61 protein-coding genes, 1 pseudogene, 3 riboswitches and 2 other annotated features (1 of these 67 only partly in view) are annotated in these 57186 nt (G+C 35.7%); of the genes and pseudogenes, 48 read left to right on the top strand and 14 right to left on the bottom strand.

The genetic code is table 11. The annotated features are described in order from the left end of the window. The 19 genes from ilvB to AC1Q51_RS11880 all read left to right on the top strand — a co-directional run. On the top strand, positions 1 to 362 hold the end of the coding sequence (gene ilvB / locus AC1Q51_RS11970; RefSeq protein ID WP_492331524.1) for an acetolactate synthase large subunit. It extends 1339 nt beyond the left edge of the window; the window shows 362 of its 1701 coding nt (coding positions 1340-1701); its start codon lies beyond the left edge, outside the window; it ends in the stop codon at positions 360 to 362. Continuing rightward, a complete protein-coding gene (ilvN, locus tag AC1Q51_RS11965) occupies positions 359 to 868 on the top strand; it encodes an acetolactate synthase small subunit (RefSeq protein WP_000822952.1) in 510 nt (169 codons plus the stop codon). Before ilvB ends, ilvN begins: the two co-directional genes overlap by 4 nt. A gap of 26 nt (positions 869 to 894) precedes the next feature. Further along, positions 895 to 1905: a ketol-acid reductoisomerase gene (gene ilvC, locus AC1Q51_RS11960; protein WP_492331523.1), complete on the top strand. Its 1011-nt coding sequence runs from the start codon at positions 895 to 897 to the stop codon at positions 1903 to 1905. A 1-nt stretch (position 1906) separates the two neighbouring features. Beyond that, complete coding sequence (gene leuA, locus AC1Q51_RS11955; RefSeq protein WP_000809593.1) at positions 1907 to 3427, top strand: 2-isopropylmalate synthase; 1521 nt, start codon at positions 1907 to 1909, stop codon at positions 3425 to 3427. A 77-nt stretch (positions 3428 to 3504) separates the two neighbouring features. After that, positions 3505 to 4569, top strand: coding sequence for a 3-isopropylmalate dehydrogenase (gene leuB, locus AC1Q51_RS11950; protein WP_492331522.1), 1065 nt, complete (start codon positions 3505 to 3507; stop codon positions 4567 to 4569). After that, positions 4569 to 5963, top strand: a complete 1395-nt coding sequence (leuC, locus tag AC1Q51_RS11945; protein ID WP_097997924.1) for a 3-isopropylmalate dehydratase large subunit — start codon at positions 4569 to 4571, stop codon at positions 5961 to 5963. The genes leuB and leuC overlap by 1 nt, the downstream gene beginning before the upstream one ends. Next, on the top strand, positions 5941 to 6543 hold the full coding sequence (gene leuD, locus AC1Q51_RS11940; RefSeq protein ID WP_098235490.1) for a 3-isopropylmalate dehydratase small subunit: 603 nt from the start codon (positions 5941 to 5943) through the stop codon (positions 6541 to 6543). The genes leuC and leuD overlap by 23 nt, the downstream gene beginning before the upstream one ends. Before the next feature lie 290 nt (positions 6544 to 6833). After that, entirely contained in the window at positions 6834 to 8096 is a 1263-nt protein-coding gene (locus AC1Q51_RS11935; RefSeq protein ID WP_492331521.1) for an ATP phosphoribosyltransferase regulatory subunit, read from the top strand. Continuing rightward, positions 8072 to 8707, top strand: coding sequence for an ATP phosphoribosyltransferase (hisG, locus tag AC1Q51_RS11930; RefSeq protein WP_029441809.1), 636 nt, complete (start codon positions 8072 to 8074; stop codon positions 8705 to 8707). Before AC1Q51_RS11935 ends, hisG begins: the two co-directional genes overlap by 25 nt. An 11-nt stretch (positions 8708 to 8718) precedes the next feature. Then, complete coding sequence (gene hisD, locus AC1Q51_RS11925; protein ID WP_098235491.1) at positions 8719 to 10008, top strand: histidinol dehydrogenase; 1290 nt, start codon at positions 8719 to 8721, stop codon at positions 10006 to 10008. Continuing rightward, a complete protein-coding gene (gene hisB, locus AC1Q51_RS11920; RefSeq protein WP_053564914.1) occupies positions 10008 to 10592 on the top strand; it encodes an imidazoleglycerol-phosphate dehydratase HisB in 585 nt (194 codons plus the stop codon). The genes hisD and hisB overlap by 1 nt, the downstream gene beginning before the upstream one ends. Continuing rightward, positions 10593 to 11222, top strand: a complete 630-nt coding sequence (gene hisH, locus AC1Q51_RS11915; RefSeq protein WP_053564913.1) for an imidazole glycerol phosphate synthase subunit HisH — start codon at positions 10593 to 10595, stop codon at positions 11220 to 11222. Beyond that, a complete protein-coding gene (gene hisA, locus AC1Q51_RS11910) occupies positions 11195 to 11914 on the top strand; it encodes a 1-(5-phosphoribosyl)-5-[(5-phosphoribosylamino)methylideneamino]imidazole-4-carboxamide isomerase (RefSeq protein ID WP_000402295.1) in 720 nt (239 codons plus the stop codon). Before hisH ends, hisA begins: the two co-directional genes overlap by 28 nt. Beyond that, the gene (hisF, locus tag AC1Q51_RS11905; protein ID WP_023521478.1) at positions 11908 to 12666 is read left to right on the top strand and encodes an imidazoleglycerol phosphate synthase cyclase subunit; all 759 of its coding nucleotides are present in this window, start codon (positions 11908 to 11910) and stop codon (positions 12664 to 12666) included. Before hisA ends, hisF begins: the two co-directional genes overlap by 7 nt. After that, complete coding sequence (gene hisI, locus AC1Q51_RS11900) at positions 12663 to 12968, top strand: phosphoribosyl-AMP cyclohydrolase (RefSeq protein WP_000803964.1); 306 nt, start codon at positions 12663 to 12665, stop codon at positions 12966 to 12968. Before hisF ends, hisI begins: the two co-directional genes overlap by 4 nt. 10 nt (positions 12969 to 12978) lie before the next feature. Beyond that, entirely contained in the window at positions 12979 to 13302 is a 324-nt protein-coding gene (gene hisE, locus AC1Q51_RS11895) for a phosphoribosyl-ATP diphosphatase (protein ID WP_000426355.1), read from the top strand. Positions 13303 to 13314: 12 nt separating this feature from the next. Further along, positions 13315 to 14331, top strand: coding sequence for a histidinol phosphate phosphatase domain-containing protein (locus AC1Q51_RS11890; protein WP_098289705.1), 1017 nt, complete (start codon positions 13315 to 13317; stop codon positions 14329 to 14331). Positions 14332 to 14399: 68 nt separating this feature from the next. After that, on the top strand, positions 14400 to 14567 hold the full coding sequence (locus AC1Q51_RS11885) for a DUF4025 domain-containing protein (RefSeq protein WP_001118893.1): 168 nt from the start codon (positions 14400 to 14402) through the stop codon (positions 14565 to 14567). Positions 14568 to 14711: 144 nt separating this feature from the next. Further along, complete coding sequence (locus AC1Q51_RS11880) at positions 14712 to 15683, top strand: NAD(P)-dependent oxidoreductase (protein ID WP_098289704.1); 972 nt, start codon at positions 14712 to 14714, stop codon at positions 15681 to 15683. A 30-nt stretch (positions 15684 to 15713) separates the two neighbouring features. On the opposite strand, the gene pssA is transcribed toward AC1Q51_RS11880, so the two are convergent. Both pssA and AC1Q51_RS11870 read right to left on the bottom strand, forming a co-directional pair. Beyond that, positions 15714 to 16415 (bottom strand): CDP-diacylglycerol--serine O-phosphatidyltransferase, encoded by a 702-nt coding sequence (gene pssA, locus AC1Q51_RS11875; protein ID WP_000285417.1) that lies wholly within the window; start codon positions 16413 to 16415, stop codon positions 15714 to 15716. A gap of 188 nt (positions 16416 to 16603) precedes the next feature. Beyond that, positions 16604 to 18490: an LTA synthase family protein gene (locus AC1Q51_RS11870; protein WP_000939088.1), complete on the bottom strand. Its 1887-nt coding sequence runs from the start codon at positions 18488 to 18490 to the stop codon at positions 16604 to 16606. A 254-nt stretch (positions 18491 to 18744) separates the two neighbouring features. Here AC1Q51_RS11870 and AC1Q51_RS11865 point away from each other — a divergent pair, with 254 nt between their 5' ends. The 12 genes from AC1Q51_RS11865 (at position 18745) to AC1Q51_RS11810 (ending at position 29908) form a co-directional block, all read left to right on the top strand. Beyond that, positions 18745 to 19140 carry a DUF3888 domain-containing protein gene (locus AC1Q51_RS11865; protein ID WP_176542754.1) on the top strand — a complete coding sequence of 132 codons (396 nt, stop codon included), beginning with the start codon at positions 18745 to 18747 and terminating at the stop codon, positions 19138 to 19140. An 89-nt stretch (positions 19141 to 19229) separates the two neighbouring features. Beyond that, positions 19230 to 19411, top strand: a riboswitch (Lysine riboswitch). A 180-nt stretch (positions 19412 to 19591) separates the two neighbouring features. Continuing rightward, positions 19592 to 20908: a diaminopimelate decarboxylase gene (lysA, locus tag AC1Q51_RS11860; RefSeq protein WP_000280643.1), complete on the top strand. Its 1317-nt coding sequence runs from the start codon at positions 19592 to 19594 to the stop codon at positions 20906 to 20908. Positions 20909 to 21023: 115 nt separating this feature from the next. Next, positions 21024 to 21132, top strand: a riboswitch (SAM riboswitch). Positions 21133 to 21204: 72 nt separating this feature from the next. Then, positions 21205 to 21348, top strand: coding sequence for a YezD family protein (locus AC1Q51_RS11855; RefSeq protein ID WP_000538896.1), 144 nt, complete (start codon positions 21205 to 21207; stop codon positions 21346 to 21348). A gap of 87 nt (positions 21349 to 21435) precedes the next feature. Next, positions 21436 to 22140, top strand: a complete 705-nt coding sequence (locus AC1Q51_RS11850; protein ID WP_492331520.1) for a phosphoadenylyl-sulfate reductase — start codon at positions 21436 to 21438, stop codon at positions 22138 to 22140. A 38-nt stretch (positions 22141 to 22178) separates the two neighbouring features. Further along, positions 22179 to 23315, top strand: coding sequence for a sulfate adenylyltransferase (gene sat, locus AC1Q51_RS11845; protein ID WP_097924960.1), 1137 nt, complete (start codon positions 22179 to 22181; stop codon positions 23313 to 23315). Between the two features lie 12 nt (positions 23316 to 23327). Further along, on the top strand, positions 23328 to 23939 hold the full coding sequence (gene cysC, locus AC1Q51_RS11840; protein WP_000380507.1) for an adenylyl-sulfate kinase: 612 nt from the start codon (positions 23328 to 23330) through the stop codon (positions 23937 to 23939). 148 nt (positions 23940 to 24087) lie between these two features. Further along, positions 24088 to 25710: a nitrite/sulfite reductase gene (locus tag AC1Q51_RS11835; protein ID WP_097924958.1), complete on the top strand. Its 1623-nt coding sequence runs from the start codon at positions 24088 to 24090 to the stop codon at positions 25708 to 25710. Positions 25711 to 25720: 10 nt separating this feature from the next. Continuing rightward, positions 25721 to 25921, top strand: a complete 201-nt coding sequence (locus tag AC1Q51_RS11830; protein WP_000366918.1) for a DUF3906 family protein — start codon at positions 25721 to 25723, stop codon at positions 25919 to 25921. Between the two features lie 84 nt (positions 25922 to 26005). After that, a complete protein-coding gene (gene cobA / locus AC1Q51_RS11825) occupies positions 26006 to 26782 on the top strand; it encodes a uroporphyrinogen-III C-methyltransferase (protein WP_097924956.1) in 777 nt (258 codons plus the stop codon). A 1-nt stretch (position 26783) separates the two neighbouring features. Continuing rightward, positions 26784 to 27539: a sirohydrochlorin chelatase gene (locus AC1Q51_RS11820; RefSeq protein ID WP_097924954.1), complete on the top strand. Its 756-nt coding sequence runs from the start codon at positions 26784 to 26786 to the stop codon at positions 27537 to 27539. After that, positions 27514 to 28128, top strand: coding sequence for an NAD(P)-binding protein (locus AC1Q51_RS11815; protein WP_097924952.1), 615 nt, complete (start codon positions 27514 to 27516; stop codon positions 28126 to 28128). Before AC1Q51_RS11820 ends, AC1Q51_RS11815 begins: the two co-directional genes overlap by 26 nt. A gap of 64 nt (positions 28129 to 28192) precedes the next feature. After that, positions 28193 to 28441 (top strand) — a binding site (T-box leader). A 111-nt stretch (positions 28442 to 28552) separates the two neighbouring features. Continuing rightward, entirely contained in the window at positions 28553 to 29908 is a 1356-nt protein-coding gene (locus AC1Q51_RS11810; RefSeq protein ID WP_053564908.1) for a sodium-dependent transporter, read from the top strand. Positions 29909 to 29934: 26 nt separating this feature from the next. On the opposite strand, the gene AC1Q51_RS11805 is transcribed toward AC1Q51_RS11810, so the two are convergent. Then, on the bottom strand, positions 29935 to 30093 hold the full coding sequence (locus AC1Q51_RS11805; RefSeq protein ID WP_001095997.1) for a hypothetical protein: 159 nt from the start codon (positions 30091 to 30093) through the stop codon (positions 29935 to 29937). A 101-nt stretch (positions 30094 to 30194) separates the two neighbouring features. Next, on the bottom strand, positions 30195 to 31469 hold the full coding sequence (locus AC1Q51_RS11800; protein ID WP_000726083.1) for a murein hydrolase activator EnvC family protein: 1275 nt from the start codon (positions 31467 to 31469) through the stop codon (positions 30195 to 30197). A gap of 495 nt (positions 31470 to 31964) precedes the next feature. On the opposite strand from AC1Q51_RS11800, the gene gltP reads away from it, so the two are divergent. The 9 genes from gltP (at position 31965) to AC1Q51_RS11755 (ending at position 39663) form a co-directional block, all read left to right on the top strand. After that, positions 31965 to 33239: a glutamate/aspartate:proton symporter GltP gene (gene gltP, locus AC1Q51_RS11795; RefSeq protein WP_000821126.1), complete on the top strand. Its 1275-nt coding sequence runs from the start codon at positions 31965 to 31967 to the stop codon at positions 33237 to 33239. 68 nt (positions 33240 to 33307) lie between these two features. Continuing rightward, positions 33308 to 33826 (top strand): ribonuclease FAU-1 family protein, encoded by a 519-nt coding sequence (locus AC1Q51_RS11790; protein ID WP_063546925.1) that lies wholly within the window; start codon positions 33308 to 33310, stop codon positions 33824 to 33826. 120 nt (positions 33827 to 33946) lie between these two features. Continuing rightward, positions 33947 to 34052, top strand: a riboswitch (SAM riboswitch). A gap of 94 nt (positions 34053 to 34146) precedes the next feature. After that, the gene (locus tag AC1Q51_RS11785) at positions 34147 to 35463 is read left to right on the top strand and encodes a Na+/H+ antiporter NhaC family protein (RefSeq protein ID WP_000665496.1); all 1317 of its coding nucleotides are present in this window, start codon (positions 34147 to 34149) and stop codon (positions 35461 to 35463) included. A gap of 182 nt (positions 35464 to 35645) precedes the next feature. After that, positions 35646 to 36002, top strand: a complete 357-nt coding sequence (locus tag AC1Q51_RS11780) for a lmo0954 family membrane protein (RefSeq protein WP_000808640.1) — start codon at positions 35646 to 35648, stop codon at positions 36000 to 36002. 47 nt (positions 36003 to 36049) lie between these two features. Next, positions 36050 to 36712, top strand: coding sequence for a PspA/IM30 family protein (locus AC1Q51_RS11775; protein ID WP_000814127.1), 663 nt, complete (start codon positions 36050 to 36052; stop codon positions 36710 to 36712). Between the two features lie 106 nt (positions 36713 to 36818). Next, complete coding sequence (gene liaF, locus AC1Q51_RS11770; protein ID WP_000716093.1) at positions 36819 to 37559, top strand: cell wall-active antibiotics response protein LiaF; 741 nt, start codon at positions 36819 to 36821, stop codon at positions 37557 to 37559. After that, positions 37559 to 38614, top strand: a complete 1056-nt coding sequence (locus AC1Q51_RS11765; RefSeq protein ID WP_000744326.1) for a sensor histidine kinase — start codon at positions 37559 to 37561, stop codon at positions 38612 to 38614. Before liaF ends, AC1Q51_RS11765 begins: the two co-directional genes overlap by 1 nt. After that, positions 38611 to 39243, top strand: a complete 633-nt coding sequence (locus tag AC1Q51_RS11760) for a response regulator (protein WP_097924950.1) — start codon at positions 38611 to 38613, stop codon at positions 39241 to 39243. The genes AC1Q51_RS11765 and AC1Q51_RS11760 overlap by 4 nt, the downstream gene beginning before the upstream one ends. Positions 39244 to 39324: 81 nt before the next feature. Further along, positions 39325 to 39663: a DUF3992 domain-containing protein gene (locus AC1Q51_RS11755; RefSeq protein ID WP_492331519.1), complete on the top strand. Its 339-nt coding sequence runs from the start codon at positions 39325 to 39327 to the stop codon at positions 39661 to 39663. 24 nt (positions 39664 to 39687) lie between these two features. Here AC1Q51_RS11755 and brnQ3 read toward each other — a convergent pair whose 3' ends face one another. Next, a complete protein-coding gene (gene brnQ3, locus AC1Q51_RS11750) occupies positions 39688 to 41043 on the bottom strand; it encodes a branched-chain amino acid transport system II carrier protein BrnQ3 (protein ID WP_098353245.1) in 1356 nt (451 codons plus the stop codon). A 56-nt stretch (positions 41044 to 41099) separates the two neighbouring features. Further along, positions 41100 to 41358, bottom strand: a binding site (T-box leader). A 273-nt stretch (positions 41359 to 41631) separates the two neighbouring features. On the opposite strand from brnQ3, the gene AC1Q51_RS11745 reads away from it, so the two are divergent. After that, positions 41632 to 41841 (top strand): hypothetical protein, encoded by a 210-nt coding sequence (locus AC1Q51_RS11745; RefSeq protein WP_000880630.1) that lies wholly within the window; start codon positions 41632 to 41634, stop codon positions 41839 to 41841. A 40-nt stretch (positions 41842 to 41881) separates the two neighbouring features. Here the strand turns inward: AC1Q51_RS11745 and AC1Q51_RS11740 are convergent, their stop codons facing one another. Continuing rightward, positions 41882 to 42658, bottom strand: coding sequence for a class I SAM-dependent methyltransferase (locus AC1Q51_RS11740; RefSeq protein ID WP_000026288.1), 777 nt, complete (start codon positions 42656 to 42658; stop codon positions 41882 to 41884). A gap of 108 nt (positions 42659 to 42766) precedes the next feature. On the opposite strand from AC1Q51_RS11740, the gene AC1Q51_RS11735 reads away from it, so the two are divergent. Further along, on the top strand, positions 42767 to 43618 hold the full coding sequence (locus AC1Q51_RS11735; protein WP_000677052.1) for a YhfM domain-containing protein: 852 nt from the start codon (positions 42767 to 42769) through the stop codon (positions 43616 to 43618). Positions 43619 to 43815: 197 nt separating this feature from the next. Here AC1Q51_RS11735 and AC1Q51_RS11730 read toward each other — a convergent pair whose 3' ends face one another. Next, positions 43816 to 44013, bottom strand: coding sequence for a hypothetical protein (locus AC1Q51_RS11730; protein ID WP_001053359.1), 198 nt, complete (start codon positions 44011 to 44013; stop codon positions 43816 to 43818). A gap of 150 nt (positions 44014 to 44163) precedes the next feature. On the opposite strand from AC1Q51_RS11730, the gene AC1Q51_RS11725 reads away from it, so the two are divergent. From AC1Q51_RS11725 to hmpA, 3 genes are all read left to right on the top strand, one after another. Beyond that, a complete protein-coding gene (locus tag AC1Q51_RS11725) occupies positions 44164 to 45261 on the top strand; it encodes a site-2 protease family protein (protein WP_000794493.1) in 1098 nt (365 codons plus the stop codon). 114 nt (positions 45262 to 45375) lie between these two features. Continuing rightward, positions 45376 to 45894: a hypothetical protein gene (locus AC1Q51_RS11720; RefSeq protein ID WP_000735528.1), complete on the top strand. Its 519-nt coding sequence runs from the start codon at positions 45376 to 45378 to the stop codon at positions 45892 to 45894. A 159-nt stretch (positions 45895 to 46053) separates the two neighbouring features. Further along, positions 46054 to 47262, top strand: coding sequence for an NO-inducible flavohemoprotein (gene hmpA / locus AC1Q51_RS11715; RefSeq protein ID WP_065228520.1), 1209 nt, complete (start codon positions 46054 to 46056; stop codon positions 47260 to 47262). 32 nt (positions 47263 to 47294) lie between these two features. Here the strand turns inward: hmpA and AC1Q51_RS11710 are convergent, their stop codons facing one another. Next, positions 47295 to 47807, bottom strand: coding sequence for a Crp/Fnr family transcriptional regulator (locus AC1Q51_RS11710; protein WP_000600585.1), 513 nt, complete (start codon positions 47805 to 47807; stop codon positions 47295 to 47297). Positions 47808 to 47977: 170 nt separating this feature from the next. On the opposite strand from AC1Q51_RS11710, the gene AC1Q51_RS11705 reads away from it, so the two are divergent. Then, complete coding sequence (locus AC1Q51_RS11705; protein ID WP_000883009.1) at positions 47978 to 48205, top strand: hypothetical protein; 228 nt, start codon at positions 47978 to 47980, stop codon at positions 48203 to 48205. A gap of 293 nt (positions 48206 to 48498) precedes the next feature. On the opposite strand, the gene AC1Q51_RS11700 is transcribed toward AC1Q51_RS11705, so the two are convergent. The 3 genes from AC1Q51_RS11700 to AC1Q51_RS11690 form a co-directional block, all read right to left on the bottom strand. Further along, positions 48499 to 49299 (bottom strand): sulfite exporter TauE/SafE family protein, encoded by an 801-nt coding sequence (locus tag AC1Q51_RS11700; RefSeq protein WP_000455762.1) that lies wholly within the window; start codon positions 49297 to 49299, stop codon positions 48499 to 48501. Between the two features lie 117 nt (positions 49300 to 49416). Then, positions 49417 to 50415, bottom strand: a complete 999-nt coding sequence (locus AC1Q51_RS11695) for an inorganic phosphate transporter (RefSeq protein ID WP_000380276.1) — start codon at positions 50413 to 50415, stop codon at positions 49417 to 49419. Positions 50416 to 50426: 11 nt separating this feature from the next. Continuing rightward, positions 50427 to 51047 (bottom strand): DUF47 domain-containing protein, encoded by a 621-nt coding sequence (locus tag AC1Q51_RS11690; protein ID WP_000231445.1) that lies wholly within the window; start codon positions 51045 to 51047, stop codon positions 50427 to 50429. Between the two features lie 311 nt (positions 51048 to 51358). Here AC1Q51_RS11690 and AC1Q51_RS11685 point away from each other — a divergent pair, with 311 nt between their 5' ends. Further along, the gene (locus tag AC1Q51_RS11685; RefSeq protein WP_000769253.1) at positions 51359 to 53401 is read left to right on the top strand and encodes a transglycosylase domain-containing protein; all 2043 of its coding nucleotides are present in this window, start codon (positions 51359 to 51361) and stop codon (positions 53399 to 53401) included. Between the two features lie 79 nt (positions 53402 to 53480). Here AC1Q51_RS11685 and AC1Q51_RS11680 read toward each other — a convergent pair whose 3' ends face one another. The 3 genes and pseudogenes from AC1Q51_RS11680 to AC1Q51_RS11670 form a co-directional block, all read right to left on the bottom strand. Beyond that, positions 53481 to 53909, bottom strand: coding sequence for a hypothetical protein (locus AC1Q51_RS11680; protein WP_065228522.1), 429 nt, complete (start codon positions 53907 to 53909; stop codon positions 53481 to 53483). A 217-nt stretch (positions 53910 to 54126) separates the two neighbouring features. Then, positions 54127 to 54411, bottom strand: a pseudogene (locus tag AC1Q51_RS11675) (hypothetical protein). A 223-nt stretch (positions 54412 to 54634) separates the two neighbouring features. Further along, complete coding sequence (locus AC1Q51_RS11670; RefSeq protein WP_000937248.1) at positions 54635 to 55906, bottom strand: ATP-binding protein; 1272 nt, start codon at positions 55904 to 55906, stop codon at positions 54635 to 54637. A gap of 139 nt (positions 55907 to 56045) precedes the next feature. On the opposite strand from AC1Q51_RS11670, the gene AC1Q51_RS11665 reads away from it, so the two are divergent. Next, entirely contained in the window at positions 56046 to 56891 is an 846-nt protein-coding gene (locus tag AC1Q51_RS11665; protein WP_000897363.1) for a DUF72 domain-containing protein, read from the top strand. Positions 56892 to 57186: the final 295 nt, after the last annotated feature.

Here is a 57186-nt window from a genome sequence, read left to right as displayed (position 1 = left end):
GGTTTCAAATGACTCTGCAAGAATTAAGTGTATTAAAAGAACACGCTTTACCCGTTAAAGTATTTATTTTAAATAATGAAGCTTTAGGAATGGTAAGACAATGGCAAGATGAATTTTACAATCAAAGATATTCACATTCTTTATTGCCATGCCAACCAGATTTCGTCACTCTTGCGAATGCGTATGGTATAAAAGGTGTTCGTATTGACGATCCACTTCTTGCAAAGAAGCAAATCCAGCATGCGATCGAATTACAAGAGCCAGTCGTAATCGATTGTCGTGTACTTCAATCAGAGAAGGTTATGCCGATGGTTGCGCCAGGAAAAGGTGTTCACCAAATGGAGGGAGTGGAAAAAGGGTGAAGAGAATTGTTACAGCGACAGTTCGAAATCAAAGTGGTGTGTTAAACAGAATTACAGGGGTTATGACACGAAGACATTTTAATATTGAAAGTATTTCAGTAGGTCATACAGAATCATCAGATATATCGCGAATGACGATTGTTGTACACGTTGAAAGTGAACAGCAAGTTGAGCAGTTAATTAAACAACTTCATAAGCAAATCGATGTTCTGAAAGTATCAGATATTACAGAAGAAGCAATGATTGCTAGAGAGCTTGCTCTTATTAAAGTAGCAACTTCTGTAGCGAGGGCAGAATTATATAGTTTAATTGAACCATTTCGAGCCGCTGTAATAGATGTTGGGAAGGATTCCATAGTTGTGCAAGTAACAGGTACGCAAGATAAAGTAGAAGCGTTAATTGAATTACTTCGTCCATACGGTTTAAAAGAAATTGCTAGAACAGGTGTAACAGCATTTACACGTAGTATGAAAAAACAAGATAAGCAAGTTATGTTAATTCAATAATCATTTAAATATAGGGGGAAATGAAAATGGCAAAAGTTTATTATGAGAAAGATGTAACAGTAAATGTATTAAAGGAAAAGAAAGTAGCAATCATCGGATATGGCTCGCAAGGTCATGCGCATGCGCAAAATTTACGTGATAACGGATTTGATGTAGTAGTAGGTTTAAGAAAAGGTAAGTCTTGGGATAAAGCGAATGAAGATGGGTTTTCTGTATATACAGTAGCAGAAGCAGCGGAAAAAGCTGATGTAGTAATGATTCTATTACCTGATGAATTACAACCAGAAGTATATGAAGCTGAAATTGCACCAAATTTACAGGCTGGAAACTCTCTCGTGTTCGCACATGGATTTAATGTTCACTTTGATCAAGTAAAACCACCAGCTAATGTAGATGTATTTCTAGTAGCGCCAAAAGGACCGGGGCATCTCGTACGCCGTACGTTCGCCGAGGGAGGGGCTGTTCCTGCATTATTTGCAGTATATCAAGATGCAACAGGAGTTGCGACTGAAAAAGCACTTTCTTATGCTGACGGAATTGGAGCAACGAGAGCTGGTGTATTAGAAACGACGTTTAAAGAAGAAACAGAAACAGATTTATTTGGAGAGCAAGCTGTACTCTGCGGCGGAGTAACTGCACTTGTAAAAGCAGGATTTGAAACGTTAGTTGATGCGGGATACCAGCCTGAACTTGCATATTTTGAATGTTTACATGAACTGAAGCTAATCGTTGACCTTATGTATGAAGGTGGACTTGAAAATATGAGATATTCAGTTTCAGATACAGCGCAGTGGGGAGACTTCGTATCAGGACCACGCGTTGTTACTGAAGATACGAAGAGAGCGATGGGGGCAGTATTAGCAGAAATTCAAGATGGTACATTTGCAAGAGGCTGGATTGCAGAGCATAAAGCAGGAAGACCAAATTTCCACGCGACAAATGAGAAAGAGAATGAACATGAAATCGAAGTAGTAGGACGTAAATTACGTGAAATGATGCCTTTCGTACAGCCGCGAGTAAAGGTAGGGATTAAATAATATGAAGCAGATTTTGTTCATGGATACAACGCTTCGTGATGGCGAACAATCACCAGGAGTAAATTTAAATGAACAAGAGAAGTTACAAATTGCTAGGCAATTAGAGAGGCTTGGTATTCATGTAATGGAAGCTGGATTCGCGGCAGCTTCCGAAGGTGACTTCCAATCGGTAAAACGCATCGCGAATACAATTCAAAATGCTACGGTTATGAGTTTAGCTAGAGCGAAAGAAAGTGACATTCGAAGAGCATATGAAGCTGTGAAAGGTGCTGTATCTCCTCGTCTACACGTATTTCTAGCTACGAGTGATATTCATATGAAATATAAACTTTGTATGTCAAAAGAAGATGTGTTAAATAGTATTCATCGTTCGGTTACGCTTGGAAAATCATTATTTCCGACAGTACAATTTTCTGCAGAAGATGCGACAAGAACATCGAGAGCATTTTTAGCTGAAGCAGTAGAAACTGCGATTCGCGCAGGAGCGAATGTAATTAATATTCCGGATACAGTTGGATATACGAATCCGGAAGAATATTATTCTCTTTTTAAATACTTACAAGAATCCGTTCCATCATATGAAAAAGCGATTTTTTCTTGTCATTGTCACGACGATCTTGGTATGGCAGTAGCAAATTCGTTAGCTGCGGTTGAAGGCGGAGCATTGCAAGTAGAAGGAACGATTAATGGCATTGGAGAAAGAGCAGGGAATGCAGCGTTAGAAGAAGTTGCGGTTGCTCTTCATATTAGAAAAGATTTTTATAAAGCAGAACCTTCGATGACTTTAAAAGAGATTAAGGCAACGAGTACATTAGTAAGCAGGTTAACGGGTATGGTTGTACCGAAAAATAAAGCAATCGTTGGAGCGAATGCATTTGCTCATGAATCAGGCATCCACCAAGATGGGGTTCTAAAAGAAGTAACAACTTATGAAATTATCGAACCAGCGCTTATAGGAGAATCTCAAAATCTCTTTGTACTTGGGAAACATTCTGGCCGTCATGCGTTTACGGAAAAAATGAAAGAGCTTGGTTATGAATTTACAAATGAAGAGCGGGATGCGGCATTCGAAGCATTTAAAAAATTGGCGGATCGTAAAAAGGAAATTACTGAGGAAGATTTACGCGCAATTATGCTTGGTGAAGCAGCATTTGCAGCCCAGCAATATAACATTACGCAATTACAAGTGCATTTCGTATCAAATAGTACACAATGCGCAACAGTTGTGCTGAAGGATGAGGAAGGAAATGTATATGAAGATGCAGCCACTGGTTCTGGTAGTATTGAAGCGATATACAATGCGATTCAAAGAATTTTAGGATTAGAATGTGAATTGGCAGATTATCGCATACAATCTATTACACAAGGTCAAGATGCACTTGCTCACGTTCATGTTGAATTAAAAGAAGGTAGTCACCAAATATCAGGTTTCGGAGTTGCGCAAGACGTATTGGAAGCGTCGGCGAGAGCTTATGTCCATGCAGCAGGGAAATTAAAATCTCTTATAGCGCTTGTGAAATAAATATTTGATAGGTGAGAGAAGCTTTCCTCACCTATCAAATAAAAGTTCTGAAAATTCAGTTAAAAGGAGTGTTAAAAATGGAAAAACGTATCGTTTGTTTAGCTGGTGATGGTGTTGGTCCAGAAGTTATGGAAAGTGCGAAGGAATTATTGCATATGGTAGAAAGGCTATATGGACATCATTTTCATTTGCAAGATGAGTACTTTGGTGGTGTTGCTATCGATTTAACTGGGCAACCATTACCACAGCGAACACTTGCCGCCTGTTTAGCGAGTGATGCGGTTTTACTTGGAGCAGTAGGTGGACCAAGGTGGGATAGTGCGAAAGAAAGGCCTGAGAAAGGATTATTAGCATTAAGAAAAGGACTCGGTGTATTTGCGAATGTTCGCCCTGTAACGGTAGAAAGTGCAACTGCACATTTATCACCATTAAAAAATGCTGATGAAATTGATTTCGTTGTCGTTCGTGAATTAACAGGCGGAATTTATTTTTCTTATCCGAAAGAGCGAACGGAAGAAGTGGCGACAGATACACTTACGTATCATCGACATGAAATTGAACGTATCGTTTCGTATGCCTTTCAATTAGCAAATAAGCGGAAGAAAAAAGTAACATCTATTGATAAAGCGAATGTTTTAGAGTCTAGTAAACTATGGAGAAATGTGACAGAAGAAGTAGCACTTCGCTACCCAAATGTGGAAGTAGAACACATTTTAGTAGATGCAGCGGCTATGGAATTAATTCGGAATCCAGGAAGATTTGACGTTATTGTAACGGAAAATTTATTTGGTGATATTTTAAGTGATGAGGCTTCAGTATTAGCTGGATCATTAGGAATGCTTCCATCAGCAAGTCACGCTGAAAAGGGGCCTTCATTATACGAGCCTATTCACGGATCAGCACCGGATATTGCGGGGAAAAATAAGGCGAATCCAATTGCGATGATGCGTTCTGTTGCAATGATGCTTGGGCAATCGTTCGGATTAACGAGAGAAGGATGTGCAATTGAAGAAGCAGTTTCTGCAGTCCTTAAATCTGGAAAATGTACAGCAGATATCGGGGGGACTGAAACGACAACTTCATTTACAAAGGCAGTTATTCAAGAAATGGAAGAGCAAGCGTTAGTAGGGAGAGGAAGATAATGGGGAAAAGGTTACTAGATAAGCTTTGGGAAAGACATGTAGTTGCGACAAATGAAAATGGATTGGATTTATTATATATCGATCTACATCTTGTTCATGAAGTAACGTCACCGCAAGCCTTTGAAGGCTTGCGGCTTACAAATCGAACAGTCCGCAGACCAGATTTAACATTTGCAACGATGGATCATAATATTCCAACGAAAGATGTTTGGAATATTACCGACCGCATTGCGAAACAGCAACTAGATACACTTCGGGAAAACTGTAAACAATTTCAGGTGCCATTAGCGGATATCGGAGATGAAGAGCAAGGGATCGTTCATGTTATAGGACCAGAACTTGGACTCACACAGCCAGGAAAAACGATTGTTTGTGGTGATAGTCATACAGCAACACACGGTGCTTTTGGCGCACTAGCGTTTGGTATTGGTACGAGTGAAGTGGAACATGTATTGGCAACGCAAACGTTATGGCAACGAAAGCCGAAAGCGATGGGCATTGAGTTAAAAGGAAAGTTACCGCAAGGTGTTTATGCGAAAGATATTATTTTACACCTTCTTTCAAAGTACGGAGTAGCAGTTGGAACAGGTTACGTAATGGAATTTTACGGAGAGGCCATTCATGCTATGGATATGGAAGAGAGGATGACGCTTTGCAATATGGCAATTGAAGGGGGAGCAAAGGCTGGCATTATTGCACCAGATGAAAAAACGGTTGCTTACGTAAAAGGGCGTAAATATGCACCGAAAGACTATGAATCTATTAAGAAAAAATGGTCAGAACTTTATACAGATTTAGATGCAGTTTATGATTTACATATTCTAGTAGATGTTACGGATTTAGCACCGTACGTTACGTGGGGAACAAATCCTAGTATGGGTGTTCGGATCGATGAGAAATTGCCAGAAAAGCATGATGCAAATGACGAAAGAGCGTTTTCTTATATGGGGTTGAGTCCCGGACAAAGTACGTATGACATTCCAGTTCAACATGTTTTCATTGGATCTTGTACAAATTCTAGGCTTTCTGATTTAGAAATTGCTGCATCTGTCGTGAAAGGTAAAAAAGTAAAAGAAGGTGTGCGAGCACTTGTTGTACCTGGATCTCAAAGGGTAAGAGAAGCAGCGATGCATAAAGGATTACATCGCATATTTGAAGAAGCTGGATTTGAATGGAGAGAGCCCGGATGCTCAATGTGTCTAGGTATGAATCCAGATCAAGTGCCTGAAGGAGAACATTGTGCCTCTACGTCAAATCGCAATTTTGAAGGAAGACAAGGAAAGGGAGCACGAACGCATTTAGTTAGCCCGGCAATGGCGGCAGCGGCTGCGTTACATGGTCATTTTGTTGATATTAGAAAGGAGAGTTATGATGGAGCCATTTCGTATTCATAAAGGTACTGCCGCAGTACTGATGAATGATAACATTGATACAGATCAAATTATTCCGAAGCAATATTTAAAGAGAATTGAAAGAACTGGGTTTGGGAAGTTTTTATTTGATGAGTGGCGATATGATAATAATCGCCAAGAAAACCCTAATTTCCCGCTTAATGCGCAAGAAAGAAAAGGAGCCAGCATATTAATCACAGGTGATAATTTTGGATGTGGCTCTTCTAGAGAACATGCTCCATGGGCGCTTGCTGATTATGGTTTCCGCGTTATTATCGCTGGAGGATTTGCCGATATCTTTTATATGAATTGTATGAAGAATGGCATGTTACCGATTGTAATGGACAAAGATATGCGTGAACAACTTGCAAAAACAGATGCGAGGGAACAAATCACAGTTGATTTAGAAAATGAAATAATTATAACGAATATGCACAGATTCCATTTTACAATCGAGAAAATGTGGAAAGAGAAGTTATTGAATGGTTTAGATGAAATTAGTATTACAATGCAATATGAACAAGAAATAAAAGAGTATGAAAGAAAAGTGGCTTTACATTTAAAAAAAGTGACGGAATATTAAAAATGTATTTACATTCAAAATTAACTGTTATATACTATGTGAAAATCAGAGGAGAAAGGGAGTAAGTATTATGAATACAATAAAATCTATTACAATGCTTACACAACTACATCATCATACATGAAACCCTTGAACCTAGCGTGAAAACGTGTAGGTACAAGGGTTATTCCCGTTGTACCTACACTCTACTGAAGAGCCTTGTAGGTATTTTGTCTACAGGGCTCTTTTTATTTTCGGCTTAGGTGAATGAAATAGGCATACATTAGAAGGGGAAAGGTGTGAAAATTTAGATGACAAAATGGAAACGGGCGAACCCGAATGGAACGAGAGATTATTTATTCGAAGAATGTACGTTAATTGAAGAAGTGGAGCAAAAATTAAGGCTTACTTTTTTAGAGAGAGGTTATGAGGAAATAAGAACACCTACAATTGAATTTTATGATGTTTTTGCATTTCAAAATAGACCGATAGATGAAGAGAAGATGTATAAATTTTTTGATGAAAAGGGAAGGATTATCGTTTTACGTCCAGATATGACAATTCCTTTAGCAAGAGTGATTGGAACACAGAGATGGGATACGCCACTTAAAGTGACGTATAGCGGGAATGTATTTCGAGCGAATGAATCCCATTCTGGAAAATATAATGAAATCGTACAAAGTGGTATTGAAGTTATCGGGATTGATAATGTAAGAGCTGAAATTGAATGTGTAATAAGTGTCATTCAAGCACTTCAAAAGTTGAAGGTGCAATCTTTTACAATTGAGATTGGGCAAGTACAGTTATATAAATGCATTGTAAAAAAGCTCTCCATCCATGATGAAGAAGAAAGGGTACTTAGAACGTATATAGAAAGTAAAAATTATGCTGCCCTCTCAAATTTTATCGGAGAAAAGAAATTAGATCGATGCGATGAGACAGTAAGATTACTTGAGAAATTACCAAGGCTATTTGGAAATTTAGAAGTTATTGAGGAGGCAGAAAAGCTTGCTTCAAGTAATGAAATGAAAATGGCAATTGCAAGAGTAAAAGAAATGTATGAAACAATTGAAACGTTAGGATATGGTTCTTACATATCAATTGATTTGGGCATGATTCAACACTTAGATTACTATACGGGTGTTATTTTCAAAGGATATATATATGAAATTGGAGAAGAAATCGTTAGTGGCGGAAGATACGATGAGCTAATTGGGAATTTTGGAGAAATGCTGCCAGCTGTTGGACTCGCGGTACAAGTAAATCAAATTGTGAAGGCGCTGCAAGAGCAGCAAGAACCATATGAACGAAATCAAATTGATATTGTGATTCATTATGATTTAAATAGATTAGCGGAAGCAGAAAGGTTACGAAATTTACTTCGAAAGGATGGGAAAAATGCTTGGTTATCTCTATTCTCTAATTTAAGCGATACCTTTCAATTTGCAAGAAAAAATAAAATAGGAACGGTCGTTGAGGCAAAGAATGAATATTTAGTGGAATATGTATGGAATGAGAAATGGGTAGTCCAGAAAGAAGGAGAGGCTTCATGCGTAACATTCAAATTGCGTTAACGAAAGGAAGGTTAGAAAAACATGTCATTCCACTTTTTGAGCAGATTGGAATTGATTGTTCCGATCTCAAAAATAAAGGTCGGAAGCTTGTATTTCAAAGTAAAAATACAAATGTTTCATTTATTTTAGTAAAAGCGGTTGATGTTGCTACTTATGTAGAACATGGGGTAGCTGATATTGGGATCGTTGGAAAAGATATTTTAATGGAAAACGAGAAAGATATTTATGAAATGCTGGATTTAGGAGTGGGGATTTGTAAGTTTTGTGTTGCTTCTATTCCTACGTATAATCCGAAGAGTTACCGGAAGAAAAGAATTGCTACGAAATACCCGCATATTACTTCTACTTATTTTCATGATAAGGGAGAGGATGTAGAAATTATTAAAATAGAAGGTTCTGTAGAAATCGCTCCTCTTCTTGGATTGGCAGATGCGATTGTAGATATTGTTGAAACAGGAAAAACATTACAAGAGAATGGACTTATTGTATTTGAGGAAATGCACTCTATATCGGCTCGGATGATTGTAAATAAGGCAGCCTTAAAAACTAAAAAAGACGAAATATTCAGTATTATAAATATGATGGAGCAAGAAATCTTATCAGGGAAATAGGAGGACTTAAAATGAAAATCATTTATGAAGACTTTAAGGAGGCATTATCTAAAGTAAAAGTGCTAAGAGAAAACGCTAATATAATAGAAGAAACTGTTCAAAGAAGTGTAAGAGAAATCATTAGAAATGTAAGGGAAGGGAAAGATGAAGCTTTATCTTTCTATACAAAAAAGTTTGATGATGTAGAGATGAAAGATTTTCGTGTAAGTGAAGAAGAAATACAGCAAGCGAGTATGTTTGTAGAGAATTCATTTTTAGAAGCTTTAAAAGAGGCGGAGAAAAACATTGTTTCGTATCACGAAAAGCAAAAGAAGCACTCAATATTCGATTGTGAAAGTAAAGGCATAATTAGAGGGCAACTCATTCGGCCGTTAGAAAATGTAGGTGTATATGTACCGGGTGGGACAGCCTCATATCCTTCTTCAGTATTAATGAATGTATTGCCGGCGAAACTCGCAGGTGTGAAAAAGATTGTAATGGTAACACCGCCGAGGAAAGGAGGAATTGATCCGCATATATTAGCTGCTGCAAATCTTGCGGGAGTAGATGAAATTTATACGATAGGTGGCGCGCAAGCAATTGCTGCTTTAGCATACGGGACGGAATCGATTCTGAAAGTGGATAAAATAGTTGGACCGGGAAATTTGTATGTCGCTCTAGCGAAGCGAGAAGTATACGGAATAGTAAATATCGATATGATTGCTGGTCCATCAGAAATTGTAGTTGTCGCGGATGAAACAGGTAATGCAAAATATATCGCAGCGGATTTATTATCGCAAGCAGAGCATGATGAGAGAGCAACGGCGATTTGTATTACAACGAATATGGAACTAGCTAAAGAAGTAGAAAAAGAGATAGAAAGACAGTTAGAAATGTTACCAAGAAGTGAAATTGCACGTGAATCAATAAATAGAAATGGAGCCATCTTTATCGTTCCTTCTTTAGAGGAGGCACTAAAGTTATCAAATGAAATTGCTCCAGAACATTTAGAGTTACATATAAAAGAACCGATGAATGCTCTAGATTATGTGAAACATGCAGGTTCTATTTTCCTTGGGTCATATGCACCTGAACCGCTCGGGGATTATTTAGCGGGACCGAATCATGTATTACCAACGAGCGGAACGGCAAGATTTTTTTCTCCGTTATCAGTCGATGATTTCGTGAAAAAATCAAGTTTTATTTCTTATACGGAGGAAGCATTAAAAAATGTACAGCATCACATTGTAGAGCTTGCAAATAAAGAAGGGTTACATGCACATGCGAGAGCAATCCAAATAAGGTTTGAGGAGGAAAAATAATGCGTCAGTCCAGTCAAGTACGTGAGACGACAGAAACAAAAATTAAATTAAATTTGCAGCTTGATGAAAGTACAAATGTATCTATTCAAACAGGGGTTGGTTTTTTCGATCATATGCTTACTTTATTTGCTAGACATGGAAGATTTGGATTGCAAGTTGAAGCAGAAGGGGATGCATTTGTCGATGCACATCATACCGTTGAAGATGTTGGAATTGTACTCGGAAATTGCTTGAAAGAAGCATTGCAAAACAAAGAGGGAATTAATCGTTACGGTTCTGCGTATGTACCGATGGATGAATCTTTAGGATTTGTCGCAATTGATATAAGTGGACGCTCATATTGTGTATTTCAAGGGGAATTAACAAATCCGAAGCTTGGGGATTTTGATACAGAATTGACGGAAGAATTTTTTAGAGCAGTTGCACATGCTGCCAATATTACATTACATGCGCGCGTTCTATACGGAAGTAATACGCATCACAAAATTGAAGCAGTATTTAAAGCTTTTGGTAGAGCGCTTAGAGAAGCGGTCGAAAAAAATGCCAACATTACTGGTGTAAATTCAACGAAAGGGATGTTGTAATTGATTGCCATTATAGATTATGGAATGGGGAATATTCGCAGTGTAGAGCAAGCATTAAAATATATTGGGGCAGAGTACATTGTAACGAGTGATAAAGAAGAGATATTGAGAAGCGATGGCGTGATTTTACCGGGAGTAGGTGCATTTCCGAAAGCGATGGACGTATTAGAAGAAAGAGATTTAGTGTGTGTACTAAAAGAGGTTTGTGATATAGGAAAACCTCTCCTCGGTATATGTTTGGGCATGCAGCTTTTATTTGAACGAAGTGAGGAACTAAAAGATTGTAGCGGGTTAGGTTTACTACCAGGGGAAATTCGTAAGTTAAAAGTTTCGTATAAAATTCCTCATATGGGATGGAATGAATTAAGGAAGGAAAGAGAATTTCCGCTTTGGAATGGATTAGTGGATGGTTCTTTCGTTTATTATGTTCACTCATATTACGCGGATTGTCCAGATGAAATTGTATGCGGAGTAAGTGATTATGGAATGCAAGTACCAGGGTTTGTAGCGAAAGGAAATGTATTTGGTGCACAGTTTCATCCAGAAAAAAGTGGTGAAATTGGCATGCAAATATTAAAAAATTTTCAAGGGGTGGTAGAAGCATGGAAATCTTCCCAGCTATCGATTTAAAAGAAGGACGATGCGTTAGACTTTATCAAGGAGAGTTTAGTAAAGAAACGGTGATGAATGAAGATCCGGTAGCGCAGGCAATCATATTTGAAAAGCTTGGAGCGGAAATACTACACATTGTTGATTTAGACGGTGCAATTGCTGGCGAGTCGTTAAATTTGCCCGTCATTGAAAAAATCTGTAAGGCGGTACGTATTCCTGTGCAAGTGGGAGGAGGAATTCGTTCACTTGTAGCGGTGGAGAAGTTATTGTCAGTAGGTGTAGAAAAAGTGATTTTAGGAACAGCAGCTCTTTATGATAAGTCATTTTTAGAGGAAGCAGTTCGTCTATATAAAGAGAAAATCATTGTTGGAATTGATGCGAAAAATGGCTTCGTAGCAACGAGAGGTTGGCTTGATCTGTCTGAAATTTCTTATATTAGTTTAGCGAAACAAATGGAAAGTTTAGATGTTCAAACGATTGTGTTTACAGACATTTCGAAAGACGGGACGCTTGCAGGGCCAAATTTTGAACAATTGGCGTTACTTCAAAAAAGTGTGGGCATTCGTCTCATTGCCTCTGGAGGAGTGGCATCTATTCAAGATGTGAAAAAGTTAAATGATATGAATATATATGGTGTCATAATTGGAAAGGCGCTTTACGAGAAAACGATTGATTTAGAAGAAGTGTTACAGGTAACGAAGTTATGTTAGCGAAACGAATTATTCCATGTCTAGATGTGAAAGAAGGGCGAGTCGTAAAGGGTGTAAATTTTATAGGATTACAAGATGTCGGTGATCCGGTTGAAATAGCTGAAGCATATAACGTGGCAGGGGCAGATGAAATCGTATTTTTAGATATTACAGCGACTCATGAAGGAAGAAAAACGATTATAGATGTTGTAGAAAAAACAGCAGCTAAAGTATTTATTCCTCTTACGGTTGGCGGGGGGATTTCAAGTGTGAAAGATATGTACAATTTACTAAGAGCTGGAGCAGACAAAGTTTCAATAAACTCAGCGGCAGTGCGAAATCCGAAGCTAATCGAAGAGGGCGCAGAACACTTTGGATCACAATGTATTGTCGTGGCAATTGACGCTAGAAAAGTAGCAGAAGATAAATGGAACGTATACGTCAACGGCGGAAGAGTTGACACAGGAATGGATGCCATAGAATGGGCGAAGCGTGTTGTTAAGCTCGGGGCGGGTGAAATTTTGTTAACGAGTATGGATGCAGATGGAACGAAAAGTGGATATGATCTTCGTTTAACAGAAGAAATTTCAAAAAGTGTTTCCATTCCAGTCATCGCATCAGGAGGCTGTGGTCATACGGATCACATTATAGAAGTTTTTCAAAAGACAACAGTTGATGCAGCATTAGCGGCATCCATCTTTCATTATGGTGAGGCGACAGTGCAGAGTGTAAAGCGAAAATTAAGAGATGCAAATGTTGAGGTGCGGTTATGAAACCTAATTTTTCAAAAGGATTAATACCGGCAATTGTCATCGAAGAAGGTACGAAAGAAGTTTTAATGCTAGCTTATATGAATGAAGAAGCATATGAAAAAACGTTAGAGACGAAAAGAACATGGTTTTACTCTCGTTCGAGGCAGTCGTTATGGAATAAGGGAGAAACATCAGGGAATGTTCAATATGTGCAATCTCTATACTTAGATTGTGATCAAGATTCAATTGTTGTGAATGTGAAACAAGTAGGACCTGCTTGTCATACGGGGGAGAAGACATGTTTTCACTATCAAATTATATAGGGGGATACATATGGAAAATGCCTTTAAGTTGCTGTATAAAACAATTGAAGAACGAAAGGAAAGCCCACTTCCTGAATCATATACAAATTATTTATTTTCAAAAGGAGAAGATAAAATTTTAAAGAAAATTGGTGAAGAGTGTGCTGAAGTAATTATCGCATGTAAAAATAATGATAAAGAAGAAGTAGTGAAAGAAATGGTTGATGTATTTTATCACTGTTTCGTTTTATTAGCTGAAAAAAATATCGCATTGGAAGATGTCATGCGAGAGGTGAAAGAACGAAATGGAAAGCTTTCGAGAGTTGGGGATAGAAGGGAAATAGATACATTATAAGGGGGAATGTATATGAAAGTAGATTATCATCTTCACTTAGAAGAAGGACCGTATTCAATAGGATGGCTTGCTAAAATAAATGAAGCGTTGGAATGTTATGAACCGCTTCAAGAAAGGCATTCTATGGATTGGCTTATGAAAACACAAGAGCGTTTGCAAAAACGTGTGAAGGAAGGGCCATTTACAACAGAATGGATAGATCTATATTTAGAAGAAGCTGTGCGAAAAGGAATAAAAGAAGTGGGAATTGTTGATCATCTATATCGTTTTCATGAAGCGAAAGGATATTATGAAAAATATGTAGATATTAGTGATTCTAAGCTCGGTCGTATACAGAAAGAATGGTTAGATCAAGTAAGGATAGTTTCACTGTATGATTTTACAAAGGCAATTGAAGAGGCGAAAGAACGATGGAGTAAAAGAGGTGTCACACTTAAACTTGGAATTGAAGCGGATTATTTTATTGGTTGTGAAGGAGAGTTAAAAGAATTATTAGCGCTAGGAGACTTTGATTATGTAATTGGCTCCGTTCATTTTCTAAATGGCTGGGGATTTGATAATCCAGATACGAAAGAATATTTTGAGGTGCATGACCTACGCGCATTATACGATACGTTTTTTAAAACAGTTGAGAGTGCGATTCGTACCGAGTTATTTGATATTATCGCTCATCTAGATAATATAAAGGTATTTAATTATCGATTGGATGAGAATGAACAGCTTTCTTATTATAAGGAAATTGCCTGTGCGTTAGTAGAAACGAATACGGCAACAGAAATAAATGCAGGATTGTACTATCGTTATCCTGTTCGTGAAATGTGCCCAAGTCCACTATATTTACAAGTATTAGCTAAGTATGGTGTTCCAATTACGATTTCTTCGGATGCCCATTATCCAAATGATTTAGGGAACTATGTACAAGAGAATGTACAAACATTACGAGCGCACGGTGTTACTCAGGTTGCAACATTTACGAAGCGAGCAAGAGTAATGAGGTCGCTTGAAGAAGAAGTAACAAATTCAAAATGAAACGCAATTTTTTGATGAAAACCACCCTTTTTGTTCAAAATAAGAAAGAATGAAAAGGAGGGTAAGAAATGGCGAAACAACAAAATAAACAAAATGTACAAGTTGCACAGCAACAAGCTTATACTTCTGAAACGAATGCTGCATCTCAATCGGTTATTGAGGAGCAAATTAGCGATACGGTTGCAGAAGGAACTATTGATGTGAAGCTCGGAAAAGAATCGCAGGAAAAAGCGTAAGAAGAGGGGAGAGTTGCATCTCCTCTTTTTTCATGGAAAAGTGTCGATTTTCAAAACTATAATCAAATTCCTTGGTTTTTATATGTGGATTTCTTACAATGAAATATAAGAGATATCTTATTTTCTATAGAAGAGGTGTTAGTAGTGGCAAAAATATTAGTAGCGGGAAAAATTCCGGAAATTGGATTAGAACTATTAAAAGATCATGATGTAGAAATGTACGATAAAGAGGAATTAATTTCTATAGATGAATTAACAGAGCGTGTAAAAGATAAAGATGCATTGTTAAGTTTACTTTCGACAAAGGTGCCAAAAGAAGTTATTGATGCAGCGTCTCATTTAAAGATTGTTGCAAACTATGGTGCTGGTTACGACAATATTGATTACACGTATGCGGGTGAAAAAGGAATTGCAGTTACGAATACACCGAAAGTATCAACGGAAGCGACTGCCGAATTAACATTTGCACTTCTTTTAGCAGCGGCGCGTAGAATTCCTGAAGGGGATATGTTATGTCGTACGACTGGATTTAACGGATGGGCACCGTTATTTTTCTTAGGACGAGAAGTCCACGGTAAGACAATCGGAATTATTGGTCTTGGAGAAATCGGGAAGGCTGTTGCAAAACGTGCGAAAGCATTTGGAATGGATGTTTTATATACAGGGCCAAATCGTAAGTTTGAAGCTGAAAGTGAACTGGGAGCAACGTATGTGACGTTGGAAAAATTATTACAAACAGCAGATTTTATTACAATTAACTGTGCTTATAATCCGAAATTACATCATATGATTGATGAAGAGCAGTTTAAAATGATGAAGAAAACAGCGTATATTGTAAATGCTTCACGTGGACCAATTATGAATGAAGCAGCACTTGCTTATGCATTAAAAACGAATGAAATTGAAGGGGCAGCTCTTGATGTGTTTGAATTTGAACCGAAAATTACAGAAGAGCTAAAAGAGTTAAAGAATGTAGTACTTGCTCCACACGTAGGGAATGCAACGTTTGAAACTCGTGATGCGATGGCTGAAATGGCTGTCAGAAATATTTTAGCTGTATTAAACGGCGAAGAGCCAGTAACACCTGTAAATCAAAAGGTATTAGTCACAAAATAAAAAGAAACCTTCCGGACTCGGAAGGTTTTCTTATTTTTCTTTATTCGCTTTTTTAGACGGTCTTTGTCTAATGAATTGAGATAACATGTACAAAATATATAGTGGAATGGCAATGAATAAGAAAACAGAAAAATTGCCAAATCCTGTTTGATACATTGTAATAATGATTCCAACTAAAAATAGTGTAATAATGATGCTATATCGTGGAATTGGTACATCTTTTAAACTTGGGATACGAATGCGGCTCACCATTAAAAATGCGAACGTTACAAATACGGTAATAAGAACGATTTTTGGAATGGTATGTGAAAATAATGTTAAGAAAGCAACAAGCCCTCCCGCTGCTGTAATCGGTACTCCAGTGAAATATTTCATTGAAGTAGAAGATGGTGTTACATTAAATCGTGCTAAACGATATGCTCCGAAAAGAGGGAATAATCCCGCTATGTATAATCCGATGATTCCGTAGTTTGAGAAAGATGTGTAATACATTAAAACAGCAGGTGCTGCACCAAATGTTACGACATCTGCAAGCGAGTCGAGCTCTTTTCCCATTTGTGAATCAACACGTAATAAACGAGCAACACGACCATCAAGACTATCTAACATCATCCCGATAAGTACTAAAATAGCAGCTGATTTATAATATCCTAAAGATGCATAGCCGATTGATAAAAATCCGCTATATAAATTTCCGAGCGTAAATAAGTTTGGAATAGCTGCTCTATACAAAATCTGATCCCTTGCTTTCTGTAATAAATTCTTAATTAGTGTATGAAAGTTTACTTATTTTATCATACCATAAATTTATTCCTCATACGAAAGAAATTACCAATTTGTGAAAGATTTCATAGAAGGATGATTTAAAAATTAAGTGAAAATAAAAAGAGGAAGCAACTTGTATAAAGTTGCTTCCTTTACTATTCAAATTTCGTTGTCATCGTTCCAGTTTTATATTGATTATTAGGATCGAAACGTAATAAATCTCCATAAATTAATTTATCGGAGAGTTTTAATTCTGTTTTTGCTTTTTCAATATACGGCTGACATAGCGTCATATCAGCTTCTTCACCCGTACTTCTTTTGTAGCACATATTTTTTGTATAAACATACTCTTCAGAAACAAAGCTACCATCACGCATTACCATAAGCGGGTCTTTTTCTTTAATAAATAAGTCAGTTCCAAATTCAACGGATTTATTTGTTTTAATACCAAGTAAATGAAGGAGCGTTGGTTTAATATCAATTTGACCAGATACTTTAGAAACAACTTTTCCTTCTTGACCAGGCACATGAATAATAAGAGGAACTCGTTGTAATTGCATAGAATCGAATGGTGTAATAGTATCTTTTCCTAGGAACTGTGCCATAGCTGCGTTATGGTTTTCGGAAATACCATAATGATCACCATAAATGACAATAACGGAATTATCATACAGTCCTTCTTCTTTTAATTGTTTAATAAATAATTTAAGAGCTTCATCTGTGTAACGAACAGTTGGGAAGTAGCGGTTTACAACACCACTTTCTGAGTTGAATTCATCAACATATTGGTCTTCCGGATTTAGAAGAAACGGAAAATGATTTGTTAATGTAATAAATTTTGTATAGAACGGTTGCGGTAAAGATTTTAACTTTGGAATAGATTGTTCAAAGAACTGTTTATCTTTTAATCCCCAACCGACAGACATTTGTTCCGTTCCTGCGTAATCATTTAAATTAAAGTAACGATCATATCCAAGCGCAGGATACATTACATCCCGATTCCAAAACGTTTTATCATTTGAATGGAAGACGGCAGAAGAATATCCGTATTTCTTTAATTGTTCTGGTGTCGCTGTGTATTCGTTTGTTGCATGAGTAAAGAATACAGAACCACGATCTAGCGGATAAAGTGAGTTTTCAACGATAAATTCAGCATCAGAAGTTTTGCCTTGTCCAGTTTGATGATAGAAGTTATCGAAATAGAAACTATCCTTAATAAATTCATTTAAAAATGGGGTAATTTCTTTTCCATTTATTTTTTTATTAATAACAAAGCTTTGTGTAGATTCCATTGAAATTAAAATTACATTTTTACCTTTTGCAGCTCCAAATAAGTTTTTATCAACTTGTTTGTCTTTTGAGTCTGTATAGTTTTTGATTTCAGAAAATCCATCCCCACTTGCAAATACACGCTCAGCTGAAGACTTGGATTGAAGTGTAATATCAAATAGATGATATGTGTATAAACCTAAATTCTTTACGACAGTTTGACGGTCAAATGAGCGCGAGAACATTTGTGGTTTATAAATAACTGATACAACAATTTGTAGTGCTAATAAAGCTGTTACACCGCTAAAGAAAGTTCGCTTCTCTGAGCGGGAAAGTGGTGTTTTGTCGCCAAATGATGGGAATTTACGCGAAATAAACATTAAAATAATTGCATCTGCAAATAAAAGTAATGTTTTGTACGTAAAGAGTTCTTTTATACTTGTCCCTAAATCAGCCATATTGTTTGTTTGGAATAAAACCGGGAAAGTAACGAAATCGTTATAGAACCCATAAAACATTGCGTTTCCAAATAAAATAAATGACAGTATAAAACTGATTCCAATTATAATTCGGTTTCGGTACTTAGATGCAAGTAAAGCTAAGCCGAAAAATAAAAGTAACGCAGCTAGTGGATTAATAAAAAGCATGAATTCTTCAAAGAAATTATCAATTTTAATATCAAATGCTAGCTTGTACACAATATATGTTTTAATCCATAGTAAAACGACTGCAACGAGTGCAAATCGCAGTTTTGGAAACAGATGTTGTAGCATAATATACTCCTCTCCTAAAAAGCATGACAGTTCTTGTGAGTCAGTTTGCTTAACGACTCATTTTATATATACGAACAGTCCTTTGTTATTATGATTATTATACTATGAGTATCATTATACGAAAATAAAAGAGAGTTGTGGGCTTTTTTATAATAATCGAGTAGAAAAAGAGTGGTGGGAGACAATAAAACAGAATTTCTATGTATGATAATTATCGTACGCAGAAAGAATCGCGTGATAATACGGAGGTTATAATGCGAAAATTATTATATTTTATAGCATGTAGTAGTGTTATACTTTTTACCTCACCGAGTGTGTCAATAGCTCAATATGATGCACCTCTTATGGAAGATGCACTTTATTCTGTTTTATTTCCAAAAATAAATAAAGCAATTGAAAAACAATATGGAAGTTTGAAACCGTATCAATGTCCTAAAATTATTAGTTTAAAAAAAATGTATAGCGGTACATATTTATTTCAAGCAAGTATTGAAGTGACAAAGTATGAACGTGTTGCTGGGAAAATTGCTCCCCCATTTGAGAAGGTAACGATTACATTTAATAACGAAGAAGGCGAATGGGAAGTGACAAAGATTTCAGTAAAGCGCTTACCAAATGATACAAAATTAAACTGTAAAAAAACAATATAAAAAATTGTTTGACAAATAAAATGGTCCTTTGGTATTGTTAATAGCAACAATTAGATGTTTGAAAATTAAATAGACTTACCTCATCTACTCTCAAAGGTAGAGGCCGCGATAGGAAAGAGTAAGCTATGGGAGATTTCATGGAATCTGTGATCATAGGCTGAAAGGGACTATTGCCGAAATATAAGAATAACCATCTTATTCATATATTGGGACTACATTGAATAAATGTAGTACTGTCATAAGATTTATTTTATGGAGAGCTATTTGGAGATGTTGATGCGGTTTCTTATTTTGAGGAGATAACAACTCGTTTATTTTTTCAATATATATTTTTCCTAATAAGAAACGCGTGTGAACATTGTTCCGCGCGTTTTTTGTCTATCTAAAAGCGTGCTGCAATGAATAGAAGATTGGGGTTATGAGTTTTAGAGGAAATAAGGGAGGAATTTAAATGTATTTACACGGCACAAGCCGAATTAATGGGCAAGGACACTTAGAAATTGGAGGGTGCGATACGACGCAGCTAGCAAAGCAATACGGAACACCACTTTATGTATACGATGAAGAGTCTATTCGAGGAAAATGCCGAGCATTTCATCGTGCTTTTAAAGAAAGTGGTTTCTCTTATCAAGTAGCATATGCAAGCAAGGCGTTCTTGTGCATGGAGATGTGCCGAGTAGCTCGTGAAGAGAATATGTCATTAGACGTTGTTTCTGGAGGAGAATTATATACTGCGCTCCAAGCAGGATTTCCAGCATCACGTATTCATTTTCATGGAAATAATAAAACAGAAGAAGAGATAGTGATGGCTCTTCAGGCGAATATCGGTTGTTTTGTCGTAGATAATTTCTTTGAATTAGAAGTTTTACACGATTTAGCGATGCAACATGGAAAGTTTGTGAACATATTAATTCGTGTAACGCCTGGAGTAGAGGCGCACACACATGAATATATTACAACAGGCCAAGATGATTCGAAATTTGGATTTGGCGTTTCAAACGGTCAAGCGATGCAGGCAATTGGATTTGCTTTACAAAAATCTAATTATAATGTGCTAGGGATTCATTCACATATCGGATCGCAAATATTTGAAACAGCTGGCTTTGTTCGAGCGATTGAAGTTCTTCGCCAATTTTTAGAAGAAGTGAGAGAGCAAACAAACTATGTAGTAAAAGTGTTAAATGTAGGCGGGGGATTTGGAATACGCTACACAGAGTCGGATACACCGTTAACTCTTGAGACATATGTGCGAGCTGTAACAAGTGCAGTGAGAGAACAATTTACTGTATGTGAATATCCATTGCCAGAAATATGGATTGAACCAGGCCGTAGCATTGTAGGTGATGCTGGGACAACAATTTATACAGTTGGATCTGTGAAAGATATTCCTGGTATTCGGAAATATGTATCAGTCGATGGTGGAATGACAGATAATTTAAGACCTGCTTTATATAGTGCGCGTTATGAAGCAATGTTAGCGAATCGAGGGAATGATGAGAATGAGGAACTCGTTTCGATTGCGGGGAAATGTTGTGAGAGCGGAGATATGTTGATTTGGGATATTCATTTACCGAAAGTCGCTTCTGCTGATTTACTAGCAGTTTCCTGTACAGGAGCCTACGGGTACTCGATGGCGAATAATTACAATCGGATTCGAAGACCAGCCGTTGTCTTTGCAAAAGGCGGAACATCGCAAGTAGTTGTGGAACGCGAAACATATGAAAATATTATTGGGAACGATCGCATACGTATTAAAGAGCTTGTTTAAATAGAAAAAGGAGTTGTTCGGATGGGCAATTCCTTTTTTGTAAAATAAAATAATTAAAATATATCGGAAAACTAGGATTGAAAAAAATCAGAATTGTGATAAAATACAAATACAAAGCTTATCAAGAGAAGCGGAGGGAACTGGCCCGAAGAAGCTCGGCAACCTGCTTATAGAAAGCAAGGTGCTAAATCCAGCAAAATGGAATCCATTTTGAAAGATAAGGTAAAATATATTACCGAACAGTCTTTTCGAAATGGGAAAGATTTTTTTTATGAATAAAAAGGGGGGCTGTTCGCGTGGGTGTACGGGAACATTTTGATGAAGTATCCGAGAAGATTGAAGCGATGCTTGCTGATATGAAATATGGCTCAATTACAATTGTTGTGCAAGATGGAAAAGTAATTCAGTTAGAGAAAAGTGAAAAAGTACGTTTAAAGTGAAAAGCGCTGACTAGAAAAACTAGAGGCGGTTTTAACCTATTTTCATTAGGTTAAAACCGTCTTTTTGCTTTTACAGGGGGAAAAAACATGTTGACGTATGAAACGTGGGAAGAAAATGTTGTTTCGTTTTCGGAAGAAGATGAAACAAAAGGCGCGTTATCAGTATTAAATTGGGCTTATGAAGAGTATAAAGATGAAATCGTCTACGCATGTAGCTTTGGGGTGGAAGGTATGGTATTGCTGCACCTTATAAACCAAGTAAATCCATCTGCTAAAGTTGTATTTTTGGATACAAGTGTTCATTTTCAAGAAACATATGAATTAATTCAAAGAGTGAGGGAACGATTTCCTTCATTGAATATTATAGAAAAGCAGCCAGAACTTACACTTGATGAACAGGCGAAGTTGCATGGTGAAAAACTGTGGGAGAGCAATCCGAATCTTTGTTGTAAGATTAGAAAAATTTTACCTTTAGAAAAATCATTAGTCGTGGAAAAAGCATGGATATCGGGCTTAAGAAGGGAACAATCAGAAACACGTAAGCATACAAAGTTTATAAATCAAGATCATCGTTTTCAATCTATTAAAGTTTGTCCACTCATTCATTGGACGTGGAAAGAAGTTTGGCGATATGTATACAAACATAGCTTGCCGTATAACCCGTTGCATGATGTTGGCTATCCAAGTATTGGGTGTGAGAAATGTACTTTACCTGTAGGGAATGGTGGCGATTCAAGAGATGGTAGATGGGCTGGGAAAGTGAAAACCGAATGTGGTCTTCATTATCAATAAGATGAATCTTGAAATAAAGCTAAGAGGGGATATAGAAAATGAGCACAGTAAACGAATTAGTAAACCGTATAGATGAGACATATGATATATCACAAATTGAAAAAGAAATTAAATTAGACAACATTGCTTTAAGTGATTTAGAACTATTGGCGACAGGTGGATATAGCCCGCTTACTGGTTTTTTGGGGAAGGAAGATTATGATTCAGTCGTAGAAACGCTTCGTTTAGCAAATGGTAGTGTGTGGAGTATACCAATTACATTACCGGTAACAGAAGAAGTCGCAGAAAGCCTGAAGACCGGAGAGGAAGTAAAGCTTGTCAACAATGGAAATATATATGGTGCTATTCAAATAGAAGATATTTTCGTACCAGATAAAGAAAAAGAAGCGTTACTTGTATATAAAACAACGGATGAGGCTCATCCAGGAGTGAAAAAATTATATGAACGACCAAACGTTTACGTTGGAGGAACTATTATTCTAACAAAACGCTTTGAAAATAATCAATTTCCTTCTTATCATTTAGACCCAATTGAAACGAGAGAAGAATTTAAAAAACGTGGGTGGAAAACAGTAGTCGGATTTCAAACGAGAAACCCGGTACATCGTGCCCATGAGTATATTCAAAAATCTGCTCTTGAAATTGTAGATGGTCTCTTTTTAAATCCACTCGTTGGAGAAACGAAATCGGATGATATTCCTGCTGATGTAAGAATGGAAAGCTATGAAGTACTCCTTCAAAACTATTATCCGAAAAATCGTGTCTTTTTAAGTGTATTTCCTGCTGCAATGCGTTACGCAGGACCAAGAGAAGCGATATTTCATGCGTTAGTAAGAAAGAATTTTGGATGTACCCACTTTATTGTAGGACGTGATCATGCCGGAGTAGGAGATTATTACGGAACATACGAAGCGCAAGAAATCTTCACGGATTTTACGATAGAAGAGTTAGGCATTACACCACTATTCTTTGAACATAGTTTTTACTGCACGAAATGTGAAGCGATGGCTTCAACAAAAACATGTCCGCACGGAAAAGAAGATCATGTTATTTTATCAGGTACGAAAGTAAGAGAATTATTAAGAAACGGTGAGATTCCGCCAAGTACATTTAGTCGTAAAGAAGTAGTAGAAGTGCTAATTAAAGGTTTAAAAAAAGAAGTAGTAACAGAATAGGGAGAGAACGAGATGGATACGAATATTACTTGGCATACAGCTTCGGTTTCAAAAGATGAGAGAAGAGTGAAGAATGGACATCACAGTTTTGTAATTTGGTTTACTGGTTTATCAGCTTCGGGTAAATCTACAGTAGCGAATGCGGTCGCTCGTAAACTGTTTGAAAAGAATATTGGAAATTATGTGCTGGATGGGGATAACATTCGCCACGGTTTAAATAAAGACTTAGGATTTTCTGAAAGTGATCGCATGGAAAATATAAGACGTATTGGCGAAGTGGCAAAGTTATTTGTAGATCAAGGAACAGTTGTCCTTACAGCATTTATTTCACCATTTCGAGTAGACCGCAAACAGGTAAGAGATTTATTAGCGGCAGATGAATTTATTGAAATTTTTGTGAAGTGTCCGATTGAAGAGTGTGAGAAACGTGATCCGAAAGGGCTTTATAAAAAGGCAAGAAAAGGTGATATTAAGGATTTCACAGGTATTGATTCGCCTTATGAAGAGCCAGAGCAAGCAGAATTAATTGTAGAAACGCACAAATATTCTATTGAAGAATGTGCAGAACAAATCGTGCAGTACTTACAAGAGCGTAGTTTTATCCCGCTATTTGCCGGGAAGTAAAATTCCTACCTCAAAGTTCGGTTGGGGCAAGGAAGTTAGGTGGGGGTCGGGCTGCCCGTAAATACCCGATTGGTTAAGGCTAATAATCAGCGTGGGATGAACAAAACTCTACTGATTAAAGTTTCACTTTATATAGGGGGATTTAAAAATGAGTTATGAAAAAGTATGGGCTAACAATGAAAAACTAAATCAAACGGAGAAAAATAAATTAGAAAAAGATGGATTAGAAATTTTTAATGATATTCCTTACTATGCGGAAAATGGATTTGAATCTATTCCGAAAGAAGAGTGGGATGCCTTTAAATGGGCAGGATTGTATTTACAACGTCCAAAAGAAGCTGGTTATTTTATGATGCGGGTAAATATTCCGTCAGGGATTATTACAAATGCGCAGGCAGAAGTACTTGCTTCTATCGCTGAGGATTATGGACGTGATGTAATAGATATTACTACGAGACAGGCGATTCAGTTTCACTGGTTAGAAATTCAGCAAATACCAGATATTTTTAAAAGATTAGCAAGAGTTGGATTATCTTCAGCGGGGGCTTGTGGTGATATAACGCGGAATATTACAGGTAATCCGCTTGCTGGAATTGATGCAAATGAACTATTTGATACGACACATATTGTGAAAGAGGTATATGACTATTTCCAACATAATGAAGAGTTTTCTAATTTGCCACGTAAATTTAAAATGTCTATTAGTTCTAATATTTATAACTCAGCAAACGCAGAGATTAACTGTGTTGCATTTACACCTGCTACGAAAGAAATAGATGGTGATAAAAAAGTTGGTTTTCATATAAAAGTAGGCGGAGGATTATCAGCCCGTCCATATTTAGCTGATGAATTAGATGTGTTCGTTTTACCAGAAGAAGTGAAGGCAGTGGCAATTGCGATTGCTACTATATTCCGTGATTTTGGATATCGTGAGAAACGTCATTTAGCCCGTTTGAAATTTCTTGTTGCGGACTGGGGAGCAGAGAAATTTAAAGAGAAACTAATAGAGTATACAAGGCCTTTACAAAGTAAAGGGGAAAGTGCACTCAAAGGATGGAATGCAGGCTATTTTTATGGTGTTCAAGACCAAAAACAAGAGGGGTTAAAATATGTAGGTTTTAATGTACCGGTAGGTCGTTTACATGCAGAAGAAATGTTTGAGATTGCAAGAATCGCAAAGCAATATGGAAATGGACAAATTCGTACATGTAATTCACAAAATTTCATTATTCCGAACGTTCCTCCGGAAAATGTAAAAGGATTACTTAGTGAACCGTTGTTTGAAGCGATATCTGCAAGCCCAAAATCATTTATTGGTCATGCGGTTTCATGTACCGGTATTGAATATTGTAATCTTGCACTAGTAGAAACGAAAGAAAGATTACGAAAAATTGCAGAATACTTAGATACACAAATTGCACTCGATGTTCCAGTTCGAATTCATATGGTAGGCTGCCCTAATTCATGTGGTCAACGTCAAATTGCTGACATTGGGTTACAAGGGGTGAAAATGAAAACGAAGGAAAAGGGAATTGTTGAAGCATTTGAGATATATGTAGGTGGAACGTTGTTAGATGGCGGTGCCTACAATCAAAAGTTAAAAGGAAAAATAGATGGCGAGGATTTACCTGATGTACTCGCATCATTTATAAGTTATTTCAAAGAGAATAAATTACCAGCCGAAACATTTTATGATTTTGTAGGTCGTGTTGGTGTAGACACATTACAAATAGCGTTAAATAACGTGTTAGAAGAAGTCATAGCGTCTTAGGGGGGACAATATGGATTTATATCGATTTGAAGCTGTATTAGTGAGTGATATTGTTCCGATTGTTGTTGTTGCTCAAAGTGAAGAACAGGCATTTAAGCTTGCGGAGATTGAGCTTGAAAAACATTTTTTACCGTTGCCGGAGGTAAAAGAGATTTCTTTGTTTGAAAAAAAGAAGATTCGAAAAGGTGCAGCATTTGTTATTCATGAGTAGAGATTAGTAATACGAAAAAATAAAAACTTCCATTCTTATATACGAATGGAAGTTTCATTTTAATAGTAGAAATGAGGAGAGATGATGGGGAAGGTTTATATTGTTGGAGCGGGTCCTGGCGATCCAGATTTAATTACTGTTAAAGGGTTGAAATGTATTGAGAAGGCAGATGTTATTTTATACGATCGCCTTGTGAATAAAGAGCTGCTTTCACACGCAAAGCCTGATGCGGATTTAATTTATTGCGGGAAACTCCCGAATTATCACACGATGAAGCAAGAAACAATTAATACATTTCTTATTAAGTATGCGAAAAAAGGGAAAGTTGTAACGAGACTTAAGGGCGGCGATCCATTTGTATTTGGTAGAGGGGGAGAAGAAGCGGAAGCATTAGCAAAGCAAGGTGTATCATTTGAAATCGTCCCAGGTATTTCGTCTGGAATAGCTGCACCTGCTTATGCTGGTATTCCAGTGACGCACCGTGATGCAAGTGCAAGTTTTGCTATTGTGACTGGGCATAGGAAAGAAGGTGCTGAAGAAGAAGTGAAATGGGAAAGTTTAGCGAAAGGTGTAGAGACTTTAGCGATATATATGGGGGTTAGTAATTTGCCCTACATATGTGAGCAACTTATGAAGCATGGAAAAGATAAAAGTACGCCAGCTGCTATTATTGAGCAGGGGACGACGTCTATGCAACGTACAGTTGTTGGGACATTAGGAACAATTGTAGATGTTGCGAAAAAAGAGCAAATTCAAAATCCGAGCATGATTGTAATTGGAGAAGTTGTCCGTTTTAGAGAAAAAATCCATTGGTTTGAGAAGCAAACGGAAAATGCTTATCAAGTAAGTGGAGTGTTGTAAAATGAAAGCCGTCTTATATATATGTCATGGAAGTCGTTTGAAGACAGCGAAAGAAGAGGCGATTCAATTTATTACATCGTGTATGAGTCGTATAGAAGCGAATATTCAAGAAGTTTGTTTTTTAGAGTTAGCGAATCCTTCTATTGAAGATGGTTTTCGTACATGTGTGAAGCGTGGGGCCACGGAGATTATTTCCATCCCTGTTTTTTTATTAGCGGCAGGTCATGTGAAGAAAGATATTCCATTTGAATTGGTAAAGCTCAAGAATCAATATCCGAATGTTAAAGTGACTTATGGTAATCCGTTTGGTGTATCAGAAACACTGATCAAATCAGTATATAACGGAAGTGGTATTGAAAAGGAAGGGAAGGCTGAAGTGACCCTTCTGCTCGTTGCAAGAGGAAGTAGTGATCCTGAAGTATTACAAGATATAAAATGGATCGCCTCTTTATTTCAAGCTGAGGAGAAAATTAAAAAAGTTGAGGTTTGTTATTTAGCGGCTGCGGAGCCGAAATTTGAGAGGAAATTGAAGGAAGTTGTAGAACGGGAAGTGGAGAACATCGTTGTGCTACCTTATTTGTTATTTACAGGTTTACTTATGAAACATATTGAGAAAGAAGTGCGCCAATATGCATTGGAAGAGATAAAAATCAGTCCATATTTAGGGAAGAATGAAGCGTTACAAGATATGTTAATTCAGAAAACGACGGAGTTATTGAAAGGAGATCAGTATGTATCCACTTACAGTGCGAGTTAATGAGAAACGCGTTGTTGTTATTGGTGGGGGAAAAGTTGCAGGATTTAAAATTATTCCTTTACTCAAACAAGGTGCGGATATAGTTGTGATCAGTCCAGAATTAGATGCGAATTTAGTAAAACTTGTGGAAGAAAAGAAAATTCGTTGGTATCAAAGAGAATATGAAAAAAGTGATATTAAAAATGCTTTTTTAGTTGTTGCAGCGAGTAGTGATTCAATATTAAATGAACAAGTTGCTGAAGATGCCGCAGAGAATCAATTAGTAAATGTTATTACAAATCCGGAAAGTGGTAATGTTCACTTTCCAGCAGCGATTCATCGTGGTTTGCTTAATATAGCAGTTTCTACTGGGGGAGCGAGCCCAAAGCTCGCAAAAAAAATTCGAGATGAGATTGCAAATAAATATGATGAGACATATGAATGGTATTTAGATTTTTTATATGAAGTAAGGGTGAAGTTAAAAGATTTACAGTTAGAAAAGAGAGAACGAAATATATTACTCCAAGAAGTGTTGAAATCAGTATATGTGCAAAACGAGAGAGAAAGAGAAAGTTTTTTGCGAGAATTAGAGGGAAAGGTTTTAAAATAATAAAAGATAAAGTGCGCTTTACAAATATAAAAATATAATTTATAATCACAAGTAACTTCAATAGATGAAATCGATGAGCAAGAAGAGTACGTATATTTGATGCGTTCAGAGAGCTGGGGTTAGGTGGGAGCCCGGTACGATAAATTATACAGAATGGGCTTGCGAGAGGTATGTTGAACATTGTAGTAGGCAACCCGGGTTCCGCCGTTAAAAGGATAGAGTATCGGAATTATTCCTGTACTTGAACAAGTGGGATTTATCAATCCAATTGAGGTGGTACCACGGTATTTACATTACATATATCGTCCTCTACATGCATATTTGCGTGTAGGGGACTTTTTTATTTTCTAAAGGAGGTGTGCGAGTATGAAATGAAAGTGTATAATTAACAAAAGTTTAAATATTCAGAAAAGGAGAATTTATGATGAAAGAAACACAGCAATGGACGTCGAAAATAGGCTTTGTACTCGCAGCAGCCGGAGCCGCAGTAGGTCTTGGTGCGATATGGAAATTTCCATATGTTGCAGGTAATGGCGGGGGAGGCGCATTCTTCCTTGTATTTTTACTGTTAACTTTATTTATAGGTATGCCTCTTCTAATAGCGGAGTTTGTTATTGGACGTAGCACGCAAAAAGAGGCGGTCACAGCTTATAAAGTACTAGTGCCAAATAGCAAATTATATCCTTGGATTGGTCGTATGGGAGTTGTTACTTGTTTTAGTGTACTATCTTTTTATAGCGTTGTAGGTGGATGGATTTTACTTTATTTATATTATAGTGTGACAGGAAGTTTCTGGAATGGAGTAGCTGATTATGGACAATTGTTCGGTGAAACGATTTCAAATCCGTTAAGTGCGATTGGAGCGCAATTTATCTTTATGCTTTGTACGATTTTTGTTGTAAGTAAAGGTGTAGAGAAAGGTATAGAAAAGGCAAGTAAGTACATGATGCCGCTATTATTTATTTTATTTATTGCGATTATTGTTCGTGCGTTAACACTCGATGGTGCTTTTGCTGGAGTAGAGTTCTTCTTAAAACCAGATTTTTCAAAGCTTACAGCAGATACAATTTTATATGCAATGGGACAATCTTTCTTCTCGCTAACTGTAGGTGCCTCGGTAATGGTAACGTATAGTTCGTATTTAAAGAAAGAGGAACATTTAGCGAAATCGGCAACATCTATTGTAAGTTTAACTGTTTTTGTTACAGTACTTGCAGGATTAGCAATTTTCCCAGCGATTTTCGCATTAGGAGTTAAACCGACTGAAGGACCGGGATTACTGTTTATCGTCCTTCCAGCAGTATTTGCAAAAATACCATTTGGTCAATTTTTCTTTATTATGTTTTTAATTTTATTCTTCTTTGCGACTTTAACATCAGCAATTTCAATGCTTGAAATTGTAGTAGCATCTGTTGCGAAAGGTAATGAGAAGAAGCGTCCGTCAGCATCATTATTAATTGGTATTCTTATTTTTGCAGTCGGTATTCCATCAGCGTTATCATTTGGGATTATGAGTGACGTGAAAATATTTGGGAAAACATTCTTTGATTTAGTCGACTTTTCAGTAAGTAACGTATTGCTGCCGTTAGGAGTACTAGCTATTTCATTATTTGTACCAAATAAAATGAGTAAAGAGTTGTTGATGAAAGAATTAGAAGTGACGGAAACGAAGGGGAAAACGTTATTTAACATTTGGTTCTTCTTACTTCGTTATGTTATTCCGGTAACTGTAATAATTGTATTTTTAAATGTGATAGGTGTATTTAAAATGTTTGCATAAAAAAGGCGGGGATCTCCCGTCTTTTTTTATGTTGTTGAATGTAATAGACGATTATACGCTTTATAGGCTGTGGTGACTGCGAGGAATGAACCGATTAAAAATAAAACTGATCCGCCAAATGTAAATATCCGGCCGATAAATGTCGCTCTAGCTTCTTCTATTTTTTGTTGTAATTGCGTATTCATATTGATCACCTCGTAAACTATAGGCATTTAGTTATAGTCTATGTAGAATGCCTATATTGTGTGAAGTGTAAATAAAAAACCTCGGTAGATACCGAGGTTTTTTATAATCCGATATAAGGAGATGGGTCGACTGCGTTTGTCTTGCCGACATTCCATTCTCCAAGATGAAGTTCGAAGTGTAAATGTTGTCCGTATGATTGGCCCGTGTTCCCCATAAATCCAAGCTGATCGCCTTGTTTTACAGTTTGTCCATTCGATACAGAACGGCTATTCATATGAGCATATACTGTCGTATATGTTTTTCCGTTTATACGGTGAGATAAATACACTACGTTTCCGTAACTAGATGATAATTCTGAGCGAATAACAACGCCATCTGCAGCAGCGATAATTGGAACCGTTCCCGAAGCGGCGATGTCAATTCCTTTATGGTTATCTAAAGAACGTACACCAAATCCGGAAGTTTTTGATCCAGCTGCTGGTTTGATAAAGCCACCGATGTTTGTATCATGTGGTGTTGGAGCTGCTTGAGTTGCTTGAGCAGATTTAGTAGCTTGTTGTTTGCGAGCCTCTTCTGCCTGGCGAGCTTCTTCCGCTTTACGAGCTTCTTCGGCCCGTTTTTCTTCTTCAATTGCTTTTTGCACAGCTTGACGTTGATTTTCTAAAATGCCTTTGGATTCTTCTAATCCTTCAATCTCTGAATCTACTTTTGCGACTTTCGTATGTAGATCGTTAATAAGAGTCTGTTGCTGCTGTTGGTTATTTTGTAATTCTTGTTGTTTTTGTTCTAGTTTTTGCTCAGATTCTTTCAGTTGTTGTTCTTTTTTCTCAACAGCTTCTTTTTCTGTAGTTACAGCATTTTGATCAGATGTTTGTTTTTTTACAATATCTGTATCGTTGTTTAATATTAAACTTACGGAGTACATATTATCAACAAGATCAGCAATGTTTGTAGAGTTTGTTAATACTTCTGTAATGATATTTGTACGCGGTTTTTCTTGCATAGATTGTAATCGTTGTTTAATAACTTCCTGACGTGTATCTATGTTTGTTTGTAATTGTTCTATATGTTTCTTTTTGTCAGTAATTACTTGTTGTGTTTTGCTAATTTCTTTTTTTGTATCGTTTAATTCAGCCTCGTTTTTATTAATAGAAGTAGTTAATTCATCGATTTTCTTCTGTAATTCTTGAATTTCTTTTTCTATTTGTTCTTTCTCGACTGATTTATTTTGTAAGTCACTTTGTTTGCCTTCTAATTCAGATTGAATGTTAGATAATTTATCTTGATTTGTTTCAGCGTATACGGGTGAAAGTAACGGGGAAGCAAAAATCGTTCCTGCTGCTAAAACACTAAACGCTGCAAATTTCTTTTTCATAGTTGTCTGACTCCTTTCCCTATGAATGTTATATATCATAAGAAGAAGAGTGTCTATCGTTGTAATCATAATGTAAAGAAAACTTTATAAAATTGCTAAGTTTTGTCGGAATTTATCATTTTTCAACTTTAATTGTCATAGTACTTACATTTTATTTATGGCTGTAATAAAGGTATATTTTGGGATTTATATGTAAAATACAGGAGGAAAGTAATAGTTTTTATGGGGTGAAATAGTACTTAGAAAGCTAATAAAATACTAGTAAGGAATCGTTCTCATGTGAGGTTTTCTAACATGGGTTTATTTTTTGTCAAGAAAATTATTTGCATTCGGGGAAAGTTATTTTGTTGTCAGATTTTAAATTTTGATTTATGATTTTTAACAGGGACAAAATGTAGTGAATTGTCGAATAATATGTAATACTCTTAATTTCTTAGTTTTATAGAGATAGAATGAGAGATAGAGTGACACATCGAAGAGGGGGTTACAACAAATATGAAAAGAATAGGACTTGCATGGCAAATATTAATAGGGCTTGCGCTTGGTATTGCGGTTGGGGCGATTTTCTTTGATAATCCAGCTGTTGTGAAGTACTTACAACCAATTGGTGATATTTTCATCCGATTAATTAAAATGATCGTTGTACCGATTGTTGTAGCAAGTATTGTTGTTGGGGTTGCTGGTGTTGGCGATGTTAAAAAACTAGGTCGACTAGGCGGAAAAACAATTATTTACTTTGAAATTATTACAACAATTGCAATTATTGTTGGTCTATTAATAGCGAATATTTTCCAACCAGGAAAAGGCGTAAATATGGAGCAGTTAACAAAGACAGATATTTCGAAATATACACATACGACAGAGCAAGTACAAAGTCATTCATTTGCAGATACGTTTGTAAATATTGTTCCAACGAACATTATGAAGTCATTGGCTGACGGAGATATGCTTGCTATTATCTTCTTCTCTGTACTATTTGGTTTAGGTGTAGCAGCAATTGGTGAAAGAGGAAGACCAGTTCTTCAATTTTTCCAAGGTGTAGCTGACGCAATGTTTTATGTAACAAACCAAGTTATGAAATTTGCACCATTTGGTGTGTTTGCATTAATTGGTGTTACAGTTTCTACATTTGGTCTTGCTTCATTAATTCCATTAGGGAAATTGCTAATTGTCGTATATGGGGCAATGATCTTCTTCGTCGTAGTTGTCTTAGGACTTACAGCGAAAATATTTGGAATTAACATTTTCCAATTCTTTAAGATTTTAAAAGACGAGCTGATCTTAGCGTATTCTACAGCAAGCTCAGAAACAGTTTTACCAAAAATCATGGAGAAAATGGAGAAATTCGGTTGTCCGAAAGCAATTACATCTTTCGTTATTCCGACAGGTTATTCATTTAACTTAGATGGATCAACTTTATATCAAGCAATTGCGGCTATTTTCTTGGCGCAAATGTACGGTATTGATTTATCTATTACACAACAAATTACATTATTACTTGTATTAATGGTTACATCAAAAGGTATCGCAGGTGTACCGGGCGTATCATTCGTTGTATTATTAGCGACACTTGGTACAGTAGGTATTCCACCTGAAGGTTTAGCGTTCATTGCTGGTATTGACCGTATTTTAGATATGGCTCGTACAGCAGTTAACGTTGTAGGAAACTCTTTAGCAGCTGTAGTTATGTCTAAGTGGGAAGGTCAATATGACGCTGAAAAAGGACAAGCTTATTTAAAAGAGATTTCTGAAAAGGGTCAAGCTGCTTAATTATAATATGAACAAGCTCTCACATAATATGTGGGAGCTTTTCTGTATATAGAAGAGGAGTATACATAATGAAACGTAAATATGGTGACGGTTCTTCGTGGAAAAGACTAATAGAAAAGAGTTATAGGCTTAAGCAAGTGGAAGAGGGAATGCTCGGAATACTGGATATAAAAAAGGTGAGAGAGCCTAGTTGTAAAGAATATGATGGTAAAGAAATTTGTATTGCAAGTGATGGGTATACGTGGGTTCAATATTTCATTAATGGAAAGAACTTTGCGATTACAGTTATGTTAGATGATAGGCACAATTTAGTGCAATATTATATTGATGTGACGAAAGAATATGAAATAGACGATCGTGGTTTACCGTATTTTGATGATTTATATTTAGATGTAGTATTATTACCTAGCGGTAAGGTGTATGTATTAGATGAAGAGGAGCTAGAGGATGCTTATAAAAGTGGCGATGTCACGAAGGAAGAGTATGAGTTAGCTTGGTACACTACGAAATGGATATTAGCAGCAATAAAAAATAGTGAATTTTATTGGATTTCAATATTGGAAGAAGAAATCGAAAAGTTAAAATGATTATTGTATTCAAATTTTTGTATAATTACCAAAAAAATCTATACAAAAAATAATTGACTTTTGTTTTGTAAGCGAGTAAAGTTAGGGAAGAAATTATTATTAAAAAATAAATATGAAACCTTCTTATAAAGAGAGGCGGAGGGACTGGCCCTACGATGCCTCGGCAGCGGACTCGATTTCAGAGTGCTGTGCCAAATCCAGCAAGCATGTGCTTGAAAGATGAGAAGAGCGTTTCTTATAGATGTATAAGACCTCTTCTCACCGGAAGAGGTCTTTTGTTATTCATTAGAAAAAGGTTGAAACTAGGGAGAGATGGTACTTTGAAAGAAACGAGAGGAAATGGTTTAGCTTTATTACCACTTGGGATATTTTTGGCGCTATTTATTGGTTCTGGAATTATTACAGGTGATTTCTATAAATTGCCGATACTTGTAGCGATTTCAATTGCTGTAGGAGTCGCTTTAGTGATGAATCGTAAAGAAAGTTTTAATGTGAAAGTAGAGCGGTTCGCTAAAGGTGCAGGAAATCCGGATATTATGATTATGGTATTAATTTTTGTGCTTGCAGGTGCATTTTCTGAAACTGCTAAAGGAATGGGCGGAGTAGACTCAACTGTTAATTTAGCGTTAACTATTTTACCGCCAGGATTTATCGTAGCTGGAATCTTTGTTATTGGTGCATTTATTTCATTAGCAATGGGAACTTCAATGGGAACAATTGCAGCATTAGCGCCGATTGCTGTAGGTATTAGTGGTCAAACTGATATCTCAATTGCGCTTGCAATGGCTACTGTTGTTGGGGGAGCGATGTTTGGTGATAATTTATCATTTATTTCAGATACAACAATCGCAGCTGTTCGTTCACAAGGAACAGAAATGAAAGATAAGTTTAAAACGAATTTTTTAATTGTGTTACCAGCGGCTATTATTACAATTGTACTATTAGTAATAGTTACTTCAGGAAGTGACACGCAAATTAAAGCACATAGCTTTGATTGGATAAAGATTTTACCGTACGCAGGAGTACTTATTACAGCGCTACTTGGCTGGAATGTACTTATTGTATTAACTGGTGGAACTGTATTATCTGGTGTTATCGGTCTTATAGATGGAAGTTACACGTTAGAAAGTTTCTTTAAAAGTGTAACGACTGGAATGGGCGGTATGATGGAGTTAGTATTACTTGCTATATTAATTGGCGGTATGGTTGAATTAATCCAATATAATGGTGGTATTCAATATTTAATGAATGTATTAACACGTAATATTCGTTCGAAAAAAGGTGCAGAATTTGGTATTGCTGGTTTAGTAAGTATGACTAATATGTGTACAGCGAATAATACGATTTCGATTATTTTTACAGGCCCGCTTGCAAAAAATATTGCAGATCAATATGAAATAGACCCTCGTAAATCAGCGAGTGTATTAGATCTTTTCTCATGTTGTGTACAAGGATTAATTCCGTACGGTGCCCAAATGTTAACGGCAGCAGGATTTGCAGCGTTATCTCCGGTTGAATTGTTGCCATATGCATTTTATCCAATCTTAGTTGGAGTATGTGGGATTGTTTCTATTTTAATTGGATTTCCAAGATTTTCTAAAGTGGCTGAGAAAAAAGAGTATCATAAAACAGCTTAATTTAATATGAATGTTAGTAATTAAAAAAACGTGCAGAGAATAAACTCTGCACGTTTTTTTGCGTAAAGGGCTGAATATGACTCGGTCTTAAGTCTGAGTTAAAAACGGTTCTTAAGCTCGTTATGGAAAGATGAAAAAATAGTTAAGATAAGAGTATCAAATCGAAGGGAGGCAAGCACAAGATGAAACAATTTCTAGCGTTTATCGCAGCCGGTATTTTGGCTTTAATTGCTCTTGGTAGTCTTGCTGGTATTGTAGGATTCGCAATCGGAGCAGGAGTTGTATATTGGAGCTATAAATCATTTGTGCGAGCTAAGTCATTTTTTGGAAAGTTAGCTTGGGGTATTGTTGGTTTAATCGGTTTATCCATTGCGCTTTCTCATTCACCAGCATTAATCGGTATCGCTGCTTTAGTGGTTTTATACTACGGATACCGTGAGTGGAAAAAAGAAAAAGATGTAGTTGTTGAATCTGCTCCAGAAAGTTCTAAACCATATAGCAACTTTGAAGATGAGTGGAACAAATTAATGAAAAACTAAAACAATAAATCAAATTATAAATAAAGTAGAAGAGAGGAAGATTTATAATGAAACAATCTTTATTCGGACGTGTACGCGATGCAATTTTAGCTGATTTTCATAACGTGTTAGATGAGAAGGAAAGAAAAAATCCAATTGCGATGTTAAACCAATATTTACGTGATAGTGAGCGTGAAATAACAAAAATTGAGAAGTTAATTGAACGTCATAAAACATTAAAATCTAACTTTGCTCGTGAGCTTGAGCAAGCACGTTATTTCGTTAACAAAAGATCAAAGCAAGCTATCATTGCTCAAGAAGCAGGCGAATTACAATTGCACGAACGTGCGTTAGAAGAGGTAGCTTATTATGAAGGGCAAGTAACTCGATTAGAAGAAATGTATGCAGGTGTTGTAGAGCAAATTGATGAGTTAGAGCGTCGTCTTTCTGAAATGAAAAATAAATTAAAAGAAATGCACGCAAAGCGTATGGAACTAATGGCACGTGAAAATATGGCACATGCAAATCGTCGTATGAATACTGCAATGCATAAAATGGATGAAAATAATCCGTTCTTACGATTTGAAGAAATTGAAGATCACATTCGTGACTTAGAAACTCGCATGAATGAAGAGCATGAGCGTGACACATTTGATATGAAAATTGCAAAACTTGAGCGTGAAATGAAAGAAAAGAATGATGTATCGTTAACGAAAGAGTTAACAAAATAATAGTAGTATATTATAAAACAGGCTTATGATATAGTGATAGGAGAAAAGGTGTTGGAAAGCAATGCCTTTTCTTCTATGTATATGTGACAAGAAGGGGGGAGCTGAAATGAAGAAACATTTTTCAAAGACACAATTAATGGGGATGCTCCTCATCATATTTGGATTCGGTCTTTTTCTTGATATGATACTTGGACATTTTGAACCAGGTGGTCTCATTTTTGCATTTATTATGCTTATGTTTGGAAGGCATTATCGTAAAAAGAATCGTTATGTACGGGGAAATGTATTTTTATTTGTTGGTGGTATCGTATTTTTATTCTTCTTATTTTCATCAGCAGCATTTGTTCTTGTCGTATTTGCTTGTTTAGCTTTAATTGGTTATCAATTGATTCAACAAGGGCATCAGCAAAAAGCAATGAAGGTTGAAATTAAAGAAAAAGGGATTATAGACGAAGAGAAGCAAATATATCGTACAGAACCATATTTGAAAAATATGTTTGTAGGCAATGTACGAATGATGGATCATATTTATGAACTTGAGGATATTAATGTTCAATACGGTGCTTGTGATGTGGAAATAGATTTAACTACTGCTATGATTCCAGAAGGGGAAACGATAATTGTTATTCGGGGTGTCGTTGGTAATATTCGTTTATATGTGCCATATGATATTGAACTTTCTTTAAATCATTCTGTTATTGTCGGACGTGTGCTCTTGCCAGGTCATGAAGAGACAGGGTTTAACCGCAATGTTACATTTAGAACAGAGCAGTATAAAGAGGCTCCTCGTCGTATTAAAATTATTTCTTCGCTTGTCGTAGGCGACACGGAAGTGAGGAAAGTATAATGAAGAAACAAAAAAATATTTCGTGGATGTATATTCGTTATTCTATGTTGTCCTCAGTTAGTATCGCACTCATTTGTACAATTGTATATGTATGGAAAAGCGAGCAACAAGTGTATGATTTATTATGGAAGGAATCCATCGCTTCTGTTCCAATTGGCTTGTTTATTATGACTACAAGTTTACTTATCGGGGGAATTGTAGGATATGCAATCGGTTACTATATAGAGCAGCGTATACAAGGATTAAATACGTTTCTATTTGAAGTAGAGCGAGGGAATTTTCCGAGCGATGTTTCGTTTACTGCAGATGATGAATTTCATGAAGTGGAACGAAAAGTAATCGTTTTGGCTCGTCGATTAGAGGAGCAAGCTGGACTCTTTCAAAAAGTAACGAATGAACGAGCTCATTGGAATGAAGAGATGAGACAAGAAGCGATTTCTCAAGAAAGGCATCGTTTAGCAAGGGAGTTGCATGATTCAGTAAGTCAGCAGCTTTTTGCAATGTCGATGATGATGTCAGCGATTAATGAACAAATAACTGAATTTCCAGATGTGACAAAAAAACAATTACAACTTGTTGAAAATATGGTTGTAAATGCTCAATCAGAAATGAGAGCATTGCTCCTTCATTTACGTCCTGTACAATTGGAAGGTAAGAAACTGACAGAAGGTATAGAGGAATTATTAACGGAATTATCGCGAAAACAACATATGAAAATTGAATGGCTTATTGAGCCAATAGAATTAAAAAAAGGTGTAGAAGATCATTTATTCCGTATTGTGCAAGAAGCGCTATCAAATACGTTGCGACACGCAAAGGCAAAGAAAACAGAAGTGCGCCTTCGAAAAATTGATCAATATGCGATTTTAAAAATTATTGATGACGGCGTTGGGTTTGAAGTAGGCGTTAATAAGGCAGGTTCATATGGCCTAAGATCGATGCAAGAGCGTGTTCATGAAATTGGTGGGACACTCAAGGTGCTTAGTTTCCCGGCCAAAGGTACACAAATAGAAGTAAAAGTACCGATTATGATTGAGAGAGGGGGAGAAGTATGATAAAAGTATTGCTTGTCGATGATCATGAAATGGTTCGTATGGGTGTATCGGCATATTTATCTACACAGCCAGATATTGAAGTAGTAGGGGAAGCTGATAATGGACGAAAAGGATCAGAATTAGCATTGCAATTAAGACCGGATATTATTTTAATGGACCTTGTTATGGATGAGATGGATGGTGTCGAAGCAACACGTGCTATTATTCAAGAATGGCCAGAAGCAAAAATTGTAGTTGTAACAAGCTTTTTAGATGACGAAAAATTGTACCCTGTTATTGAGGCTGGTGCGACCAGTTACTTATTAAAAACATCAAGAGCAAGTGATATTGCTGATGCTGTACGAGCTACTTATGATGGAGAAACAGTATTAGAGCCGAAAGTTACCGGGAAAATGATGTCCCGTATGCGTCAAAAGAAAGAGCAACCTTTGCATGATGACTTAACGGAAAGAGAGTTTGAGATTTTGTTATTAATTGCAGAGGGAAAAAGTAATCAAGAGATTGCGGATGAGTTATTTATTGCACTGAAAACGGTAAAGACACATGTGAGTAACATATTAAATAAATTGAATGTAAGTGATCGTACTCAGGCAGTTATTTATGCATTTAGGCATCAATTAACGAAGTGATAAAGTGAAGCTTTAATTGGCGGGGAATTCCTCGCTGATTATTGGCTCGCTATAATATAGATTTGGCGTTAAAACCATCGAATGTTTTTATTGACGATAAATAATGTAAGCGTTATCATTAAGGTGTTAACAGTACATATAAAGGGGAGAATGTATATGTTAGTTCAAACTATATTCGGAATGGATAAGTCTAAAAAATTAGGGGAGTATGTGAACACATTACAAGCACTTTGTGAACAATATAATGTTGAAACAGATAAAATTGCGATTATTGAGGCAACAGAGGAATACTATTTATTTTTAGTAAAGCAAGAAGAGCGCTATGATGTTGTCAAGGTAGAAACAGTTGATACGAATATTGAATATTATACGAAGGCTTATAAAATAAGCAGTTTTAATCATACTGCGTATCAAATGTAAAAAAACTCCCTTTTGGGAGTTTTTTTAGGAGGCTTTTACTTCGTGAGATTCGGTTACTAATGGAACTTTTTTCGTACCGCTTAACTTAGCCATTGCAAGACCAATAAGAGCTCCTACTAATGCTGGTATTAGCCAGCCGATTCCTTCATTATATAAAGGGATAAATTCAAAATATGGTGTGATAAATGAAACTGAAATACCACCTTGTTTTAATCCATCAAATACGCTCACTACAGCTGCTCCAATTAAAGCACCTACATAAACAGAGCGATATCCACCGAAGTATTTATGAAGTAATGATAGTAGTACGAGTACAATCGCAATTGGATATACAACAAGTAGAATTGGAACAGAGATTGCGATAATTTTCGTTAAACCTAAGTTGGCAACTAGTAATCCTAATGCGCAAATGATACTCGCGAACGTTTTGTATGAAAATGTAGTCAATAATGTTGAAAAATATTGGCTGCACGCAGATACGAGTCCAACGCATGTCGTTAAACAAGCGAGTGTAACGATAAGAGATAATAGGAGCAAACCGTATGGACCGAATAATTGTTGTACGATAACAGTAAGTAGCTGTCCGCCATTTTTTGCATATCCGAGCGAGACGCTAGTTGCCCCAAGCCAGCCGAGTGCACCGTATACAAGTACGAGCCCTGTAGCGGCAATAAGCCCTGCTTTTGCTGTGGCGATGGCAATGGACTTACGATCATTCACACCTTTAGAACGAATTGCATTTACAACGATAATTCCGAATGCAAGTGCTGAAATAGTGTCCATTGTTAAGTAGCCTTCCATAAAGCCTTTGAAGATTGGAGAAGTTTGATACTCTTGCATTGCTGGTCCTGATTGCCCAATTGGTGTAAATACACTTTTAACAAACAATAAGAAAATAGAGAGTAATAAAATAGGTGTTAATACATTTCCAATACGATCAACAAGTTTAGATGGATTCAAACTCAGCCAAAATACGATAGTAAAGAAGATGATTGTATATACAAATAGCACTAGGCTGCTAGAGCGGATTGTTTCTGGTAAGAAAGAACTAACACCCATTTCATAAGCGACATTTGCAACACGTGGGATGCCCATAGATGGACCGATAGCAATGTATACAATTACTGTAAAGAAAATTCCGAATAATGGATGAACATGACTTGCAAGTTGCTGCATTCCATTTCCAGATAGAGAAATTGCGATAACAGTTAGTAGTGGTAAGCCAACTCCTGTTAGTAAAAATCCAATCATTGCTGGCCAAAAGTTTTCACCTGCATTTTGGCCAAGCATGGGAGGGAAAATTAAATTACCTGCCCCAAAAAATAAAGAAAATAGCATAAGACCCGTGAAAAAAATATGTTTTTTTGATACAGTGTTCATTGTTTTTCCTCCTTTTTTAAATTCATTTGTAAGAACACAAAAAACTCGTCCCTAAAGAAAGGGACGAGTTATATTTACCCGCGATACCACCCTAATTTACACATGTAGAAATAAATCTATATGTATACGGCTTTGCAACGTACAACATGATACGTGTTCCTTGTAACGGGGGACGGCCGGTAAGAACTTACTGTAACATTCGGTTCTACTTCTCGGAGATGATTTTCGGTTACGCACTGAACGTTGGCTTTCAGCAAATCGCCAACTCTCTGGGGAACAGTTCTATAACGTACTCGTTCTCGTCAATGAATTTTTATTCAAGTATTCTGACAGTATTGTTGCATGTTTTTTTTAGAAAGTCAATATGTTTTTTTGAAAGATATATTTATATACGGAAATATCGAAAGTAATATTCGTTGTTGCAAAAGGAATAATGAATTGTAAAATGGGAGTAAAAATTTGTGGAGAATTGTAAAATTTATAGAGAAAGTTGATATTTATAGGAGTAAAGAAGGGATTATTTGAATTTACAGAGAATATTACAACAATCCACTTGCTGGAAAGAACAAACCAAAAGAGGTGACTGAAATGCTTGCGATGGGAGTATTATTTGGCATTATTGCTATAATTGGTTTTATGTGGTTATATTATTCGCGTTCGTTTAAACAAGCAGAAGTTTTACTCTTTCAAAAAGGTAGTTTGTTGACAAATCAGTCTAGATATTTAGTATGTCCGAAGTGTGGAAGTGCACAGGCCAGAAGTGGAGGATATCAAGAGTGTTGCAAAATTAGATTATGAAAGAAAGGAAGCCTCACATTATTTTGTGAGGCTTCCTTCCTTACAACTTCATGGCGCTCCAAATTGTCCATCGATCTCTTTCAATAATAGGAGAGACGTTTTGTAATGCGGTCTGTATATGTTGTAGAAGTTGAGAAAGTTCATCATCTGTTAACTCATATAGAATGGATCGACCTGTTCGAGGAGATAAATCTTGTAGCAATGCTTCTACAGAATCATGTATTTTTCGTACTTCCCATTGTGTTTGTGTGGGAAGCACGTGAAGAGAATGTTTTTGTAATTCTTTCTGTATCGTGTTGGTTTTTGGGCGTCTTTTTGACTCTATTTCAATGAGTTTTGGAAATATAGAGAAAAAATATCCACGAATGTGTTCGGGACTTCCTGGAACTGTACAATCTTCAATCGTTCGATCTTGTAAAATAAGTACACCGTTTTTATTTAATATACGAGAAGCTTCACATAAAAATGTAGGAATGTCTTGTAAATGATGAATAACTGCACGAGAAATAACTATGTCGAATGTTTCATTAGGGTATGGGATATTATGTGCATCACCGTGGATGAAAGAAATATTTGGAATGTTGCCGCAATTTTCTTTTGCAGCTTGTAATATTTCTTTTGAAAAATCAAGTCCCACAACATTTTTGGCTCCCATAAGAGCAAGTTCTTTCGTATAAATCCCGCCACCGCAGCCAATATCAATTATTTGCTTGTTTTGTATGTCTGTAATGTTTTTTACCATTTCAGCCCAAGAAATATGAGCGTTTCTTGTTGCGTATGTGTATTTATTATTTGGATCATGAAAATTAATGGACATGATAAAGACCTCCTTTCAATGATTAGTATAACTTATTTAATAGGATGTCACGTTTTTGTTTTATGTATGAAGGTTATAAGAATTTCTTATCGTAAAAGGAGGATTAATTTGAAAGGGAAATATGTATTGTTGTTATTTGTTATGTTACTAGCAGCTTGTGGTCAAGCTGAGCAAAAAAAAGAAACAAAAAAAGTAGAAGAGACGGTGAATGAAGTGAAAGAAACAATAGAGGTAACCGTTATACAAAAAAAACATAAAGAGAAAAAGTTGCAGGAATCAGAAGCGAAGTTAGTAATAGACATTTTGGATAAAGCTGAGAAACAAGAAATAACCGGAAGCTTCGGTGAACCTGAATATGAAATACAAATTAGTAGAGATGGGAAAAAAGAAACTTATTATGCATGGTTAAGGGGAGAAGATAGACGAGGATGGGTGCAATATAAGAAAGCTATGTATATGTTGAATGAAAAAGATACGGAAAAGCTTTTGGCTATATTTCCAAATGTTTCAGAACAAAAAGAAGATGAGATGCAGGTAGGTCCTTTAACGGAAGTAACAAAAAAAGATTTGCAGATTACTACGTTTCATATTAAAGCGGGCGATCAAAACGTGAATTATATGGTACGGTATACGATTTCACAATCACTATACAACAAGTTAGTGAAGGAACGAGAGTATTATTTGCAACTCACTTTCCCAGAAAAAGTTCAAAAATTAATTGGAGCAAAAGAGAGTGAAATGATTTTAGGTGAAAAAGTAAAGGAAGGGTATAAGCAATATGAATTGAAGGCTACTGTTCCGATAAAAGGTGCTTCAGAATCACAATTAAAATCATTAGAAACATATTACGAAAAGTATGATTTGAAAATATTAAACAGTGAAAAAGAAAAAATAGGCGTGTTTCAAAATATAATTCAAATCGTTAAAGAGTATGGTGAAAAAATGAATTTTCAAAGATAAAGTGAGACTTTAATCGGCAGAGGATGCTCATTTTTCGTTGATTAATAGTCTTTGCCAATTCGGCGTTGATTCCCGCTTAACTTCTTTGTTCCAACTGAATTTTGAGATAAGATCCTTATTGGCTGTAACTGAATTGAAATTCTATATAGCCTTTCCTAGGAAATGATAATAGAGAGGGGAGAAGAACACCCTCTCTATTATTTTGCTTTTGCAGATGGCTCATTCATTGATTTTCGTGTAATAAGAAATGAAATCATAAGAGCGGAAAGAATGATAAGAGTGATAAGTAAGTGATTTGGCAACCAATCTAATAATAATACATAGCTCACTGTATAAAAAATAAGAGTTGAAGCTAAAAATGATAAAACACTTATTATGAGAGATTGTAAATTCATTCGTATATACCTCCTTTATTTATATTTTTGGCTAAAAATGGATTAAATAAACATTATTTCTAACAATAGAAAAAAATATGTCATAATAGAGAAAAGAACAAGCTTTGATGAATGAATAGGATTCATTAATGAGAGATAAAGGAGAGGAATATGAAAAATAATAAAAAAGGATTATGGGGAATTATTGTTGCGATAGGTCTATTTTTACTGTCTAAGTTAAAGTGGGTATTTGCAATTTTTAAATTAGCAAAGTTTTCAACGGTATTTAGTATGTTTCTATCGCTTGGCGCATACGCAGTTCTATATGGTTGGAAATTTGGAGTGGCGCTCATTTATTTGTTGTTTGTTCATGAAATGGGCCATTTATGGGCTGCGAAAAGAAAGGGGATCCCAACATCGCCAGCAATCTTTATTCCGTTTATGGGGGCCCTTATTGGAATGAAAGAGATGCCGAAAAATGCGAAAGATGAAGCTTACATCGCCTATATGGGGCCGCTTTTCGGACTTCTTTCATTTTTACCCGCGATTCCACTTTATATAATGACGCAAGAGCCGTTTTGGGCGCTTGTTATTTTGCTTGGAAGTATGATTAATTTCTTTAATTTAATTCCTGTTTCGCCGCTAGATGGTGGGCGAATTATTTCAGTTGTCAGTACTAAAATTTGGGGAGCAGGCCTTATTTTATTACTTGGCTATTCAATTTACTTTAAAAGTATTTTGGGAGGATTTATTGTTATTATCGGTTGTATGGAATTATACAGAGTGATAAAGAGAGATGAGCCGATTAAGGAATTAGGGCATAAAATTGATGGAATGAAAGAATATGTTGCTAGGCTTGAAGAGGAATTAAAAGAAACTGGAGCTGTACATCGGACTATATACATGATGCATCATGAGATGAATGCATTAAGACAAAGAGAACGGGAAAAAGAGTTACAAATAGGTGAACTTCAAAAAATGGAAGTGTTAGAGTATCTTTTACCGAAGTTTGAACCGTTAGATTATGTTCCATATGAAGATGAAAAAGATGAGTATACTATTCACATAAGAGAAGTATTTGAAGCGTCAGAAAGAAAATTAAATGAATGGAAAACAGAAAAGGAACAACAAGAAAACTATTATAAAGTGGATACGAAAACGAAATGGACAGTATTTGCTTGTTATATCGGATTAATAGCTATACTTGGTTATACAGCTTATGAAGGTTATATTGTTTTACAGGAGCATTTGCCAAGACGAAATGTGTAGAAATATATTGTCGAAATGATAGGAAGAATTAATACAGGAATTATATTTCTACGAGAGAATGTTACAAGTATAGTCATACATTGTAATATCTTTAGTAGAGAAGGAGTTCTGTATATGAAGAAATTGTTAAGTGTATTCGGGATTATTATCGTAATGATCATTGCGAGTTATAGTCTTATGAAAGTGCTGTTACATTATGCGAATAAGCCTGCTGAGGTAAATACAATAGCTCAAGTAGAAGATGTGCAAGAAGAGACAAACGTGCTAGATTTTATTCGAATGACACATGAAAGCTATAATAATTTCTTAAATTACGGTAAAGCAGAGAATTATACAGACGGGGATTGGAAGCAATTTAAGCAATGGTTTCAACAACAAGAACCATCTTTAAAAAATATACATACGGAAATAAAGAATGAAAAAATAAAACGCGATGTAAATAGAAGCTATGAAATTGTAAAAAAAGGTGTGGAACTTCAAAATATTGAGTATGTAGTGTATGCCCACCGTGTATATCATGACTTGGATATTATCGTAAATAAATATAGAGGTGAAACGAATATCTGGGGGTATACGGAGTTTGGCGATGGGAAAGATAGAAAGGTAATTGAACAAGCTATACAAACAAAATAATAAGCTAGCTAGAATTCTAGTTAGCTTATTTTCTTTTGTAAATGCAATGTTCATATATTATTCACAAAAACAACGTGTTAATAGTGATTAAAATCACAATCTGCATTATAAGATTCAGTTAAACTAAAAACAGTTAAGGAAATAGAGGAGTGGGATACAATGTTAAGTGCAAAAACAATTGAAATCGTAAAGTCAACAGTACCATTATTACAAGAAAAAGGCGTTGAAATTACAACGAGATTTTATCAAATTTTATTTTCAGAACATCCGGAGTTATTGAATATTTTTAACCATACGAATCAAAAAAAGGGAAGACAACAACAAGCGTTAGCGAATGCTGTTTATGCAGCTGCAACGTACATTGATAATTTAGAAGCAATTATTCCGGTTGTAAAACAAATTGGTCATAAGCATAGAAGTTTAGGTATTAAAGCTGAGCATTATCCGATTGTAGGTACATGTTTACTACGTGCCATTAAAGAGGTCGCAGGTGCACCTGATGAAGTTTTAAATGCATGGGGAGAAGCATATGGTGTCATTGCTGATGCATTTATTAGCATTGAAGCAGAGATGTATGAAGAAGCTGCACATAAAGAAGGTGGATGGAAAGACTTCCGCAACTTTGTGATTGTTAAAAAAGTGAAGGAAAGCGATGTTATTACGTCATTTTATTTGAAGCCTGAAGATGGAGGGAAAGTTTCTTCATTCATCCCAGGTCAATATGTAACGGTTCAAATCAATATTGAAGGTGAGACATATACACATAATCGTCAATACAGTTTATCCGATGCACCTGGGAAAGAATATTATCGTATTAGTGTAAAGAAAGAAAAAGGTGTAGATACACCAGACGGTAAAGTATCTAATTACTTACATGAACATGTAAAAGAAGGAGATGTTTTACCAGTAAGTGCACCAGCGGGAGATTTCGTGTTAAATATGGATTCAACGTTACCAGTTGTACTAATTAGTGGTGGAGTAGGGATTACACCGATGATGAGTATGTTAAATACGTTAATTGAACAAGATTCAAAACGTAATGTATATTTTGTTCATGCAGCAATAAATAGTAATACACATGCAATGAAAGAACACGTTAAGGCAGTAGAAAATGAATATGAAAAAGTTAAAGCATATACTTGTTATTCTGCACCGACTGAAAAAGATTTAGAAATGAAGAACTTTGATAAAGAAGGTTTCGTTGAAAGCGAGTGGTTAAAAACTATTATTCCGACAACTGAAGCAGAATTTTATTTTTGTGGTCCAGTAGCATTTATGAAGCATATAAATGCTGCACTAACTGATTTAGGTGTGAAACAAGAGCATATTCATTATGAATTTTTCGGCCCAGCAACAAGCTTACAATAAGACGAATGAGAATAAACAAAAAAACGAGGTATTTATTTTACCTCGTTTTTTATTTGTTCTCGTAATAAACGGTTAACTGTTTCACGGCGTATGCCTATCAGTTGACCAATTTCAGTTTGTGTTAATATTTCATATATAGGAATGTCACCTAAATATAATGTGAACCATTCTTGTAAACGATGAAGACGTTCTTTCGGAGAGACGGTTGTCAATTGATCAATTCGTTGTTGCATCATTCTTAATTTAGATTGCAATTGCATAGCGATGTTGGCATATGATTCGGGATTTGCTTGAAGTCTCTCATACCATTCACTACTAGTGATCGGTTCAACTTCTGTTTTTATTAAAGCGATAGCTGTACCGTGATATTCTTTCGGTGAAATCAAAGAATGATGAGGTATTGTTTCACCTGGAACGATAATGTTGAATAAAAATGGTGTTCCGTCTTCCTCTAGCCGAACTACTTTTAATAAGCCTGTTTTTATAAAGTATAAAGGACCGTCCTCGCCTTGACGGAATAGTACATCTCCTTTGTGTAGAATCAATGTTAGCCCCCCATTAATATGTTTCTATTTCTTCTATTTTAGCGTATATGTATATAGACAATATGCTATTTCAACAGCAATTTCATTGACGAAATGTATGCTATTACAGTAGTATACTATTTAGTGTGTAATAGTACTAGCAATGAATACGCTGTAGGGGGTTTAGTATATTGTTAGATGCGATGAGAATGACGGATATGAGAATTCCGGCGAATGCTATCATTCATGTAGAAGAGATGAAAGGTGGAGTCGTTTTATCCGTTGAAGTAGACGGCCAAATTATTTATACGATGGCTTATGATGAAGAAACAGATAGTTATGCTGAATTATATGATCGAAATGATAAGAGGGCGTGCCAAGTACATGAAGACTTTATGGGATGGTCACTTCTTCACTAAAAAAGATGTCAATATGACATCTTTTTTTATTAAATCGATAGAATATACAAAGAAATGAAATATAAGGATAAAATTTGTAATAATTGATTTTGCATTGTTAGCACTCTGTAACTGCAAGTGAACTATTTTTTCGCTATCATAAAGATAACAGTCGCAGTTATAGGAGTGGTCAACTTGAAGAAAGTACATATTTCAAATTATATGTTATTATGTGTTTGTTTAATTTTATTTGTTCTCCTCGGAGGATTTTTATATTCATGTGTATAAGAAAAACGCATTCTAAAAAGAATACGTTATAAAAGGGAAATAATGATTAATCTAGTTCCAAGAATAATTAACGTAATACGTAATAAATTAATTACGGCGTTACCACTTAGTTTTGTATTAATATAAGCCCCGATTTTTCCGCCGATCCATGCACCAGGAATAAGGATTAATGCATAAATCCAGCTGACATTTCCAAGTGAGATGTGAGTTGCAGAACTTACAATTGCTGATAGAAATACGATGAACATTGAAGTTGCTACTGCAATATGTGCTGGGAATGCAAAAAGAAGCATCATTGCTGGAACAAGTAAGGCACCGCCACCAATTCCAAATAACCCAGATATAAACCCAACTATAAAGGCAATAAAGATAGCAAGAAACGGTGGGAATTGATAGTGTACAGTATTTCCATCATTATCTGTAAAAGAACGCTTAATTACAGACGTATTTGAGAGGGAAAGAGGTTTTAATTTGTCTCGAAGCATAAGTAGAATTGAGACGAATATAAGGAAAATCCCAAAGTATAAAGAAAATGTGTCTTGGTTTAAAAATTTATTTGCCCATGATCCGATAATACCACCAGGGCCGCTTCCGATAAATAAAATAAGTCCACTTTTATAATCTACTCGTTTATGCTTCATGTAAGTAAGGGTGGAAGATAGCCCTGTAAAAACGACTGTTACCATAGAAGTCCCTACTGCAAGTTGTGGTGATAAACTGTGTAATCCAATTAATAACGGAACAATAATAATTCCGCCTCCAAGCCCAACTAGGCTGCCGACTGTCCCGGCGATTAGTCCGATGAAAAGTAACATGATGTATTCCAAAATTGCCAACTCCTCTAAATAACTTATCCACCAATTATTATACACGCTTTTTAATGAGAAATAGGCTTGTTCACAAAAAAGTCGTCTTCCTAGAAAAATAAGGAAGACGACTTTTGATTAGAAAACAAAATGTAATAGATAGTAAAACAGAGCAGCTAAAGAAGCTGAAATAGGAAGTGTAATAACCCATGTAATTAACATACGTTTTGCAGTTCCCCATTTTACCCCTTTCACACGGTGAGAAGCACCAACCCCTAAAATAGAAGAAGAGATAACGTGCGTCGTACTAACCGGTAAGTGAATGAATGTTGCACCGAAAATAACAAGTGATGATGATAAATCGGCAGCTACACCATTTACAGGACGAATTTTCATAATTTGTCCACCGACAGTTTTAATAATTTTCCATCCACCGACAGAAGTACCAAGCCCCATTGCGATAGCACAAGATAATTGTACCCAGAACGGAATATCGCTAGAAGTATGATAGTTATTAGCCATAAGAGCCATCGTAATGATTCCCATTGCTTTTTGTGCATCATTCGTACCGTGTGTATAGGCTTGTAATGCTGCAGTGAAAATCTGGAATATACGGAAGTTTTTGTTCGTTTTCGTTAAGTTAAAGTTTTTAAAGACCACTTTAAAAATACTGTATACGATATAACCAATAACGAAAGCGATAATTGGTGAAATGATTAAAGCTTCAAGAATTTTAATGAATCCTTTAAGGTTTAATGAGCTAATACCAGCAGCAGCAATGGCTGCACCTGCGATTGAGCCAATAATTGCATGCGAAGAACTACTTGGGATACCGTAGTACCAAGTAATTAAGTTCCATGCTATCGCCGCAAGTAAAGCAGCTAAAATTACAAGAGAACCATTTTGTAAAGCAAATGGGTCAACGATATCTTTTGTAATCGTTTTTGCTACACCTGTAAATGTCATTGCACCTAAAAAGTTCATAATAGCTGCCATAATAATTGCATGTCTAGGCTTTAGAGCTTTCGTTGAAACAGCCGTGGCAATAGCGTTTGCTGTATCGTGAAATCCATTGATAAAGTCAAAAGCTAAAGCGCAAATGACTACTAAAACGGTCAGTATCAAGAGTGTATCCATGATCAAACTCCTTACGCATTCTTCATAATAATTGTTTCTAATACGTTTGCAACGCTTTGACAGCTATCAGCTACTTCTTCAAGCTCTTCGTAAATCTCTTTAAATTGAATAATCTTAATCGGATCTTTCTCACGAGAGAATAAGTGCTTAATCGCATGACGACGAATATCATCGCATTGTGATTCGTAATCCTTAATCTTAATCGCGTTCGTACGAATGTCGACTAACTTCTTTTTAGACAGTAGTTCAACAGAATTTGCAATTTCAATTGCACATTGATTAATTGCTTCTACGAATTTAATCATGTATTCATCAGCTTCTGTAATAGAATACATTTCGAACAGACCAGCACTGTGATCTAATCCGTCTAATACATCATCCATACTCATTGCAAGTTGTAGGATGTCCTCACGTTCAATCGGAGTAATAAACGCTTTGTTTAGCTCCATAATGATTTCGTGAATAAATGAGTCACCTTTTGACTCATACTCTTTCATGCGCATAGAAAACTCTTTTAAATCGCTAGCATTTTTAATTTTATACTCCACGAAAAATTGCGCGCCTTCTTTTAAATTTTCGGAAACATTCATTAACATTTCAGAAAATTTATCTTTTTTTGATTTAAAGACCATTATTGTTACCCCCACAAAAGTAATATATGTAAAATATATTGGCTAATCAATTCTAACAAAAAACTGTCGTTTTTTAAAACATTTTATCGAAAAGTTTACAAAAACTTAACATAACTCTCGTTGTTCTATTAATAATATTAATATCCAATAGTGAATATCTTACTTGTAGAATGTCCTTTTCTTGCAAAAAGTATGAATGTAAAAGAAAAGCTTTACACTATAGGAATGACTACGTTATTATAATAAATTTAAAAGGCGGTATATTCTTCCTTTTAAAAAGAAGAGTGTAAATAAATGAAGGAAGTGAACGAATGAAATTGAAGAACACTCATTTTAAAAAAATGCTTGAGTGGTTCAATAAGAGGAAGAAACTTCGTAATTCATTAATTGTATTGGGAAGTGTACTCGTTACTCTATTTATTGCTGTAAATATAATAATTTCCATTCAAGACATATCTGAATTAAAACAAGCTGTTCCACAACCGACTTTAATTTATGATGCAAATAATGAGGTCGCAACTAAATTAGCTTCTTCGAAAACAGAAGGCGTTAAAAGAAAAGATATTCCTGATATTATGGTTCAGGCAATTGTTGCAGTAGAAGATAAGGGATTTTTTAACCATCATGGTATTTATTATAGTGGAATTATAAGTGCAGTTTTTAAAAATATTACAGCAGGAGAAGTTGTAGCAGGGGGAAGTACAATTACACAGCAGCTCGCGAAGAATGTATTTCTGACACAAGATCGTACATTTTCTCGTAAAATAAAGGAATACTTTTTAACGAAAAAAATAGAACGTACTTATACAAAAGATGAAATTATTGAAATGTATATGAATCAAATTTATTTTGGGGAAGGTGCTTGGGGGATAAAGAGGGCAGCTAAATCTTATTTTGATAAAGAGGTAAAAGATTTATCAATTTCAGAAGCTGCAACGATCGCGGGCTTAATTAAAGCGCCGTCTGCGTATTCGCCTTATAAAAACTTTAATAAATCAATTGAACGACGTAATGTCGTATTAAGTTTAATGAAGGAACAAGGATATATTTCTGAAGAGCAATACAATAAAGAAAAAGAGTCAGGCCTTGTATTAAAACGTGGGGTTGATGATAAATATAAAGGTAAATACTCCCAATATGTAGACTATATAGTTAGAGAAGCGATGGATAAGTATGAATTAACACAAAATGAAATTTTAGCAGGTGGTTATCGTATTTATACTGAGCTGGATCCGAAAAAACAACAAGCTGTAGAAGATGTTGTGAATAATGATAGTTATTTCAAAGATAGTGGCTCAGATCAACTTATGCAAACGGGTGTAGTCCTTATAAATCCCAAAACAGGCGGTGTTCCAGCTTTAGTTGGGGGGAGAGGACCATATCAGTTTTTACAATTTAATCATGCTACGCAATTAAAAAGACAGCCAGGTTCAACATTAAAGCCTCTAGCTGTATATGTACCCGCTTTAGAACAAGGGTATGAGGTATACGATATATTAAAGGATGAACCATTTCATATTAAAGAATATGAACCTAAAAATAGTGATCAGGCTTTTCATGGTAATGTGACAATGTACGAAGCGGTAGCAAAGTCGTATAATGTTTCTGCTGTGTGGTTATTAGAACAAATAGGATTAGATAAAGGATTGAAATCTTTAGAGCGATTTGGTATTCCATTAGTACCAGAAGACCGTACGTATCCAATTGCTTTAGGTGGGATGCATGTAGGGACATCTCCATTTGTAATGGCCCAAGCATATAGTACATTCGCTAATGATGGGGTTCAAGTAGAGGCTCATGCAATTAGAGAAGTTCAAAATGCTGAAGGGGAAATAATAGGGAAATGGTATAAGAAAGAGACACGAGTGACGAGTGAGAAAATCGCTCAAAAGATGACGTATTTATTAAAAGGTGTTGTAGAAAAGGGAACAGGTGGAAAAGCGAAAGTTAATAATGTTGATACAGCAGGAAAGACAGGGACGACTCAACTTGTAAATGGTCCGAGCGTAGGAGCGAAGGACTCGTGGTTTGTAGGATACACACCAGATTTAGTAGGTGCGATTTGGGTGGGATATGACAAAACAGATAGCGAGCATTATGTGCCAGGTGGTAGTCAAATTACGACGACGATGTTCCGGGACATCATGAAAAAAGCAAATGCAAACCCAGCCCAAAAAGCGTTCCAATTGTCGTTAATATCTGAGGCTGACTATAAAAAACAATTGCAAACAATTGAAGAAGAAAAGAGAAGAAAAGAAGAAGAAAAGAGAAGGCAAGAAGAGGAACAACAAAGGAAAAAAGAACAGCAAGAGTGGTTTGATAAAGTGAAAGAGTGGATTCCATCATTATGGTGAAAAAAGAGGCGAATTTCATTATTCGCCTCTTTCTCATGTGAAAAATAAAGTGAGCTCATAATGAGTGAGATAAATGCTACTATTCATTAAGAGTAATGTTCGTAATGCCAAAAGATTGAGAATCGTATGTGACGATTATTGTTCCTTTACTAATCGGTTCGTAAGGTAATTCTTCTTCATAACTACCATTATTTTCATTATGGATAGACAGCGTGATTTCATCAATTCCTTTATTTGTATACTGATCTTTAATCGTTTCAGCAATTTGAAGTAGAGTTTCGTAGTTAGAAGCTTTCGTAATAAGCATTCCTTTTATAACTTTTTTTTCATTATTTGTGGAATTGGAATAAGGGATGTCGTTTTGTTTCGTATACAAAAGTTTGTATGGAACTGTTTTTCTCTCCGCTTTTGAAATAGTGGAATATTTTAGAGTTAAAAAAAATCCTACACATAAAATAATGCATACCATAAGAGCAATCCAAATGCGTATCAGTGACATAACTCTCATTTTTCATCCCTCTTTCATATCTTTGACTTCATTATTTATCATACAAAATGAGGATTAAGATAGAGTAAATTTGAGGTAAAGAAACGTAAAGAAGGAGCACTTATCCTCCCAAATAAGTGCTCCTTTTTATTAAAAGAGAGATTTAATAGACAATCAAAATCACATCTATTACTTATAAATGTGCTTAGTTCTCCCAAAATATTTTCGGAAATTGTGGTTAGTAAATTCGGAAGACAGATAGTGTCGCAGTTGTATCGCCCGCAGGTCCTTGAGCGCCTTGAGGCCCTTGAGCACCAGTAGTCCCCGTAGTTCCTCCACCTAGGCAACCAGATCCATATTGAACTAGAATAGCTTGACCAAGAGCTTGAAGAAGTCTAACAAATTCTGTAAGTTCTGACTTAGGGATGTTAATATGGCTACATGCTCTTACTTCTCAACAATCATTACCATAAAATACTTTTCCTTTATTTTTATTGTTCATCTTTTCATTCTTTTCTTTCATAGAATCATTAGTCATTACTATATATTAAAATGAAATTTATACTAAATTCGTGATGGACAAACTACCATTTCTAAAAAAATAAGAAATTGGCCCACCTAGAAAGAAATAAGTAAGATATAGAGAAAGGTTTATATAATGTAAAGAAGAAAAGTGCAACATAAAAAACTACATGCTAATTGTTGGGAGTGTTTAACAATTGGCATGTAGTTCGTGGATTAGTCCTTTATTTACATTGATTTAATTTTTCAAGGGTTGTTTTAGGTAAGATTGGAATTGAAATAGTGAAAGTTGTACCATCTTCATTACTAGTCATTTTTAATGTGCCGTTATGATTTTGGATGATTTTTTTTGTTACTGACAAGCCTAGTCCTGTTCCCGAATCCTTCGTTGAGAAGAATGGATCAAAGATATATTCTTGAATAGCTGGAGGAATACCAATTCCATTATCTGTGAAAGTAATCCGAACGAAGTTATCAAGGCGATAACTAGTGATTTGAATAGAAAGAGGTTTGTCGCCTTGAGCATCGACGGCATTTTGAAATAGATTTAAAAACACTTGAACAAGTTCATGTCGATCAATATTGACTAAAATATCATCTAATTCATTAGAGAAGTTATAATCAATTGAAATGTTATGCAAGGAGACTTCACTAGCTAGTAACTGTTGAATATAGTCACGTAAAAATGTATTGATCGGAAACGGTTCTCTTGTAAATTCCCGTGTTTTTGAAACAGCTAAAAATTTTGTAATAATATTATTTGCACGATCTAATTCAGGGATAAGCAAGTTTTTAAATAACTCTTGATTTGATGTAGAAACGCTTTCTTGTAAAAATTGTAAGTATCCTCGTACTGTTGTAAGAGGATTTCGTACTTCGTGTGCAATTCCAGCTGCGATTCGCCCTGCTAACGAAAACTTCTCTGCATCACGTTCTGTATTTAAATAATGAAAGACACTAATAACTCTAAAAATCTCACCGTTATAATCACGAATAATTCGGTTATTTATAATACCGTAATTTTTGTCTAAAACTTCTTCATTATATATTTCTGTTCCCGTTCTTAATGTTTCAATTGCTTTAATTTTTTCTTCCGGCAAGTTTAGTAATTGTTGAATTGGTTTTCCAATAATATCATTGCGTATTACACCGAAATCATCTGCGGCAACTTGATTACATAAAGTAATATTCCCTTTACTATCGACAAAGGTTACATGATGTGAAAAGGCATCAAAAATATGAACAAAGTGTTTTTCAAGTTGTTCAAATAAAAATAATGAATCACAAGTAAGTTGAAAATTAGCTTCTTTATTTTCTTTTGGTATTTCTTGAATGGAATGAGTTGTTCTGGTTTTCTTTATTCGTAAACCAATATGTGGATTTTTGTATGTGAAATGATGTGGTAATTGATTCACAAGTTCTTCATAAAAACGCACTTTATTTTCTAGTTCTTCAATTCGTTTTTCATGAGATACAGTAGCATCGTTTGGAAGCATAAATAAATAACCCCTCATTTTAAAAATTCTTCCATATAGTATATCATATTTTTATAAGGATACTCTTAAAGAAAAGGCTACATAATGCAAAGTGTTTGGAAAGTGAATAGAAGATGAAGTTAAAAAGGGAGGGATATATGTGCTGTTCATTGGAGTGACAGGATGGGGAGATCATAATTCTTTATACATAGATTCCTATGAAAATAGAAATAAATTACGAACATATAGCGAGTATTTTCCTATTGTGGAAGTGGATAGTTCATTTTACGCGATGCAACCTGCACGAAATTATATAAAATGGGCAATGGAAACGCCGAAAGATTTTTCTTTTGTCGTAAAAGCGTATCAAGGAATGACAGGACATATGAAAGGTGAAATTCCTTTTTCTACGTTCGATGAGATGTTTGATTTGTATAAACAGTCTATTCTTCCTTTATTAGAAGCTGATAAATTAAAAACAATTTTATTTCAATATCCACCATGGTTTGATTGCAAAAAGAAAAATGTAGATTTTCTTCGATATACGAAAGAAAAAATGGAAGGTTTACCATGTGCAATAGAATTTCGAAATCAAACATGGTTTTATCCAGAAATGAGAGATAAGACGTTACAGTTTCTAGAACAGGAGAAATGGGTTCATACAATTTGTGATGAACCACAGGCTGGGATAGGTTCTGTGCCACTCGTGTTAGAGGTTACGAATTCAGACATGGCATTAATACGTTTTCACGGTCGAAATGTTCATGGTTGGCTTGATAAAGGGGAAAATTGGAGAGCGGTTCGCTGTTTATATCGCTACAACAATAAAGAACTGGAAGAATGGGTTGAACGACTAGAGCAATTAAAAAAGAAAACAAAGGATATATACGTACTGTTTAACAACAATTCAGGTGGGGATGCAGCAGATAATGCGAAACAGCTTATGAAAATGATGAACATTACATATGGTGAGCCGAAGCCGGAGCAATTAAATTTTTTTGAATGATAATAAACAAGAAAGGCACTGTACAAACAGGGGGAATGTACAGTGCCTTTCTATATGAAAAAGAGGGGTAACAATGTTACTGAGCGTTTGGTTGATTCATCAATTGTTGGCTTCATAATAAATGATAATGGTTATCATTATCATTGTCAATGGTTTTTCTAAAAATATATAAAAAACTTTGTATATTTTAAATAGAGATAAAAAAAGAACAGCATTAATGAAGTGACCCCTAAAAGTTAGACACGGTTATTTCATTAGGCAGCTTGATAAAAGTGAGTCCGGTATTGTACCGGGC

Source organism: Bacillus sp. MT94, from assembly GCF_058792475.1.
Note: the sequence above shows the minus strand (reverse complement) of the source record. Positions and strands in the feature narration are given on the sequence as shown.

What these genes read in the sequence shown, in the direction of transcription:
- AC1Q51_RS11780 (WP_000808640.1), top strand. Translation starts at nt 35,646, where the DNA reads ATGAAACAATTTCTAGCGTTTATCGCAGCCGGTATTTTGGCTTTAATT.
- AC1Q51_RS11870 (WP_000939088.1), bottom strand. Translation starts at nt 18,490, where the DNA reads ATGCTACAACATCTGTTTCCAAAACTGCGATTTGCACTCGTTGCAGTC.
- leuA (WP_000809593.1), top strand. Translation starts at nt 1,907, where the DNA reads ATGAAGCAGATTTTGTTCATGGATACAACGCTTCGTGATGGCGAACAA.
- AC1Q51_RS11775 (WP_000814127.1), top strand. Translation starts at nt 36,050, where the DNA reads ATGAAACAATCTTTATTCGGACGTGTACGCGATGCAATTTTAGCTGAT.
- hisA (WP_000402295.1), top strand. Translation starts at nt 11,195, where the DNA reads ATGGAAATCTTCCCAGCTATCGATTTAAAAGAAGGACGATGCGTTAGA.
- AC1Q51_RS11850 (WP_492331520.1), top strand. Translation starts at nt 21,436, where the DNA reads ATGTTGACGTATGAAACGTGGGAAGAAAATGTTGTTTCGTTTTCGGAA.
- AC1Q51_RS11865 (WP_176542754.1), top strand. Translation starts at nt 18,745, where the DNA reads ATGCGAAAATTATTATATTTTATAGCATGTAGTAGTGTTATACTTTTT.
- AC1Q51_RS11790 (WP_063546925.1), top strand. Translation starts at nt 33,308, where the DNA reads ATGAAACGTAAATATGGTGACGGTTCTTCGTGGAAAAGACTAATAGAA.
- sat (WP_097924960.1), top strand. Translation starts at nt 22,179, where the DNA reads ATGAGCACAGTAAACGAATTAGTAAACCGTATAGATGAGACATATGAT.
- AC1Q51_RS11890 (WP_098289705.1), top strand. Translation starts at nt 13,315, where the DNA reads ATGAAAGTAGATTATCATCTTCACTTAGAAGAAGGACCGTATTCAATA.
- lysA (WP_000280643.1), top strand. Translation starts at nt 19,592, where the DNA reads ATGTATTTACACGGCACAAGCCGAATTAATGGGCAAGGACACTTAGAA.
- cysC (WP_000380507.1), top strand. Translation starts at nt 23,328, where the DNA reads ATGGATACGAATATTACTTGGCATACAGCTTCGGTTTCAAAAGATGAG.
- AC1Q51_RS11765 (WP_000744326.1), top strand. Translation starts at nt 37,559, where the DNA reads ATGAAGAAACAAAAAAATATTTCGTGGATGTATATTCGTTATTCTATG.
- AC1Q51_RS11800 (WP_000726083.1), bottom strand. Translation starts at nt 31,469, where the DNA reads ATGAAAAAGAAATTTGCAGCGTTTAGTGTTTTAGCAGCAGGAACGATT.
- hisF (WP_023521478.1), top strand. Translation starts at nt 11,908, where the DNA reads ATGTTAGCGAAACGAATTATTCCATGTCTAGATGTGAAAGAAGGGCGA.
- leuB (WP_492331522.1), top strand. Translation starts at nt 3,505, where the DNA reads ATGGAAAAACGTATCGTTTGTTTAGCTGGTGATGGTGTTGGTCCAGAA.
- gltP (WP_000821126.1), top strand. Translation starts at nt 31,965, where the DNA reads ATGAAAAGAATAGGACTTGCATGGCAAATATTAATAGGGCTTGCGCTT.
- hisD (WP_098235491.1), top strand. Translation starts at nt 8,719, where the DNA reads ATGAAAATCATTTATGAAGACTTTAAGGAGGCATTATCTAAAGTAAAA.
- brnQ3 (WP_098353245.1), bottom strand. Translation starts at nt 41,043, where the DNA reads ATGAACACTGTATCAAAAAAACATATTTTTTTCACGGGTCTTATGCTA.
- AC1Q51_RS11835 (WP_097924958.1), top strand. Translation starts at nt 24,088, where the DNA reads ATGAGTTATGAAAAAGTATGGGCTAACAATGAAAAACTAAATCAAACG.
- AC1Q51_RS11685 (WP_000769253.1), top strand. Translation starts at nt 51,359, where the DNA reads ATGAAATTGAAGAACACTCATTTTAAAAAAATGCTTGAGTGGTTCAAT.
- AC1Q51_RS11680 (WP_065228522.1), bottom strand. Translation starts at nt 53,909, where the DNA reads ATGAGAGTTATGTCACTGATACGCATTTGGATTGCTCTTATGGTATGC.
- hisB (WP_053564914.1), top strand. Translation starts at nt 10,008, where the DNA reads ATGCGTCAGTCCAGTCAAGTACGTGAGACGACAGAAACAAAAATTAAA.
- AC1Q51_RS11810 (WP_053564908.1), top strand. Translation starts at nt 28,553, where the DNA reads ATGAAAGAAACACAGCAATGGACGTCGAAAATAGGCTTTGTACTCGCA.
- AC1Q51_RS11805 (WP_001095997.1), bottom strand. Translation starts at nt 30,093, where the DNA reads ATGAATACGCAATTACAACAAAAAATAGAAGAAGCTAGAGCGACATTT.
- AC1Q51_RS11745 (WP_000880630.1), top strand. Translation starts at nt 41,632, where the DNA reads ATGCTTGCGATGGGAGTATTATTTGGCATTATTGCTATAATTGGTTTT.
- AC1Q51_RS11885 (WP_001118893.1), top strand. Translation starts at nt 14,400, where the DNA reads ATGGCGAAACAACAAAATAAACAAAATGTACAAGTTGCACAGCAACAA.
- AC1Q51_RS11740 (WP_000026288.1), bottom strand. Translation starts at nt 42,658, where the DNA reads ATGTCCATTAATTTTCATGATCCAAATAATAAATACACATACGCAACA.
- AC1Q51_RS11730 (WP_001053359.1), bottom strand. Translation starts at nt 44,013, where the DNA reads ATGAATTTACAATCTCTCATAATAAGTGTTTTATCATTTTTAGCTTCA.
- hisI (WP_000803964.1), top strand. Translation starts at nt 12,663, where the DNA reads ATGAAACCTAATTTTTCAAAAGGATTAATACCGGCAATTGTCATCGAA.
- AC1Q51_RS11820 (WP_097924954.1), top strand. Translation starts at nt 26,784, where the DNA reads ATGAAAGCCGTCTTATATATATGTCATGGAAGTCGTTTGAAGACAGCG.
- hisE (WP_000426355.1), top strand. Translation starts at nt 12,979, where the DNA reads ATGGAAAATGCCTTTAAGTTGCTGTATAAAACAATTGAAGAACGAAAG.
- hmpA (WP_065228520.1), top strand. Translation starts at nt 46,054, where the DNA reads ATGTTAAGTGCAAAAACAATTGAAATCGTAAAGTCAACAGTACCATTA.
- leuC (WP_097997924.1), top strand. Translation starts at nt 4,569, where the DNA reads ATGGGGAAAAGGTTACTAGATAAGCTTTGGGAAAGACATGTAGTTGCG.
- leuD (WP_098235490.1), top strand. Translation starts at nt 5,941, where the DNA reads ATGGAGCCATTTCGTATTCATAAAGGTACTGCCGCAGTACTGATGAAT.
- AC1Q51_RS11935 (WP_492331521.1), top strand. Translation starts at nt 6,834, where the DNA reads ATGACAAAATGGAAACGGGCGAACCCGAATGGAACGAGAGATTATTTA.
- hisG (WP_029441809.1), top strand. Translation starts at nt 8,072, where the DNA reads ATGCGTAACATTCAAATTGCGTTAACGAAAGGAAGGTTAGAAAAACAT.
- ilvC (WP_492331523.1), top strand. Translation starts at nt 895, where the DNA reads ATGGCAAAAGTTTATTATGAGAAAGATGTAACAGTAAATGTATTAAAG.
- AC1Q51_RS11725 (WP_000794493.1), top strand. Translation starts at nt 44,164, where the DNA reads ATGAAAAATAATAAAAAAGGATTATGGGGAATTATTGTTGCGATAGGT.
- AC1Q51_RS11760 (WP_097924950.1), top strand. Translation starts at nt 38,611, where the DNA reads ATGATAAAAGTATTGCTTGTCGATGATCATGAAATGGTTCGTATGGGT.
- cobA (WP_097924956.1), top strand. Translation starts at nt 26,006, where the DNA reads ATGGGGAAGGTTTATATTGTTGGAGCGGGTCCTGGCGATCCAGATTTA.
- AC1Q51_RS11695 (WP_000380276.1), bottom strand. Translation starts at nt 50,415, where the DNA reads ATGGATACACTCTTGATACTGACCGTTTTAGTAGTCATTTGCGCTTTA.
- liaF (WP_000716093.1), top strand. Translation starts at nt 36,819, where the DNA reads ATGAAGAAACATTTTTCAAAGACACAATTAATGGGGATGCTCCTCATC.
- AC1Q51_RS11670 (WP_000937248.1), bottom strand. Translation starts at nt 55,906, where the DNA reads ATGCTTCCAAACGATGCTACTGTATCTCATGAAAAACGAATTGAAGAA.
- AC1Q51_RS11720 (WP_000735528.1), top strand. Translation starts at nt 45,376, where the DNA reads ATGAAGAAATTGTTAAGTGTATTCGGGATTATTATCGTAATGATCATT.
- AC1Q51_RS11690 (WP_000231445.1), bottom strand. Translation starts at nt 51,047, where the DNA reads ATGGTCTTTAAATCAAAAAAAGATAAATTTTCTGAAATGTTAATGAAT.
- AC1Q51_RS11755 (WP_492331519.1), top strand. Translation starts at nt 39,325, where the DNA reads ATGTTTTTATTGACGATAAATAATGTAAGCGTTATCATTAAGGTGTTA.
- AC1Q51_RS11830 (WP_000366918.1), top strand. Translation starts at nt 25,721, where the DNA reads ATGGATTTATATCGATTTGAAGCTGTATTAGTGAGTGATATTGTTCCG.
- AC1Q51_RS11815 (WP_097924952.1), top strand. Translation starts at nt 27,514, where the DNA reads ATGTATCCACTTACAGTGCGAGTTAATGAGAAACGCGTTGTTGTTATT.